This window comes from Allobosea sp. RIT-PG3_2 (assembly GCF_057321085.1).
The window spans coordinates 109,635-164,253 of record NZ_JBXWCA010000010.1; the positions used below are offsets into that span (position 1 = coordinate 109,635).

General features: G+C 66.8%; 56 protein-coding genes (1 of these 56 running past the window's edge). 34 read left to right on the forward strand and 22 right to left on the reverse strand.

The features are described 5' to 3' along the window. Positions 1–93 precede the first annotated feature (93 nt). From AC2FAN_RS23275 to AC2FAN_RS23285, 3 genes are read left to right on the forward strand one after another with little or no spacing between them, the layout of a single operon-like run. Positions 94–720 (forward strand): LysE family translocator, encoded by a 627-nt coding sequence (locus AC2FAN_RS23275; protein ID WP_485176516.1) that lies wholly within the window; start codon positions 94–96, stop codon positions 718–720. Between the two features lie 19 nt (positions 721–739). Then, the gene (locus AC2FAN_RS23280; RefSeq protein WP_485176517.1) at positions 740–1,348 is read left to right on the forward strand and encodes a class I SAM-dependent methyltransferase; all 609 of its coding nucleotides are present in this window, start codon (positions 740–742) and stop codon (positions 1,346–1,348) included. Between the two features lie 33 nt (positions 1,349–1,381). Continuing rightward, positions 1,382–2,440: an MBL fold metallo-hydrolase gene (locus AC2FAN_RS23285; protein ID WP_265054875.1), complete on the forward strand. Its 1,059-nt coding sequence runs from the start codon at positions 1,382–1,384 to the stop codon at positions 2,438–2,440. A gap of 173 nt (positions 2,441–2,613) precedes the next feature. Here the strand turns inward: AC2FAN_RS23285 and AC2FAN_RS23290 are convergent, their stop codons facing one another. Further along, positions 2,614–3,219 (reverse strand): GyrI-like domain-containing protein, encoded by a 606-nt coding sequence (locus tag AC2FAN_RS23290; RefSeq protein WP_485176518.1) that lies wholly within the window; start codon positions 3,217–3,219, stop codon positions 2,614–2,616. Between the two features lie 446 nt (positions 3,220–3,665). Here AC2FAN_RS23290 and dapF point away from each other — a divergent pair, with 446 nt between their 5' ends. Next, positions 3,666–4,550, forward strand: coding sequence for a diaminopimelate epimerase (gene dapF / locus AC2FAN_RS23295; RefSeq protein ID WP_485176519.1), 885 nt, complete (start codon positions 3,666–3,668; stop codon positions 4,548–4,550). Next, entirely contained in the window at positions 4,550–5,821 is a 1,272-nt protein-coding gene (mtaB, locus tag AC2FAN_RS23300) for a tRNA (N(6)-L-threonylcarbamoyladenosine(37)-C(2))-methylthiotransferase MtaB (protein ID WP_485176521.1), read from the forward strand. Before dapF ends, mtaB begins: the two co-directional genes overlap by 1 nt. Before the next feature lie 276 nt (positions 5,822–6,097). On the opposite strand, the gene AC2FAN_RS23305 is transcribed toward mtaB, so the two are convergent. From AC2FAN_RS23305 to AC2FAN_RS23330, 6 genes are all read right to left on the reverse strand, one after another. Next, on the reverse strand, positions 6,098–7,207 hold the full coding sequence (locus AC2FAN_RS23305) for a sulfite oxidase (RefSeq protein WP_485176522.1): 1,110 nt from the start codon (positions 7,205–7,207) through the stop codon (positions 6,098–6,100). Between the two features lie 110 nt (positions 7,208–7,317). Beyond that, positions 7,318–9,033, reverse strand: a complete 1,716-nt coding sequence (locus tag AC2FAN_RS23310) for an AMP-binding protein (protein WP_485176523.1) — start codon at positions 9,031–9,033, stop codon at positions 7,318–7,320. 204 nt (positions 9,034–9,237) lie between these two features. Then, positions 9,238–11,322: an elongation factor G gene (locus tag AC2FAN_RS23315; protein ID WP_485176524.1), complete on the reverse strand. Its 2,085-nt coding sequence runs from the start codon at positions 11,320–11,322 to the stop codon at positions 9,238–9,240. Positions 11,323–11,568: 246 nt separating this feature from the next. Next, positions 11,569–12,978, reverse strand: a complete 1,410-nt coding sequence (locus AC2FAN_RS23320; protein ID WP_485176525.1) for a DUF1254 domain-containing protein — start codon at positions 12,976–12,978, stop codon at positions 11,569–11,571. 223 nt (positions 12,979–13,201) lie between these two features. Then, the gene (locus tag AC2FAN_RS23325) at positions 13,202–13,414 is read right to left on the reverse strand and encodes a DUF4287 domain-containing protein (protein WP_265054296.1); all 213 of its coding nucleotides are present in this window, start codon (positions 13,412–13,414) and stop codon (positions 13,202–13,204) included. 82 nt (positions 13,415–13,496) lie between these two features. Beyond that, the gene (locus AC2FAN_RS23330; RefSeq protein ID WP_485176526.1) at positions 13,497–14,285 is read right to left on the reverse strand and encodes an SDR family NAD(P)-dependent oxidoreductase; all 789 of its coding nucleotides are present in this window, start codon (positions 14,283–14,285) and stop codon (positions 13,497–13,499) included. 203 nt (positions 14,286–14,488) lie between these two features. Here AC2FAN_RS23330 and rplS point away from each other — a divergent pair, with 203 nt between their 5' ends. From rplS to AC2FAN_RS23350, 4 genes are all read left to right on the forward strand, one after another. After that, on the forward strand, positions 14,489–14,884 hold the full coding sequence (gene rplS / locus AC2FAN_RS23335) for a 50S ribosomal protein L19 (RefSeq protein WP_265054298.1): 396 nt from the start codon (positions 14,489–14,491) through the stop codon (positions 14,882–14,884). Positions 14,885–15,213: 329 nt separating this feature from the next. Then, on the forward strand, positions 15,214–15,663 hold the full coding sequence (locus tag AC2FAN_RS23340; RefSeq protein ID WP_485176527.1) for a MarR family winged helix-turn-helix transcriptional regulator: 450 nt from the start codon (positions 15,214–15,216) through the stop codon (positions 15,661–15,663). Continuing rightward, complete coding sequence (locus tag AC2FAN_RS23345) at positions 15,660–17,288, forward strand: efflux MFS transporter permease (RefSeq protein ID WP_485176528.1); 1,629 nt, start codon at positions 15,660–15,662, stop codon at positions 17,286–17,288. The genes AC2FAN_RS23340 and AC2FAN_RS23345 overlap by 4 nt, the downstream gene beginning before the upstream one ends. Before the next feature lie 15 nt (positions 17,289–17,303). Further along, positions 17,304–18,344: an HlyD family secretion protein gene (locus tag AC2FAN_RS23350; RefSeq protein ID WP_485176529.1), complete on the forward strand. Its 1,041-nt coding sequence runs from the start codon at positions 17,304–17,306 to the stop codon at positions 18,342–18,344. A 10-nt stretch (positions 18,345–18,354) separates the two neighbouring features. Here AC2FAN_RS23350 and AC2FAN_RS23355 read toward each other — a convergent pair whose 3' ends face one another. Next, complete coding sequence (locus AC2FAN_RS23355; protein ID WP_485176530.1) at positions 18,355–19,569, reverse strand: aminotransferase class V-fold PLP-dependent enzyme; 1,215 nt, start codon at positions 19,567–19,569, stop codon at positions 18,355–18,357. Positions 19,570–19,670: 101 nt separating this feature from the next. On the opposite strand from AC2FAN_RS23355, the gene kynA reads away from it, so the two are divergent. From kynA to leuD, 7 genes are all read left to right on the forward strand, one after another. Then, positions 19,671–20,519 (forward strand): tryptophan 2,3-dioxygenase, encoded by an 849-nt coding sequence (gene kynA / locus AC2FAN_RS23360; protein WP_265054302.1) that lies wholly within the window; start codon positions 19,671–19,673, stop codon positions 20,517–20,519. A gap of 64 nt (positions 20,520–20,583) precedes the next feature. Beyond that, complete coding sequence (locus AC2FAN_RS23365; RefSeq protein WP_265054303.1) at positions 20,584–20,802, forward strand: hypothetical protein; 219 nt, start codon at positions 20,584–20,586, stop codon at positions 20,800–20,802. 110 nt (positions 20,803–20,912) lie between these two features. Beyond that, positions 20,913–22,331: a 3-isopropylmalate dehydratase large subunit gene (gene leuC / locus AC2FAN_RS23370; RefSeq protein WP_485176531.1), complete on the forward strand. Its 1,419-nt coding sequence runs from the start codon at positions 20,913–20,915 to the stop codon at positions 22,329–22,331. A 23-nt stretch (positions 22,332–22,354) separates the two neighbouring features. Beyond that, positions 22,355–22,600 carry a hypothetical protein gene (locus tag AC2FAN_RS23375; RefSeq protein WP_265054305.1) on the forward strand — a complete coding sequence of 82 codons (246 nt, stop codon included), beginning with the start codon at positions 22,355–22,357 and terminating at the stop codon, positions 22,598–22,600. A gap of 17 nt (positions 22,601–22,617) precedes the next feature. Next, positions 22,618–23,055, forward strand: a complete 438-nt coding sequence (locus AC2FAN_RS23380; RefSeq protein ID WP_485176532.1) for a metallopeptidase family protein — start codon at positions 22,618–22,620, stop codon at positions 23,053–23,055. Then, on the forward strand, positions 23,045–23,677 hold the full coding sequence (locus AC2FAN_RS23385; protein ID WP_485176533.1) for a LysE family translocator: 633 nt from the start codon (positions 23,045–23,047) through the stop codon (positions 23,675–23,677). Before AC2FAN_RS23380 ends, AC2FAN_RS23385 begins: the two co-directional genes overlap by 11 nt. A gap of 57 nt (positions 23,678–23,734) precedes the next feature. Beyond that, complete coding sequence (leuD, locus tag AC2FAN_RS23390; RefSeq protein ID WP_485176534.1) at positions 23,735–24,337, forward strand: 3-isopropylmalate dehydratase small subunit; 603 nt, start codon at positions 23,735–23,737, stop codon at positions 24,335–24,337. 85 nt (positions 24,338–24,422) lie between these two features. Here leuD and AC2FAN_RS23395 read toward each other — a convergent pair whose 3' ends face one another. Then, entirely contained in the window at positions 24,423–25,214 is a 792-nt protein-coding gene (locus AC2FAN_RS23395) for a DUF4394 domain-containing protein (protein WP_485176535.1), read from the reverse strand. A gap of 197 nt (positions 25,215–25,411) precedes the next feature. Here AC2FAN_RS23395 and AC2FAN_RS23400 point away from each other — a divergent pair, with 197 nt between their 5' ends. Both AC2FAN_RS23400 and AC2FAN_RS23405 read left to right on the forward strand, forming a co-directional pair. Then, positions 25,412–25,975 (forward strand): sigma-70 family RNA polymerase sigma factor, encoded by a 564-nt coding sequence (locus tag AC2FAN_RS23400; RefSeq protein ID WP_485176536.1) that lies wholly within the window; start codon positions 25,412–25,414, stop codon positions 25,973–25,975. Then, on the forward strand, positions 25,972–26,709 hold the full coding sequence (locus tag AC2FAN_RS23405) for an anti-sigma factor (RefSeq protein WP_485176537.1): 738 nt from the start codon (positions 25,972–25,974) through the stop codon (positions 26,707–26,709). Before AC2FAN_RS23400 ends, AC2FAN_RS23405 begins: the two co-directional genes overlap by 4 nt. Positions 26,710–27,488: 779 nt before the next feature. Here the strand turns inward: AC2FAN_RS23405 and AC2FAN_RS23410 are convergent. Next, positions 27,489–28,580, reverse strand: coding sequence for an ATP-dependent DNA helicase (locus AC2FAN_RS23410; protein WP_265054311.1), 1,092 nt, complete (start codon positions 28,578–28,580; stop codon positions 27,489–27,491). Positions 28,581–28,662: 82 nt separating this feature from the next. Then, the gene (locus AC2FAN_RS23415; protein ID WP_485176538.1) at positions 28,663–30,309 is read right to left on the reverse strand and encodes a methyl-accepting chemotaxis protein; all 1,647 of its coding nucleotides are present in this window, start codon (positions 30,307–30,309) and stop codon (positions 28,663–28,665) included. A 212-nt stretch (positions 30,310–30,521) separates the two neighbouring features. Between AC2FAN_RS23415 and AC2FAN_RS23420 the strand changes: the two genes are divergently transcribed. Further along, entirely contained in the window at positions 30,522–31,511 is a 990-nt protein-coding gene (locus tag AC2FAN_RS23420; RefSeq protein WP_485176539.1) for an alpha/beta hydrolase, read from the forward strand. 94 nt (positions 31,512–31,605) lie between these two features. Next, positions 31,606–32,385, forward strand: coding sequence for an alpha/beta fold hydrolase (locus AC2FAN_RS23425; protein WP_485176595.1), 780 nt, complete (start codon positions 31,606–31,608; stop codon positions 32,383–32,385). Between the two features lie 17 nt (positions 32,386–32,402). On the opposite strand, the gene AC2FAN_RS23430 is transcribed toward AC2FAN_RS23425, so the two are convergent. Continuing rightward, positions 32,403–32,987, reverse strand: a complete 585-nt coding sequence (locus tag AC2FAN_RS23430; protein WP_485176540.1) for a GNAT family N-acetyltransferase — start codon at positions 32,985–32,987, stop codon at positions 32,403–32,405. Between the two features lie 89 nt (positions 32,988–33,076). Here AC2FAN_RS23430 and AC2FAN_RS23435 point away from each other — a divergent pair, with 89 nt between their 5' ends. Continuing rightward, a complete protein-coding gene (locus AC2FAN_RS23435) occupies positions 33,077–33,694 on the forward strand; it encodes a LysE family translocator (protein ID WP_485176541.1) in 618 nt (205 codons plus the stop codon). Between the two features lie 18 nt (positions 33,695–33,712). Here AC2FAN_RS23435 and AC2FAN_RS23440 read toward each other — a convergent pair whose 3' ends face one another. Then, positions 33,713–34,408 (reverse strand): SDR family oxidoreductase, encoded by a 696-nt coding sequence (locus tag AC2FAN_RS23440; protein ID WP_485176542.1) that lies wholly within the window; start codon positions 34,406–34,408, stop codon positions 33,713–33,715. Between the two features lie 34 nt (positions 34,409–34,442). After that, a complete protein-coding gene (locus AC2FAN_RS23445; protein WP_485176543.1) occupies positions 34,443–38,042 on the reverse strand; it encodes a hydantoinase B/oxoprolinase family protein in 3,600 nt (1,199 codons plus the stop codon). A 223-nt stretch (positions 38,043–38,265) separates the two neighbouring features. Between AC2FAN_RS23445 and AC2FAN_RS23450 the strand changes: the two genes are divergently transcribed. The 4 genes from AC2FAN_RS23450 to AC2FAN_RS23465 all read left to right on the forward strand — a co-directional run bounded on the left by AC2FAN_RS23450 (position 38,266) and on the right by AC2FAN_RS23465 (position 41,852). Next, on the forward strand, positions 38,266–38,814 hold the full coding sequence (locus AC2FAN_RS23450; protein WP_265054319.1) for a TRAP transporter small permease: 549 nt from the start codon (positions 38,266–38,268) through the stop codon (positions 38,812–38,814). 4 nt (positions 38,815–38,818) lie between these two features. Next, on the forward strand, positions 38,819–40,129 hold the full coding sequence (locus tag AC2FAN_RS23455; protein WP_265054320.1) for a TRAP transporter large permease: 1,311 nt from the start codon (positions 38,819–38,821) through the stop codon (positions 40,127–40,129). A gap of 35 nt (positions 40,130–40,164) precedes the next feature. Then, positions 40,165–41,160, forward strand: coding sequence for a TRAP transporter substrate-binding protein (locus tag AC2FAN_RS23460; RefSeq protein ID WP_265054321.1), 996 nt, complete (start codon positions 40,165–40,167; stop codon positions 41,158–41,160). A 167-nt stretch (positions 41,161–41,327) separates the two neighbouring features. Then, positions 41,328–41,852 carry a winged helix DNA-binding protein gene (locus AC2FAN_RS23465; protein WP_265054322.1) on the forward strand — a complete coding sequence of 175 codons (525 nt, stop codon included), beginning with the start codon at positions 41,328–41,330 and terminating at the stop codon, positions 41,850–41,852. A 3-nt stretch (positions 41,853–41,855) separates the two neighbouring features. Here the strand turns inward: AC2FAN_RS23465 and AC2FAN_RS23470 are convergent, their stop codons facing one another. Continuing rightward, positions 41,856–42,413, reverse strand: a complete 558-nt coding sequence (locus tag AC2FAN_RS23470; RefSeq protein ID WP_265054323.1) for an SRPBCC family protein — start codon at positions 42,411–42,413, stop codon at positions 41,856–41,858. Next, complete coding sequence (locus AC2FAN_RS23475; RefSeq protein ID WP_485176544.1) at positions 42,410–42,733, reverse strand: ArsR/SmtB family transcription factor; 324 nt, start codon at positions 42,731–42,733, stop codon at positions 42,410–42,412. Before AC2FAN_RS23475 ends, AC2FAN_RS23470 begins: the two co-directional genes overlap by 4 nt. 136 nt (positions 42,734–42,869) lie before the next feature. On the opposite strand from AC2FAN_RS23475, the gene AC2FAN_RS23480 reads away from it, so the two are divergent. The 3 genes from AC2FAN_RS23480 to AC2FAN_RS23490 all read left to right on the forward strand — a co-directional run bounded on the left by AC2FAN_RS23480 (position 42,870) and on the right by AC2FAN_RS23490 (position 45,591). After that, complete coding sequence (locus AC2FAN_RS23480) at positions 42,870–43,778, forward strand: DMT family transporter (RefSeq protein WP_485176546.1); 909 nt, start codon at positions 42,870–42,872, stop codon at positions 43,776–43,778. 49 nt (positions 43,779–43,827) lie between these two features. Then, entirely contained in the window at positions 43,828–44,370 is a 543-nt protein-coding gene (locus tag AC2FAN_RS23485; protein ID WP_485176547.1) for a hypothetical protein, read from the forward strand. A 90-nt stretch (positions 44,371–44,460) separates the two neighbouring features. Further along, entirely contained in the window at positions 44,461–45,591 is a 1,131-nt protein-coding gene (locus tag AC2FAN_RS23490; RefSeq protein WP_485176548.1) for an iron-containing alcohol dehydrogenase, read from the forward strand. A gap of 13 nt (positions 45,592–45,604) precedes the next feature. Here AC2FAN_RS23490 and AC2FAN_RS23495 read toward each other — a convergent pair whose 3' ends face one another. Beyond that, a complete protein-coding gene (locus tag AC2FAN_RS23495; protein ID WP_485176549.1) occupies positions 45,605–46,240 on the reverse strand; it encodes a pyridoxamine 5'-phosphate oxidase family protein in 636 nt (211 codons plus the stop codon). Positions 46,241–46,461: 221 nt separating this feature from the next. Here AC2FAN_RS23495 and AC2FAN_RS23500 point away from each other — a divergent pair, with 221 nt between their 5' ends. From AC2FAN_RS23500 to AC2FAN_RS23515, 4 genes are all read left to right on the forward strand, one after another. Next, on the forward strand, positions 46,462–46,920 hold the full coding sequence (locus tag AC2FAN_RS23500) for a hypothetical protein (RefSeq protein WP_265054330.1): 459 nt from the start codon (positions 46,462–46,464) through the stop codon (positions 46,918–46,920). A 20-nt stretch (positions 46,921–46,940) separates the two neighbouring features. After that, complete coding sequence (locus tag AC2FAN_RS23505; protein WP_485176596.1) at positions 46,941–47,603, forward strand: ribonuclease T2 family protein; 663 nt, start codon at positions 46,941–46,943, stop codon at positions 47,601–47,603. Between the two features lie 63 nt (positions 47,604–47,666). Next, entirely contained in the window at positions 47,667–48,518 is an 852-nt protein-coding gene (locus AC2FAN_RS23510; protein WP_485176551.1) for a 23S rRNA (adenine(2030)-N(6))-methyltransferase RlmJ, read from the forward strand. A gap of 35 nt (positions 48,519–48,553) precedes the next feature. Then, positions 48,554–49,156: a glutathione S-transferase gene (locus AC2FAN_RS23515; RefSeq protein ID WP_265054332.1), complete on the forward strand. Its 603-nt coding sequence runs from the start codon at positions 48,554–48,556 to the stop codon at positions 49,154–49,156. A gap of 175 nt (positions 49,157–49,331) precedes the next feature. Here AC2FAN_RS23515 and AC2FAN_RS23520 read toward each other — a convergent pair whose 3' ends face one another. Then, positions 49,332–49,985, reverse strand: coding sequence for an outer membrane protein (locus AC2FAN_RS23520; protein ID WP_265054333.1), 654 nt, complete (start codon positions 49,983–49,985; stop codon positions 49,332–49,334). Between the two features lie 384 nt (positions 49,986–50,369). Between AC2FAN_RS23520 and AC2FAN_RS23525 the strand changes: the two genes are divergently transcribed. After that, positions 50,370–51,185: a glycosyltransferase family 2 protein gene (locus AC2FAN_RS23525; RefSeq protein ID WP_485176552.1), complete on the forward strand. Its 816-nt coding sequence runs from the start codon at positions 50,370–50,372 to the stop codon at positions 51,183–51,185. After that, complete coding sequence (locus AC2FAN_RS23530; RefSeq protein WP_485176553.1) at positions 51,178–51,924, forward strand: SDR family oxidoreductase; 747 nt, start codon at positions 51,178–51,180, stop codon at positions 51,922–51,924. Before AC2FAN_RS23525 ends, AC2FAN_RS23530 begins: the two co-directional genes overlap by 8 nt. 3 nt (positions 51,925–51,927) lie before the next feature. Here the strand turns inward: AC2FAN_RS23530 and AC2FAN_RS23535 are convergent, their stop codons facing one another. The 4 genes from AC2FAN_RS23535 to AC2FAN_RS23550 form a co-directional block, all read right to left on the reverse strand. Further along, complete coding sequence (locus AC2FAN_RS23535; protein WP_485176554.1) at positions 51,928–52,557, reverse strand: DsbA family protein; 630 nt, start codon at positions 52,555–52,557, stop codon at positions 51,928–51,930. 127 nt (positions 52,558–52,684) lie between these two features. Further along, positions 52,685–52,969, reverse strand: coding sequence for a hypothetical protein (locus tag AC2FAN_RS23540; protein WP_265054337.1), 285 nt, complete (start codon positions 52,967–52,969; stop codon positions 52,685–52,687). 141 nt (positions 52,970–53,110) lie between these two features. Continuing rightward, on the reverse strand, positions 53,111–53,875 hold the full coding sequence (gene pgeF / locus AC2FAN_RS23545) for a peptidoglycan editing factor PgeF (protein WP_265054338.1): 765 nt from the start codon (positions 53,873–53,875) through the stop codon (positions 53,111–53,113). 44 nt (positions 53,876–53,919) lie between these two features. Further along, positions 53,920–54,619, reverse strand: the 3' portion of a protein-coding gene (locus AC2FAN_RS23550; protein ID WP_485176556.1) for a class I SAM-dependent methyltransferase. It continues 392 nt past the right edge of the window; the window shows 700 of its 1,092 coding nt (coding positions 393–1,092); its start codon lies beyond the right edge, outside the window — the gene reads right to left on this strand; it ends in the stop codon at positions 53,920–53,922.

Consider the following 54,619-nt stretch of genomic DNA (forward strand, 5'->3'; position numbering starts at 1 on the left):
AAAACGCCGGGCACCGATTTCCAATCCTGGAGCCCGGCTCTTTACAAGAGACCGCATTTGGTGATGGCTCTGGTTTTTACGGAGCCTCCCATCATGACCTTCGAAGCCTGGGCCGCCTTCGCCGCCGCCACCGCCGTCCTCCTGGTCATTCCCGGACCGACGATCCTCCTCGTTATCTCCTATGCGCTCGGACAGGGCTGGCGCACCGCCTTCCCGATCGCCGTCGGCGTCGCGCTCGGTGATTTCACGGCGATGACGCTCTCCATGCTCGGCGTCGGCGCCTTGCTCGCCACCTCCGCCATGGTCTTCACCGCGCTGAAATGGATCGGCGCTGCCTATCTCATCTGGCTGGGCATCAAGCTGTTCCGGGCCGGCGGCACGCTCGACGCCAAGCCGCGCGAGGATGCCGCCCCCGCCTGGAAGATGCTCGGCCATGCCTGGCTGGTGACGGCGCTCAACCCCAAGAGCATCACCTTCTTCGTGGCCTTCCTGCCGCAGTTCCTCGACACGAAGGGCGATTTCTGGACGCAGATGCTGATCTTCGAGGCGACCTTCATCGGCCTCGCCTTCGCCAATGCCATGGGCTACGCGCTGGTCGCCTCCCGCGCCCGCGCCGTCGTCAGCAATCCCCGCGCGATCGGGCTCTTCAACAAGGCCGGCGGCACGCTGCTGATCGGCGCCGGCGTCGCGACGGTGGCGATCCGCTCCGGCAGCAACTGAACGAACGGCCTCCGCGACCATGACGGCGAAAGACCTGTCGACGCTCGGCTTCTACGCCGCCGAGGCGGAAGCCTACGCCGCGCGCAAGCGCGAGCCGGAGCACCGACGGATCGATCTTTTCGCCAGGACGCTACGCCCCGGCGCCCGCATCCTCGAGCTCGGCTGCGGCGGCGGCCAGGACAGCGAGGCGATGCTGGCGCGCGGCTTCGACCTGTTTCCGACCGATGGTTCGCCGGAGCTGGCACAACAGGCCGAGCAGCGGCTCGGCCGCCCGGTCGGTGTGCTGCTTTTCGAGCAGTTGGACGAGGTCGAGGCCTATGACGGCATCTGGGCGCATGCCTGCCTTCTGCATGCGCCGCGCCCGGCCCTGCCCGGCATCATAGACCGCATCCATGACGCCTTGCGGCCGGGCGGAATCCTCTATGCCAGCTTCAAGGCGGGAGAGGCAGAGGGGCGGGACGGTCTCGGGCGCTATTTCAACTATCTCTCGACCGACGAGTTGCAGCTGGCCTTCGGCGAGAAGCCTCGCTGGCAATCTCTGCGGATCGAGGAAGACATGGGTTCGGGCTATGACGGCATGGCCGCGCGCTGGCTTCACGCCTTGGCGATCAAATCGCAGGAGGCTTGACGCTGCGTCGCGGCGTCCTACTTCTCCTTGGCCATGAACCGTCGCAAGCTTCTCTCATTCCTCGGCCTGGGTGCCCTGCTGGCCTCGACCGGCGCGGCCTGGGCGGCGATCTCCCGCTCCCGCAATCCTTATTATCAAGGCCCCGTCAGCGACCATTTCGACGGTGTCCTCTTCAGCGACGGGCGCACCGTCAGCAAGGGTCTGCTCGACGTGCTGCGCTGGCAGACCGGCAAGCGCGAGCGCGAGGCCTTCCCGCTAGCCTATGGCACCCCACCGCAGGACAAGCCGCCGGCCCGCGTCGACGGCGCCCGCATCGTCCATCTCGGCCACGCCTCGTTCCTCTATCAGGTCGGTGGCCTCAACCTGCTGATCGACCCGGTCTATTCCGAGCGCGCCAGCCCCTTCTCCTTCATCGGGCCGAAGCGGGTGAATGCGCCCGGCGTCGCCTTCGACGACCTGCCGGCGATCGACGCCGTCCTCATCACCCACAACCACTACGACCATCTCGATATCGAGACGCTGGCACGCCTCCACCAGCGCGATCGGCCGCGCCTGATCATGCCGCTCGGTAACGACTCGATCGTCAGGGCCCGCATCCCGGATGCACGCACCGAGGCGCATGACTGGAACGAGCGGCTGCAGCTCTCCGATACCGTCGCGGTCACGCTGGTGCCGAGCTACCACTGGTCGGCGCGCGGCGCCTTCGACCGGCGTATGGCGTTGTGGTGCTCCTACATTATCGAAGCTGCGGGCACGAAGATCTTCCACATCGGCGATACCGGCTATCACGACGGTTCGCTCTATGAGCGGCTTGGCCGCGAGCACGGGCCGTTCCGCCTCGCCGTGCTGCCGATCGGGGCCTACGAGCCCCGCTGGTTCATGTCCGACAACCACATGAACCCGGACGAGGCCGTGAAGGTGATGCTGGCGCTACGCGCCGAGCAGGCGATCGGCCATCACTGGGGCACGTTCCAGCTCACCGACGAGGGCGTGGAGCGCCCGCCCGCGGCGCTGAAGGCCGCGCTGGCTGAGGCCGGGCTGCCGGAAGAACGCTTCAGGCCGATGCGGCCGGGGCTGAGCTGGATAGGGTAGGCGCCGCGCCGTCATTCCGGGGCATCGCGCAGCGATGAGCCCGGAACCCGGAAACGATGCGCTTTCCGCAACAGTCCTCGGTCGCAAGGGCCCTTCCGATGGACGGCTTCGGTTCTGGGTTCCGGGCTCACGCCTTCGGCGCGCCCCGGAATGACCGCGCCGGAAACTCAGCCCTATTTCGGCTGCACGTAGACGTTGATTTCGAGGTTCGGATCGCCGGGATCGTTGAGCTCGCTGACATATTCCTCGAGGAAGGAATCCTTCACGACAATGCTCTTCGCTTCGAGATAGGCGGTGATCGTCTCGTAGGTCGAGTCGATGTCGTCATAGGGCGCCTGATGCAGGAAGCGGAACGCGCGCCCTGCCGGTGACGTCCCCATTCTGAAATCGGGGCTGAGCGAGGGCGCCTGTCCACCGGCGGGAATCGCGACCGGCAGCATCGCATCGAAGCGGAAGCCGTCATCGGTCGTCTCGACGAAGAGCGTGAGCGGGCGCCCGGCGACCGCCAGCCCGCTTCTCTGGGCCTCGGCGCGCAGGGCCCTGAAGCTGTCCGCCAGCTTCTGGAACCCCTGGTCCCAGGTCGCCTGGCCCGACATCGTCAGGACAGGCTTGGGCGCAAGAGTAACCTCGGCGACATCGCTGCTGTCGGAGCCCTTGCCGGCCAACGTCGCATTGGGATCGGGCACACCGGTCTGCTGCTGCGACGGAGCCGGCGGAAGCGGCTGGCCCGGCGCAGGCAGGGTCGGCGGCGGCTGCACCGGCTGCGGCTCTAGCGGCATCGATGGGGCCGGCTGGACAGGTTGGGGCGTCACCGGACCGGGAAGCGAAGGAGCAGGTTGTACCGGCTGCGGACCGGGCTGCGCCTCGGGGACAGCAGTCGGCGGCGTCTGAGCCGGAGCCGAAGGCACTTGTGCAGGCGAAGGAGCCTGCGCGGGGGCAGCGCCGGGTGGCGGCGCGAGCGGCGCCGACTCGACGGGGCTCGGCGGGGCCACGCGCCCCTGCGCCAAAGCCATATTGCTGGATACGCTCGCCATGCCGGCGAACGCCAGAACACAAATCCGGGAATACCGCCGAGAATCACGCATTGTCACGGCCCTGAGTTTCACGCGATTCGCGCCCTTGCAGCGCAGCATAGAATGTCCACCTTCTCGCAGGAACGGGGATGAGGGTGGCTTTTTCACGTCGCCTCGGCCATAGACCCCGTATTCATGGGACGTGTGACCAAATGAACGCTCTGGCTCATCGCCGGTTCCTGAAAATGAACGGGCTCGGCAACCAGATCACGGTGCTCGACCTGCGCGGCACCAGGCATCGCGTCAGCGAGGCCGAGGCCCGCGCCATCGCCTCCGAGCCCCGCGCCCGCTTCGACCAGCTGATGGTGCTGCACGATGCCGTGACGCCCGGCACCGACGCCTTCGTGCGCATCTACAACACCGACGGTTCCGAGGCCGGCGCCTGTGGCAATGGCACCCGCTGCGTCGCCTGGGCGATGATCACCGATCCCGAGATGGGCGATCCCGCGAAGAGCCGCCTTGCCCTACAGACAAAGGCCGGCCTGCTGCCCACGATCCGCGACGGCGAGACCCTCTTCACCGTCGACATGGGCGCGCCACGCCTGGCCTGGGACGAAATCCCGCTGGCCGAGCCGTTCGAGGACACCAGCCGCTTCGAATTGCAGATCGGCCCGATCGACCATCCCATCCTGCACACCCCCTGCGCCGTCAACATGGGCAACCCCCACGCCGTCTTCTTCGTCGAGGACCCCTACGCCTACAATCTCGAACAGATCGGCCCGCTGCTCGAGAACCACCCGATCTTCCCCGACCGCGCCAATATCGAACTCGCGGCGGTGAAGGCGCCCGATCACATCGTGCTGCGCGTCTGGGAGCGCGGCGCCGGCATCACGCAGGCCTGCGGCTCGGGCGCCTGCGCGGCGCTGGTGGCGGCCGTCAGGCGCGAGCTTTCCGCCCGCAAGGCCACGGTCAGCCTGCCCGGCGGCGACCTCACCATCGAATGGCGCGAGAGCGACGGCCATGTGCTGATGACCGGCCCGGTCGAGTTCGAATGGGAAGGCACGCTCGACCCGGCGCTGTTCGCGAGCGCGGCCTGATGCCGCTGGAGGTCGTCACCTTCGGCTGCCGCCTCAACATCGTCGAGAGCGAGGCGCTTAAGCTCCAGGCGGAAGCCGCCGGGCTGAAGCACGCCGCCATCGTCAACTCCTGCGCCGTGACCGCCGAGGCGACGCGGCAGGCGCGGCAGGCCGTTCGCCGTCTCAAGCGCGAGCAACCCGACCGCCCGGTCATCGTCACCGGCTGCGCCGCCCAGATCGAGCCCACACGCTTCGCGGCGATGCCGGAAGCGGATCGGGTTCTCGGCAATGACGAGAAGCTGCGCCCGGAAAGCTGGGCCGCGCTTGCCCGCTCGAACAGCCTCGGAAGCGCCGATGCCCGGGCCGAGGACAAGCTCGACGTCGGCGACATCATGGCGCGCACGACGCTGCGGGCGCCGGTGACGGGCCGCTTCGCCGGCCACACGCGCGGCTTCGTCCAGGTCCAGAACGGCTGCGACCACCGCTGCACCTTCTGCGTCATCCCCTTCGGCCGTGGGAATTCGCGCTCGCTGCCAGGGAGCGACGTGATCGCCCAGTGCCGTCGGCTGGTCGAGGCAGGGGCGCAAGAGATCGTGCTGACCGGCGTCGACCTCACCAGCTATGGCCGCGACCTGCCGGATATGCCGACGCTGGGCCTGCTGGCACAGGCTATTCTGCGTGCATTGCCCGAACTGCCGCGCCTGCGCCTCTCCTCGATCGATGCGGTCGAGGTCGACGACACATTGCGCGATCTGCTCGCGACCGAAGCGCGGCTGATGCCGCATCTGCATCTATCGCTGCAGGCCGGCGACGATCTCATCCTCAAGCGCATGAAGCGCCGCCACAGCCGCGAAGATGCCGTCCGCTTCTGCGCCGATATCCGCGCCCTGCGCCCCGATATCGTCTTCGGTGCTGACCTCATCGCCGGCTTCCCGACCGAGGACGAGGCGATGTTCGCCCGCTCCGTCGCGCTGGTCGAGGAATGCGGGCTGAGCTTCGTCCATGTCTTCCCTTATTCCGCCCGCCCCGGAACGCCGGCGGCACGCATGCCGCAATTGCCCGGCTCGGTGGTTGCCGAGCGGGCGGCACGACTGCGAATGGCGGCGGGCGCCGCGCACGAGCGACACCTCGCCGAGCGCGTCGGACGGCCGCTCAGCGTCCTGACCGAGCGCGGCAACACTGGTCGGGCTGAGGATTTCACCCTGGTCCGTTTCGATCGCGACATCGCGGCTGGCGAGATCGTGGCGGTGACCGGCCACGCGGCCGATGGGAAGGCCCTTCTCGCGGCATAGCGTCTTGATTGAAACGCATGTCATCCCGGACGCAGCGAAGCGGAGATCCGGGATCCATGCCTGAACCTTCAACGGAAGCGCTCCGGCATGGATCCCGGGTCAAGCCCGGGATGACGGCGTGGTTCCGTACAAGATCAGCGCGCTATGATTTTGGCGAAAGGGAGTAGCCGCCCCGGTCGCCGATGGGAGGGAGGAGGAGAGACCGGGGCGGCGGAGCCTTGCCGAAGCGGCGGGCCCGGACATTAGACGCGGCAGCGCCGAAAAAGGTTCAAATCTTCAAGCGACCGCGGAGCCGCGCACGCGCTGCACCTGATTATTGCAGTAACCGCGCGGATTCCAGGCGATGTCCAGCGGCTGGCTGTTGCCGGCAACGTCGTGCGCCCGCGCCATGATCACGAACGGGCCGGCCCGCTCGGCGGAAATCTCCGTCTCGAAGCGCCGCCAGGCAAAGCTCCCCTCGCCCGGTTGCAATGGAACCTCCTGCCAGCTCTCGCCGCCGTCGCTGGAGAGCTCGACCGAAGCGAGCGGAATGGCGCCGCTCCAGGCAAAGCCGCCGACCGCCAAGCGCTCGCCGGATTTGACACTGAAGCCATCGGCTGGCGTCGTGATCAGCGATTTCACCGGCATATCGGTGATCACCGAGAAATTCGCCGGTTCGAGCGCATCGCCCGGGCGCATCGGCTGGATCGGAAGCCGGTAATCCGTCCCGCGCATCTTCTCGCCGTCATGCTCGATGGGGCGCAGGCTGACCCGGTCGAGCCATTTCTGCCAGGCCGAGCCGGGATAGCCCGGCGCCACGATCCGCAGCGGGCCGCCATGCAGGCGGGGCAGCGGCTCGCCATTCATCGCGAAGGCGATCAGCGTCTCCGGGGCCAGCGCCTTGGCCATCGGCAGACCGCGCGAGAGCGCAGCTTTCTCCGGCTTCCCGATCTGCCGGTCGGGCGCATGATGCGCGGTATAGACGGCGCTCGGCTTCGGCCCCGCATGTTCGAGCACATCCGCCAGCCGCACGCCGGTCCAGCGCGCGCAGCCGACGGCGCCGAGCCGCCATTGCAGCCCGTCCGTTGCCGGCGAGAACTGCGAACGGCCATTGCCGGCGCATTCGAGGACGGCGGTGACAGTGACCTCCTCGAAGCGCTGGCGCAGCCCCGCGACGGTCCAGACGGTCGGTCTCTCGACCTCACCGTCGATCGTCAGCGTCCAGCCGCGCTCGTCGCCGATCTCCGGCAATTCGCCGTTGTTGCGGATGAAGAAGGAATCGATCGGCGTGATCGACACGTCGAGCAGCGCGAGCCCCGGCTCGGCGTTCAGGGCCTCTTCCTCGTAGACATGGAGCCCGGGCTTCAGCCGGCGCAGCAGCGGTAGTTCGACGAGACGACGAGGCAAACGGCGATCTTCTCCGTGACGGACCCGCGGCGGCGATTCAGCCCCGCGGCAGCCGGCACAGAAGACACATTGTTCCCCCGGCTGTCGACCGCCTCGCGCGTGACAGCCTCTCAGCGCTTGGCGACGACCTCTTCGCGGAGCGCCCGCCGCAGCACCTTGCCGACATTGGTCTTCGGCAGGGTCTCCCGGAAGAAGATCTGCTTGGGCACCTTGTAGCCGGTCAGATTCTCCTTGCAGTAGGCGCGCAGCTCATCCGCCGTCAGGGTCTGGTCCTTGCGCACGACGAAAGCCGTCACCGCCTCGCCCGAATGCTCGTCGGGCAGGCCGATCACCGCCGATTCCAGCACGCCCGGATGCGCGGCGAGCACGTCCTCGACCTCGTTCGGATAGACGTTGAAGCCGGAGACCAGGACCATGTCCTTCATCCGGTCGACGACCTTGACCTGACCGTCCGGCAGCATCACGCCGATGTCGCCGCTGCGGAAATAGCCGTCAGCCGTCATCGCCTTGGCGGTCTCGTCCGGACGGTTCCAGTAACCCGCCATCACCTGCGGCCCGCGGATGCAGATCTCGCCGGCCTCGCCCAGCGGCATGTCGCTGCCCTCGGCATCGCGGATGGCGATCTCCGTCGAGGGGATCGGATAGCCGATGGTGCCGCTGAACTCCTGGATGTCGGGTCGGTTGATCGTCGCGACCGGCGAGGTCTCCGAGAGCCCGTAGCCCTCGATGATCGGCCGCCCCGTCACGGCCTTCCAGTGCTTGGCGACCGCCGCCTGCGTCGCCATGCCGCCGGCGACGGCGAAGCGCATCTCGGTGAAATCGACGTCCTTGATCTCCGGATGGTTGGCGAGCGCGTTGTAGAGCGTGTTGACCCCGGAGAAGAGCGTGAAGCGGCTCGCCTTCAGCGTCTTGATGAAGCCGGGAATGTCGCGGGGATTGGCGATCAGCAGGCTCTTGGCGCCGATCCGCAGCAGGAACATGCAGCAACAGGTCAGCGCGAAGATGTGGTAGAGCGGCAGCGCCGTCACCATGACGTGCTGATAGTCGCTGCGGCCGAGCGGCGGCTCCAGCATCCACTCCAGCCACAGGCCGGCCTGCTGGACATTGGCCGCGACATTGCGATGCGTCAGCGTCGCGCCTTTGGCGACGCCGGTCGTGCCGCCCGTATACTGCAGGAACGCGACATCCTCCGGCGCGACGGCCACGGGCGTCATCGCCGCACCGCCGTGGAGGATCCGCTGGAGAGGAATCGCTTCGGGCAGGTTGAACGGCTTGACCACCTTCTTGATCCGCCGCGCGACGAAATTGACGATCTTGCCCTTGAAGCCCATCAGATCGCCCGCCGTGGCGATGACGACGGAGTCGATCTTCAGGTTCGGCTTCGCCTCCTCGACGACATGGGCGAAGTTCTCGATCACCACGAGCACCCGCGCGCCGGCGTCGTTGACCTGATGGGTCAGCTCGCGCGCCGTGTAGAGCGGGTTGACGTTGACCACGGTGAAGCCGCCGAGCAGCGTGCCGAAGATCGCCGCCGGATAGGCCAGGATGTTCGGCATCATCAACGCGACGCGGTCGCCCTTCTTCAGCCCCTGCGCCTGCAGCCATCCCGCGAACGCCTCGGCCGCGGCCTGCGTCTCGGCGAAGGTGATGGTCTTGCCGAAGCTCTCGAAGGCCGGCCGGCTGCCATAGCGCGTGCAGGCGGAGCGGATCAGGTCGGCCAGCGTCCCGATCTTGGCTTCGTCCAGCTCCGGCGGCACCGCCGGCGGATAATGCGCAAGCCACGGGCGTGAATCAGTCTTGGCCTGCGTGGCGCCGATCGCGTTCATCGTCCCTCCCTCTCACCCGGTTACCGGCCTGTGGCCGGCTCCGAGCCTTGTCATCGTCATAGAGTGCGGAACGGCGGGCGAAGGCGCAAGCGCCGGCTATCCGCCCCGCAATGTTCATATATAAACTGTTCGAAAGAGGCGAAAGCAAGCAAAACCGGAAGCCGCACGGCTTCCGGTTCGGCTTTCTCGCAACGGATGCGCGCCTCAGCGCCCCTGGGCCACGGCCAGAGCGTGGGCCGAGACGACCGCCTCCGCGGGTTTGCCCGCAAGCTCGGCCAGATGATCGAAGCGAGCGCTGAAGGAGCCGACACCGGAGGTGGCCGAGCGCAATTCGACGATCAGCCCCATCATCTCGGCCTCCGGAACCAGCGCCCTGATCTGGTCCCAGCCGCGCCAGCCGGGCCGCGTGTCATAGCCCAGGATCTGCCCGCGCCGGGCGGAGATCAGCGCGGAGGCGCGCGACATCGCCTCCGAGGGGATGACCACGTCGACGGACAGGATCGGCTCGAGCAGAACGGGCCTCGCCTGCGGCATCGCCTCGTTCATCGCCAGCCGCGCCGCCTGCCGGAAGGCCATGTCGGAGGAATCGACGGTGTGGTAGGAGCCGTCGGTCAGCGTGACCGCGAGATCGACGACCGGGAAGCCGAGCGGCCCCTTGTCGCAGAAATCCCGCATGCCGGCCTCGACCGAACCGATATACTGGCGCGGCACCACGCCACCCGCGATCTTGTCGACGAAGCGAATGCCCTCCCCGCGCGGCAACGGCGCGACCTCGATCACGACATCGCCATACTGGCCGTGGCCGCCGCTCTGCTTGCGGTGCCGGCCCCGTGCGCCGGCCTGGCCGCGGATGGTTTCGCGATAGCCGACCTGCGGCGGCCGGCTCGCCACCGCCACGCCATAGCGGCCCGCGAGCTTCTCCAGCGCGACACGCAGATGCATCTCGCCCTGGCCGGACAGGCGGGTCTCGCCGAGCTCCGGCACTTGGGTGACCGAAAGCGCCGCATCCTCCTCGGTCAATCGCTGCAGGGCGGCCGCAAGCCGGACATCGTCCTTGCGCTCCTTCACCGCGATCGCGACGGCATGGACCGCCTCGGGCGGCGCGATCGCGCTGACGACGCTTGCACGCTGCTTGCCGAGCATGAAGGAATCGCCGGTCTCGATCCCCTCCAGCTTGGCGAAGGCCGCGACCTCGCCCTCCTCGGCTGCGGGCTTGCGGCTCTGCTCCGCGCCCTTCAGCGCCAGGACGCCGGCGATGCGGGCCTCGACCCCGGCAGACGAGGTCACGACGTCGCCCTCCGCCAGGCGCCCGCGCATGACCCGCGCCAGCGAGAGCTTGCCGCCCTGGCTCGAATGCCAGGTCTTCATCACCTGGGCGAGCGGCGGTCCCTCGGGCAGGATACCGGTCCGCCCACGCGTCTCGGCCAGGCCCGGCGCCTCGTGGCGGAGCGCCTTGAGCAGCCGCGTCACGCCATTGCCGCGTTCCGCCGCGCCGATCAGCACCGGCACGACATGGCGATGCTGCAGCTCGCGGGCGAGATCGTCGAAGATGCGGTCGCGCGGCGGCTCCATGTCGCCGAGCAGTTCCTCCATCAGTTCGTCGTCGTAATCGGCGAGCCGCTCGAGCATGGAGAAACGGGCTTCCTTCTCGCGGTCGCTCTCGTCGATAGCCAGCGGCACGACCTCGCTGGGCGCATGCTCGCGATAGATGAAGGCCCGCTCCAGAGCGAGATCGATGAAGCCGACGGCGATGCCCTTCTGCCAGATCGGAATCTGGCGCAGCAGGAGCGGGGTGCGCGACGCCCGCTGCAGGATGCCGAGCGTCTCGCGCACCCGGCGTGAGGCCGTGTCGATCTTGTTGAGGAAGAGAAAGCGCGGAATGTCGGCCTCCTCGAGCTCGCGCAGCACGAGTTCCAGCGCCGGCGCCTTGCGGTCATCCGCCTCGCAGACCACGACGGCGGCATCGACCACCGGCAGGACATGCCGCATCTCGTGCAGGAACTCGACCGAGCCGGGACAATCGATGAAATGGAAGATGTCGCCGAGGAAATCGGCCGTCGCGACGCTGGGCTCCGTGCTCATCTGGTGGGCGCGGGCCTCGGGCGCGGCATCGCCGACCGTATTGCCGCCCTTGACGGAGCCCGTGCGCGAGAGCGCGCCGCACCGCATCAGGATGCTTTCGAGCAAGGTGGTCTTGCCGCTCTGAAAGGGGCCGACGATCGCGATGCATCGCGGCCCCGCGCGTCGGGTGCCGCGGGCTTCGTCTCCCTTGCCGTTCTGTGCTGCCATGACGTCCTCCTGCGGGTTGGGCCGCGTGGAGGGACTGGAGCCCGTTCCGGCGCGGCTGGAGGCCGGCGCGGCGGGAAAGCGAGGCCGAGACGCCGGTCGGGCGGCGGTCGCACCGGCCCGAGCAGGTCGGGCGGCCGTCGAGAGGCTATCGTGCAGGAAGGTTCGCGCCGTTCCGCGGTCGGTGCAAGGGAATTGTCTGCTGCGCTGCGACGATGCGGAGGAGACGACGGGGAGCCATGCGCGGCCTCACGGCCGCGACAGGCGCTCGGCATCTGGTAGTTTCCAACTCTTGTCGAAGAGCGGCTTCTCCGGTCCGTAAAGCCGGAACAGCAATTCGAACTTGCGGTTCGGGTCGGTCGGCACCCAATTCGCTTCCTTGCCGGCCGGCGCCTGCGGACCGAAGAACACGTCGACCGAACCATCCGGATTCTTCTGCACCCCGGGGCTGATCGAGGCGAGGCTGGCCCGGTTCATGTTCTTGACGAGGGCGTGGGTTTCCCGGTCGTAGACCGTCGCCGACCAGTATTGCTTCACCGGCGCGTTGGGCGGCACGGTCAGCCTGTAGCTGGCGCCGCCGTCGAACGGGTTGCCGTCCTTGTCCTTGTTTGCCATCAGGTAGAACTGCGCGGTACCGATCCGCTTGATGCCGGTGAAGCCGAGCGTATAGGTCACGCCGCGCGCATCGACGGGATAGAGGTCGATATCGGCGTAGCCGTTCTGGACCGCCTTGATGACCTCTGGCATCGCGGCTGGAAACCAGCGGATACCCTGGTTGATGACGGGGAACCCGGCCTCGTAGCGCTGCGAGAGCAGCGCGCGGGCTTCCCTGGCGCCCGCCTCGAGAGCGTCCTGCGTCTTCGCATCTGGGGTGAAGGGCTTGCCCTTCTCGATGCCGAGCGTCTTGAGCTGGTCGATCATCGCCCGGTCGCGCTGCAGCCAGGGTTCGTTCTGCACGACGCGGTCGAGGTTACGATAGAAGCTGGCGTCGTACTTGATCGTCGAGTCGAACATCACGTCATAGGCGTCGACGAAATTCGTCGCCGGCGGGCTCGCGGCGCGCGACAGCGGGTAGATTCTGACCTGCTTGCCATAGGCGACCGATTTCGCGATGTCCGCCGCGCTGTGGCTCGGCAAATTGGCGCGCAGCAGTGCAAAGCCGCTATAGCTGTCGGACGGCAGATGGAAATAGCCTGCCGGAACCCTGCCCTTGTAGCCCGGCGGCGTGATCAGGTACTTGCCGCCTTTGCCCCTGTCCGCTCCTTCCGGCCCGGCATCCTCGAGCGGCATCTGCCAGATGGTGACGATGTTGCCGGCGATCGATCCACCCTTTGCCGGAGGAATCTGGATGACGACCGGGCCGTCCTTCACGTTCCAGAACGACATGAAGTAGATCGAATCCGGGTTCGGCGTCAGCGTCTGGTTCTTCCAGTTCACCGGCTGCGACCAGAAGACGATATCGTTGGGCTTCGCCTTGGTCTTGCTGAGAGCCTCCTGAAGCATCAGATCGGTATTGACCGCAGGCATGGCCCAGATCATGGCCTCTGTCGCACGCCGTTCGACGCTGCGGCGCGCCAGCTCGTCCGCAGGGACTGTCTGAGCTTGAACCGCAAGCCCGTGCAGGGCCAGCATCGCGCCACCAAACCAGCTTAACCGCATCGTCCTCTCCCGCGCAAAGGCTTGGATCGGCAACTTCGCACGCCTCCCCGACCTGTCGATGCTGTAACGGTTACAAGCGCATCGCCCGCGCGCCGCTTTGGGGATGATGCGGGGCAATGGCCTGCCGCGCCGCGACAGCGGCTCCTGCGCACGCCGCCGAACGGCAAACTGTTCAGGACCGAATAGGCGGGAAACTGGACCGATCCACCGAGGCCACAGTCCGTCAGTCCGGATTGCCGGCGCGATAATGGGCCACCAGCGCATTGGCATGGCCGTGCCCCATCGTGTGCTCCGCCTTGAGCACCGCGACCATCTCGGAATGCTTCTTCTCCTTCATCCCATCGATGATCGAAAGCCAATGATCGATCGACTGGCCGTAGGTCTTCTCGATGGAGGGGAAATACGAGGCAGGGCCTTTGACCTTTTCGGCAGACATCTTGGCCTCATTTCCTTTTTTTGGTCAGCCCCGCCTGTGCGGCAACACGAAGACCGCCGGATGAAGACACAACCGACCTCGCCTACAGGTTCCGTCGCTCGCCGCGCAGCGTGGCGAGACCGATGCCGACCGCGTCGAAGCCGCCATCGACGGCCAGCACCTGCCCGGTGATGTAGCTCGCCTTGTCCGAGCACAGGAAGAAGATCGACTCGGCCAATTCCTCCTCCCGCCCGTAGCGGGCGAGCGGAATGGCGTCGCGATAGTCGGCGCGGATCTCGGCGCTGTGCACTGCCTTGGCCATCGCTGTCTCGACGGGCCCCGGCGCGACTGCGTTGACCCGGATGCCGAGCCCCGCGAGCTCCGCCGCCTGCTGCTTGGTCAGATGCGCCAGCCCCGCCTTCGAGGTGCCGTAGGCGACGCGCAGGGTCGAGGCGCGCAGGCCGGAGATCGAGGTGATGTTGACGATGGCGCCGCCGCCATGGTCGGCCATCAGCGGCGCGGCCAGTTGCGTCGCCAGGAACGGGCCGGTCAGGTTGACCGCGAGCACCCGCTGCCACTCCTCATAGGTCGTTTCCAGCAGCGGCTTGAACACCGCGGTTCCCGCATTGTTGACGAGCGCGTCGAGCCGCCCGAAACGCTTGGTCAGCCCGGCGAAGGCCGCTTCGAGCTGCGCGGGCACGGCCACGTCGCAAGGCAGCACCAGCGTCCGCTCCGGCTGGGCGATCTCCGCCGCCGCTCGCTCCAGACCGGCCCCGTCGATGTCGAGCAGCCCGACCTGCCAGCCTTCGGTCAGGAAGCGCTTGGCGGTGGCAAGCCCGATGCCGCGCGCGGCGCCGGTGACGAGGGCGGTCTTCGTGGTCGTCTCGGTCATGGCCTGTCGTCCCGCTGGTATCTCGGTTCCGGCAAGGCTATGCATATCGCCATTGTCGCCAACAAGCGGTTCCTCGCCGGCGCGCTTTGCCGGCATTGCCGCTCGACAAACGCGCGGGCGTCCTGTATGGCCCCGCACTCAACTGAAAACAGCGCGCCGTAACGCCCGCGTGTCCACACGCGAACACGGCCATGGAGAGACCCATGAACATCATCGAACAGCTCGACCAGGAGCAGATTGCCAAGCTGAGCGAGGGCCGCGAGATCCCGCAGTTCCAGCCCGGCGACACCGTGCAGGTCAACGTCAAGGTCAAGGAAGGCGAGCGCAGCCGCGTCCAGGCCTATGAAGGCGTCGTGATCGCCCGCAACGGCGGCGGCCTCAACCAGAGCTTCACCGTCCGCAAGATTTCCTATGGCGAGGGCGTCGAGCGCGTCTTCCCCCTGTTCTCGCCGAACCTCGATTCGATCAAGGTCATCCGCAAGGGCAAGGTGCGCCGCGCCAAGCTCTATTACCTGCGCGATCGCCGCGGCAAGTCGGCCCGTATCGCCGAGCGCGTCGATGCCAAGCCCGCCAAGGGCCAGAAGGCCGCCGGCAAGTAAGCCGCAGCCTCAGCGCGAAAAGATTGGAACGCGGTCCTTCGGGGCCGCGTTTTTTTGTTGCCTGGAATGGTCCCCGGAATCTGCCGGCGTCGCACGGAGACGCGCCGTCATCCCGGGCTTGACCAGGAATCCACGCCGGAGCGCTTCCGGTCGAGGTTCAGGCCTGGATCCCGGATCTCCGCTTCGCTCCGTCCGGGATGACACGCTCGCCGACGCATCAAGCCCAAGACATTCCAATAAAGCATATCAAAGATCAGATTTGTCGGTTGATATGCGTCTTAGTCAGATATAAGTATGCCAATCATTAGCATGCTACTTATGTTCGCCCTATGGATCACGCACAGCTTCAGGCCGCCTTCACTGCCGAGCTCGCTTCCGTCAACCGGAAGCTGAGGGCGCTCGTCGACGAGCGTGCCCGCGGCATGGGGCTGACTCTCGCCCGCGCCCGCCTGCTGATGGAGCTCGCCCGCGAGGACGGCCCGATTCAGTCCGATCTCGCCGACTTGCTCGACATCGAACAGCCGACGCTGGTCCGTCTCCTCGACGGTCTCGAGCGCAACGGCATGATCGAGCGCCGAGCCGTCGAGGGCGACCGGCGCGCGCGCCGCGTCTTTCTGACCGAGACCGCTCGTGCCCAGGCGCAGGACATTCTGAATTTCCTCGCCGAACTGCGCGCCGGCATCCTGCAAGGCATCACGCCGGCAGAGCTGGAGACCGCGCTCGACGTCCTGCGCCGTACCTCGCGCAACATCGTCGCCGGGCGGAGCGCCGCCCCATGAGCGCGACCGAAACCACGACCGCTCCCACCGCCGCGCCTCCGGCCGGGCTCACCATGCCGCCCGCCCGCGCCCTCGCCTACATGCTCGCTTCGGTGACGCTGGCGATGACGCAGCAGATCGGCCAGAACATCGTCAACACGAACGTCTACCAGATCCAGGGCGAGCTCGGCGCCACCATCGCCGAGACCAACTGGCTGATCGCCGCCTATATGGCGCCGAACGTCTCGCTCTCGATCGCGCTGATCAAGATCCGCATGCAGTACGGCCTGCGCAATTTCGCGGAGATCAGCCTCGCCGGCTTCGTCCTCGCCGCGCTGCTCAACTTCTTCTTCGTCCACGATCTGCAATCGGCGGTGATGGTTCGCTTCATGAGCGGCATGGCGGCGGCGCCGATGTCCTCGCTCGCCTTCTTCTACATGATCGAGCCCCTGCCCCCGCAGAAGAAGCTCACCGTCGGAATCTCGCTGGCGCTGACCAACACCACGCTCGGCATCCCGGTGACGCGGCTGATCTCGCCCTGGCTCCTCGATATCGGCGGCTTCCATGGCCTGACACTGTTCGAGGCAGGGCTCGCCATGGTCGCCTTCGGCTTCGTCTACGCGCTGCCGCTGACCTCGCCGCCGCGGGTGAAGTGGATCGGCCCGCTCGATCTCGTCAGCTATCTGTTCATCGCGATCGGCTTCGGCTCGATCGCCGTCGCGCTCAGCCTCGGCCGGATCTACTGGTGGTTCGAGGCGCCCTGGCTTGGCTGGCTCCTCGCCTGTGCGGTCGTCTGCCTGATGCTGGCCGCGATCATCGAACTGCACCGCGAAAGCCCGCTCATCGACATCCGCTGGCTCACCAGCCCGGCGACGCTGCATTTCGCCGGTGCCTTGCTTCTGCTGCGCGTCGTCCTGGCGGAGCAGACGGTCGGCGCCTCCAACTTCTTCCAGGCGCTCGGCATCCAGAACGAGCAGACCCTGTCGCTCTACGGCGTGATCCTCTGCACGATCCTGGCGGGAGGGCTGACTTGCGCGCTGCTGCTGCGCCCCGGCCGCGAGAACTGGTTTTATGGCACGGCGCTGGCCTGTGTCGCGCTCGGCGCCTGGCTTGATAGCGGCGCCACCAGCCAGACCCGGCCGCACGACATCTATCTCAGCCAGGCGCTGGTCGCCTATGGCTCCGCGCTGTTCCTGCCGGCGGCGATGGCACAGGGGCTCGGCGGGGCGATCGCGCGCGGGCCGATCTACATCCTCAGCTTCATCACCGTCTTCCTGTTCACGCAGAGCATCGGCGGCCTGCTCGGCTCGGCGATCTTCGGCAGCTTCATCACCCTGCGCACCAGCTTCCACTACCATGTGCTGGCCGAGCGTTTCGCGATGTCTGACCCGCTTGTCGCCCAGCGCATCAGCCAGCTCGGCGGCTCCTACGGCCATGTCCTGACCGACACGACGCTGACACGGGCCGAAGGCGTGACGCTGCTCGCACAGCAGGCGACGCGGGAGGCGACCGTGCTCGCCTATAACGATGCCTTCCTGCTGATCTCGCTGATCGCCGGCCTGGCCTTGGCCGGCCTCCTCCTCCACCTTGCCGTCCTGCGCTTCAGGGCGCGCTTCACCACCGCCCCTGCCCCGGCAGCCGGCTGACCCAACGTATCGACCATGACCCGCGTCTTCCGCTCCGTCTCGACCTATATCGCCCTGGCCATCGGCCTCGCCGGCCTCGCCGTGATCCTCTACGCATGGCGGCTGCCGCCTTTCGCCAGCGCCATCGAGACCACCGAGAACGCCTATGTGCGCGGTCAGGTCACGATCATCGCGCCGCAGCTCGCCGGCTATGTCGCAGAGGTGCCGGTGCAGGATTTCGCGACAGTGAAGCAGGGCGACCTGCTGCTGCGCATCGACGACCGCATCTTTGCGCAGAAGCTGGAGCAGGCCCGCGCCAGCCTCGCCGCCCAGCGCGCCGCACTCGCCAATTCCGAGCAGTCCCGCGCCGCCGCCGAGGCACGGCTGCGCGCCAGCGAGGCGAATGTCGCGAGCGCCGAGGCCGCGCTGCGCACCGCCGAGGCCAACTGGGGCCGCATCGAGCCGCTGCGCGAGCGCGGCGTCGTCAGCCAGACCAGCACCGACCAGAGCCAGCAGGCCCTCGACCAGGCCCGCGCCGCGATCGCCGCCACAAACGCCGCCGTCGACGTCGCCCGGCAGGACATCCAGACCGCGATCGTCAACCGCCAATCATTGGAGGCGGCGGTCCAGGGCGCCGAAGCAGCCGTCCATCTCGCCGAGATCGACCTGCAGAACACCCGTGTCACCGCCCCGCAGGACGGGCGCCTCGGCGAGGTCTCCGCCCGGCTCGGCCAATATGTTTCGGCCGGCACGCAGCTCATGTCGCTCGTGCCCGCGCAGATCTGGGTCATCGCCAATTTCAAGGAGACGCAGCTTCCGGGCATGCGCGTCGGCCAGCCGGTGAGCTTCACCGTCGATGCGCTGCGTCATGCCAGGCTGACCGGCAGGATCGAGCGCTTCTCGCCGGCGGCAGGCTCCGAGTTCAGCATCATCCGGGCCGACAACGCCACCGGCAACTTCATCAAGATCGCTCAGCGCGTGCCGGTCCGCATCGCCGTCGATCCGGGCCAGCCCCTGGCGGAGCAGCTCACGCCCGGCATGTCCGTCGTCGTCAGCGTCGATACCTCGCGGCGCTGAGCGCGCAGCCTCAGGCCAGCGTCGCAAGCCGCTCCAGCAGAAGCCGCGCATCATCAGCGTTCTGATAGAGCCCGAAGCCGAGGCGCAGCCGGTCGCCGCGCAGGTCGACGGTGATGCCGGCCCGCGCCAGCCGCTCGTGCCAGAGCGGCGCATCGCCATGGCGGAAGGTCAGGAAATTGCCGCGCGCCGGCTCGGAAAGCGGCAGGACGAGGTTCTCGGGCGCGAGCACGCCGCAGGGCCGGCGCTCCAGTCCCTCGACCACGATCGCCTGCAGGGCGTGCGCATGGGCATGGATCGCCGCAGCGTCGAGCCCTTCCGCGTCGAGCCAGTCGAACACCGCACCCATGCGATAGAGCCCCGAGGGATCGAAGGTGGCGCCCATGAAGCGCCAGCCGTTCTCGGCATAGCCGACGCCGCCCTGCGGCCCGGAGAGAGCGCCGAACGAGGCATACCAGCCCGTGTCGCGCGGCCGCGTCGCGAAGCCGGGCGGACAATGCATGAAGCAGGCTCCCTCGCCCGCCATGGCGTATTTGTAGCCGCCGGCGATGTAGAAGGCCTTGTCGGCGATGGCCGAGAGATCGGTCGGCCGCGCCAGGAAGCCGTGATAGCCGTCGATGACGACGAGACGGTCCGGCGCGCCGACCCCGGCGACCAGCCCTTCCAGATCGGTCAGCGCATAGCCGGAGTTGAACTGCACCTGGCTGACGAAGACCATGTCGGGATTGCCAGCCCTCGCCGCTGCGACGAGCCGCTCCGTCAGGCCGGCGAAGGGCTCGGCCGGCACGACGGTGAGCTCGATCAGCCCCTCCTCCGCCAGCCGCTCGATCTGCCGGCGGAATGAATGGAACTCGGCGTCGCTCGTCAGGATGCGCGGCCTGCGCTCGCGCGGCAGGCAGGAGAGCAGCCGGTTGACGAATTCATGGGTGTTGTTGGCGGGAACGAGCCCTTCGATGCCTGGCAGGTGGAGGCGTTTCGCCACGCCCTGCGCCACCTTCCGCCAGACCGGGCCAAGAACCTCCTCCCACTTGCCGTCGACGAGGCGGGCGGCATCGTCCCAGCAGCGCAAATGCGCCTCGCGGGTGACGTCGGGCCAGAAATGGTGGCTGTGAGCGGCGAAATGCAGCTCGTCCGGCCAGTTTCGGCGGAAATGCGAGAAGGCGGCAGTGAGGTCGAGGGGCGGCCGGCCGAGCGCCGCGGGAATATTCGTCGCCTGCTCGGTCGCCATCGTCGTGTCCCGCCAGCCTTGTTCGCGCGCCAAAATACTTTAAGCTTAAAATATATGGCGCCTTCCCTTCGTCAAGGCGCATGGCAAGCGAGGGCAGAGCGATGGGCACCGGCACAGGGGATCATCAGAGCCGCGTCGAACCGGGCATGCAGACCGACTTCAAGGAGCGCATGGACTACGCCTCCTATCTCGGCCTCGATCTCCTGCTCGCGGCGCAGAAGCCGCTGAGCGACGCGCCGGACGAACTGCTCTTCATCACCATCCATCAGGTACAGGAACTCTGGCTTAAGCTGGCCGCGCATGAGCTCGACGGCGCCACCGCAGCGATCCGGGCCGACCAGCTGCAGCCGGCCTTCAAATCGCTGGCGCGGGTCTCACGCATCCAGTCCCAGCTCGTCAGCGCCTGGGACGTGCTCTCGACCATGACGCCGGCCGACTACCTCGCCTTCCGCGACGCGCTCGGCCAATCGTCGGGCTTCCAGTCCTACCAGTACCGCGCGCTGGAGTTCCGCCTCGGCGCCAAGGACCCTCGCATGATGGCGATGCACCGGCACGATGCCGGGCACCATGCGCATCTGCAGGCGCTGCTGGAGGCGCCGAGCCTCTATGACGAAGCCCTGCGCCTGCTCGCCCGGCGCGGCCTGCCGATCCCGGCCGACTGCATCGAGCGCGACTGGAGCGTGCCGCATGTCGCGAGCGATGCCGTGAAGGCGGCATGGCTTACGATCTACCGGGACACGCCGCGCTACTTCGATCTCTACGAGCTCGCCGAGGAACTGGTCGACGTCGAGGACCAGTTCCAGCAATGGCGCTTCCGCCACATGAAGACGGTCGAGCGCATCATCGGCTTCAAGCCGGGCACCGGCGGCTCCAGCGGCGTGAAATTCCTGAGGACCGCCCTGGAGCGCTCCTTCTTCCCGGAACTCTGGCAGCTGCGCAGCGAGCTCTGACTCTGCCACTTCCGGCGGTCCTGCCGCCCCGGCACCTCTGCGTCACATTGATGACATGGCTGCGATGGCGTCGATTGTCCGGCTTCATTGGAACTGCTACATAGTGCCCATGTCGCCGTGTGAGCATCAGTTCCAGCGCTTCTGCGCCGTGCAGGGAGAGGGCCATCTGCCGCCCCTGCCGACGACGCAGGATTTTGTCGCGCTGGATGATCATGCCCGCCTGCCGTGGCGCTTCTTCGGCCGCTTCACAGCCTCCATCGCCGCGGGCCTTACCAGCGCCTGAGACCGGCCGCTCTCGCGGCCGGCGACAGGCGCTTGACCCAACGCGTCGGAATGACCGGCGCGGCGATGCACCGATTTCCAAGTCACAGTTTTAAAGACCGAGACCAAGCCATGACTGCGTCAACAGGCCCCCGCACGCTCTACGACAAGATTTTCGACGACCACGTCATCGACCGGCAGGATGACGGCACCTGCCTGCTCTACATCGACCGCCACCTCGTCCACGAGGTCACGAGTCCGCAGGCCTTCGAAGGCCTGCGCATGACCGGCCGCAAAGTCCGCAGTCCTGAAAAGACGCTCGCCGTCGTCGACCACAACATCCAGACGACCGACCGCTCCAAGGGCATCCAGGAAGAGGAAAGCCGCATCCAGGTCGAGGCGCTCGCGAAGAACGCCAGGGACTTCGGCGTCGAGTATTTCAACGAGCTCGACAAGCGCCAGGGCATCGTCCACATCGTCGGCCCCGAGCAGGGCTTCACCCTGCCCGGCACGACCATCGTCTGCGGCGACAGCCACACGTCGACGCATGGCGCCTTCGGCGCGCTCGCCCACGGCATCGGCACCTCCGAGGTCGAGCATGTGCTGGCCACGCAGACGCTGATCCAGAAGAAGGCGATGAACATGCTTGTCCAGGTGGACGGCACGCCTGCCCCCGGCGTCGGCGCCAAGGACATCACGCTCGCCATCATCGGTGAGATCGGCACGGCCGGCGGCACCGGCTCGGTGATCGAATATGCCGGCGAGGCCATCCGCGGCCTGTCGATGGAAGGCCGGATGACGGTCTGCAACATGTCGATCGAGGGCGGCGCGCGCGCCGGCATGGTCGCGCCGGACGAGAAGTCCTTCGCCTATCTCAAGGACCGCCCGAAGGCGCCGAAGGGCTCCGCCTGGGAGGCCGCCGTGCGCTATTGGGAAACGCTGTACACCGAGGACGGCGCGCATTTCGACCGTGTGGTCAGGCTCGACGCCGCCAATCTGCCGCCCATCGTCTCCTGGGGCACCAGCCCGGAGGACGTCATTTCGGTCACCGGCGCCGTGCCCGATCCGGAGCTGATCGCCGACGAGGTCAAGCGTGCCTCGAAGAAGCGCGCGCTCGAATATATGGGCCTCTCCGCCGGCACGAAGATGACCGAGATCCCGCTCGACGTGATCTGGATCGGCTCCTGCACCAATGGCCGCATCGAGGATCTGCGCACGGTCGCCAAGATCGTCGAGGGCAAGAAGATCCATGAAAGCCTGGACTACGCCATGATCGTGCCGGGTTCGGGCCTGGTGAAGATCCAGGCGGAGCTGGAAGGCCTCGACAAGATCTTCCTCGCTGCCGGCTTCGAATGGCGCGAGCCGGGCTGCTCGATGTGCCTGGGCATGAACCCCGACCAGCTCAAGCCCGGCCAGCGCGCCGCCTCGACCTCGAACCGCAATTTCGAGGGCCGTCAGGGCTATCGCGGCCGCACGCATCTGGTCTCGCCGGCGATGGCGGCGGCCGCGGCGCTGACCGGCCATTTCATCGACGTCCGCACCCTGGGCTGAGCGGCAAACGCGGGGAGCCGATCATGACGAACGATCCCCGCGGAGCCTCTCGGGAGGCCGAGGCCAAGGCGGCGCTGGAGCGGGTCAAGCGCGACAGCGAAACCGTGCTCGGCTCCTCGATGAACCGGGCGGCACAGCATTTCTCGGGCGCCGACGCGCCCGATGGCGACAGGATCGAGCTCTGGGGCCGGCGCATCGGCCGCACGCTCTCGCTGCTGGGCGTCGTCGTGCTGGCCTGGTGGCTCGGCCATCAGCTGAAGGTTTGGTGAGACAGGTTATGGACGCCGTGGCGACGAGAAGCACGGAGATCGACTGGGACGGAGCCAAGGCGCCGTCGCAGGATACGTTCGAGGTGCTGGCGCAAGCCGCCTTCGACCGCCTGCCGGAGGAGTTCCGCGCCTTGTGCTCGGACGTGATCTTCAACGTCACGGAGTTCCCGGAGGACGACGTGCTGAAGGAGCTGGAGGCGGAGAGCCCGTTCGACCTACTCGGCCTGTTCAGCGGCGTCGGCCTGCCCCAGCAGGGCTTCGGCCCGCAGACGGGCCAGATGCCCAACACCATCCATCTCTATCGCAGGCCGATCCTCGATTACTGGGCCGAGCATGACGAGAGCCTCGGATCCATCGTCACCCATGTCATGGTCCATGAGATAGGCCACCATTTCGGCTTCTCCGACGAGGACATGGAAGCCATCGAAGCCGGAGCGCTGGACGATGCTGGATGATTTGATCCGCCATCTGCCCAACCTGACGTTGGTCTATTCGGCCTTCTTCCTGGCGGTCGCCAGCCCCGGCCCGAGCAACCTCGCCGTGATGGCGACATCGATGGAGCGCGGCCGCAGCGCCGGCGCCACCCTGGCGCTCGGCGTCACCGCCGGCTCGCTGACCTGGGGCGTTCTCGCCGCCATCGGCGTCACCGGTCTGGTCGTGGCGCATCCCGGCGCGCTCTACGCCATCAAGATCGTCGGCGGCATCTACCTGCTGTTTCTTGCCTGGCGTTCGGCGCGATCCGCGTTGCGCGTCGACATGCCGCCGGCAAGGGCCGCCGTTCCCGGGCATCGCGCCTTCCTGCGCGGCTATCTCATGCATCTCACCAACCCCAAGGCGATCCTGAGCTGGACGGCGATCATCGCGCTCGGCCTGCGGTCCGATACGCCGCCGGTCGTGCTCTACGCCATCATCATCGGCTGCATGCTGATCTCGCTGGCGATCAACCAGTTCTACGCCGTCCTGTTCTCCACCGCCTCCATGGTCGCGGGCTATCGCCGGGTCCGCCGCCGGGCCGAGGCCTGCCTCGCCGCCTTCTTTACCTTCGCCAGCTTCAAGCTGCTGACCTCGCAGCTCTGAAACCCTCATCGTCATACCGGCAAGAACATCGCAAAAAGGCCCATCGGAGTTTCCGCCATGCAGCCCTTCACCACCCTGACCTCGACCCCAGCGCCCATGAAGGTGGTCAATGTCGACACCGACATGATCATCCCGAAGCAGTATCTGAAGACGATCAAGCGCACCGGCCTCGGCACCGCGCTGTTCTCGGAGATGCGCTACAAGGACGACGGCTCGGAAAACCCCGATTTCGTGCTGAACCAGCCGGCCTATCGCAAGTCGCAGATCCTGGTCGCCGGCGACAATTTCGGCTGCGGCTCCTCGCGCGAGCACGCGCCCTGGGCCCTGCTCGACTTCGGCATCCGCTGCGTGATCTCCACGAGCTTCGCCGACATCTTCTACAACAACTGCTTCAAGAACGGCATTCTGCCGATCAAGGTTACGCCCGAGCAGCTCGACGCCCTGTTCGACGATGCCGAGCGCGGCTCCAACGCCACGCTGACCATCGACCTCGAGAAGCAGACGATCCAGGGCCCGGACGGCGGCACGATCACCTTCGAGCTCGACCCCTTCCGCAAGCACTGCCTGCTCAACGGCCTCGACGATATCGGCCTGACCATGGAAAAGAACGCGAAGATCGACGCGTTCGAGGACAAGCTGAAGCAGCGCGAATGGGCCTGACCGGGCTCCGCTGAGCCCAAGCGAAAGGCCGCCGCTTCCTGCGAAGCGACGGCCCCCTGCGAATGGTCGTCGCGATCGCCCGCCTCTACATCGCCGGTAGAGCGGCGACGTCTCGTACCGGCGCGCTGAGACCGGCGACCTTCCCGACCATCGTAGCCTTGCCCGTGGCGAGATCCACCTTGTGCAGGGCGCCATCCGCCAGCAGCCAGCCCGTATTCGCGCCGTCCGCCCCGGTCTCGATGTCGAAGGCGATGGCCTTCGCCGTCACGCCGAGCTTGCCGACCGCGCCGAGCATGCCGTCATTCGGCGGCGCCTGCTTGATCAGCCCGCCGATCTTGCCGTCGATGTCATAGAGCGCCGTCTCCTTGGCGCCCTTCATCGAGTTGGTATAGGCGCCGGCCACGATCATCGGTGCCTCGCCCTTGTGCATGTCGGTCTCGGCGAATTTCAGCTTGCCGTCGACGGTCGTCTTGCCGTCCTCGACATTGACGCGGAGATTGGTGCCGTCAGAGCCGATGACGCGCAGCCGGTCGGCGGCCGGGTTGAAATCGACGGTCGCCATGGCATCGGCGGCGAGCACCGTGTCCATCTTCGACTTCATCGTCGCCTTGCCGGCGGTATCGACCGTGTAGATCGTGCCGTCCGTCGCCAGCGCATAGAGCATGCCGTCGGCCGGGCGCACGTCGATGCCGGCGATCTTGCCGTCGATGCCGGTGACCTTCATCGACTTGCCGGCCTTCATCGTCGCCGTGTCGATCATGGTGAGGGTGTTGTCGCCGCTCAGCGCCGCAAGCGTTCCCGCCTGGGCCAGCCCGGCCAGCGAGCCGGCGCTCAGGATGGTCGTGGCCGTCAGCGCAATGCGCATTGTCCTGGTCATGTCGTCGTCCTCCGCTTGTGTTTCGCGGCGCCGCCCGGCCTGTCGAAGGCTCGCGGCGCTCGGAGGGGTTAGACGCCAGGGGAGTGTCCGGATGCGCCGGGAAAAATAAAGAAAATCGCTGCATCCATGATCGTTTCCAGCGTGTAACCTTTTGCCGGAACCGTGCCGAGGCGCGCTGGCCGATCAGGGAGACGAGGATGGCGGGCGACGCCGCGCGACCGGAAATGACGATCGCGATCGAACAAGCGCTCCTCGCCTGTGCCGGCGGCGATAAATCGGCATTGAAGCGCATCTACGAGGCCGAGTCGCCGCGTATGGTCGGTGTGGCCCTGCGCATCCTGAAGCGCCGGGCGCTGGCGGAGGAAGCGGTGCAGGACAGTTTCATCCTGATCTGGCGACATGCGGCGCGGTTCGATCCGCAGCGCGGCAGCGGCCTGACCTGGATCTACGCCATCCTGCGGAACCGCTCGCTCTCGATCCTGCGCGATGAGAGGCGCACCGAAACGAGCGACAGCCCGCTGGCCGAGGACACCGCGAGCGAGGAGGACGATCCGGAAACCGTCATGGCCAAGCTCTCCGACGCAAAAGCCCTGCAGGGTTGCCTGGAGGCGCTGCCGGCCCAGCGACGCGGCATGGTGCTGTTTGCCTTCGTCCAGGGTCTCACGCATGGCGAGATCGCCGGGCGCCTGGGCGTGCCGCTCGGTACGGTGAAGTCCTGGATCAGGCGCTCGCTGATCACGCTGAAGGAGTGCCTCGGATGAGCCCGCTCTCCGGCACGATCCCGACGCCTGAGGACCGCGACGCGCTCGCAGGCGAGTATGTGCTCGGCCTGATCGAGGGCGTCGACCGCGAGCGCTTCGAGCAACGCCTCGATGACGACCGCGACCTGTCCCTCGCCGTCGTACGCTGGCAGAGCCGCCTCGCGCCGATCGACGGCACGGCCCCGGCCATCCCGCCCTCGCCTGCCTTGTGGCCGGGCATCGAGGCGGCGATCGCCATGGCGGCGCAACCCGGCCGCCGGGCGGCCGCCCAAACGCGCAGCCGCTTCGCAGGTTGGTGGGAAAGCTTGCCGGTCTGGCGCGGCGCAACGCTGGCCGGCGCGTTCGCTACGCTCCTGCTCGCGGCGGGCCTGATCGGTGCGCTCGACCGGGCAAGGCGTCAGCCGGTCATGGTCGCGGTGCTGCTCACGGATACGAGCGTGGCTGCCGCCGTGGTCAACACCTTCGCCGACGGTCGCGTCGAGATGGTGCCGCTGCAGAACATCGCGGTTCCCGAAGGCAAGGCGCTCGAGATCTGGACGCTGTGGGATCGCGCGGTCGGCCCCCGCTCGGTCGGGCTCATCGACCGCGCCCGCAGCACGCCGCTGCGGCTGGATCAATTGCCCCTGGGTCGCGACCAGCTCTTCGAAATCACGCTGGAACCGTCGACAGGCTCGCCGACAGGCCGCCCGACAGGCCCCGTCATCGCGAAGGGTACGACGGCGCAGGCTTTGTGACGGATGAGTCGACGTTTGGAAGCGGCCATCCGGATGAACGCTGCTGGCCCGAGTCGCGCCTCGAATATGTTTGCTTCCGGATGTCGCCGTCGTGCCTGCCGTGATGTGACAGCGAAACCCGGTGTGTCGATATGCCTTCGTAGATTGTCCCCAGGGACAGCTTTCAGCTTGAAGGTCGTACGAATAGTAGGCGAAAAGCCGAGCTGTCCGAAGAGGACGTCCGGCGCTGGTTCCGGAATGCAACAATGGAGTTCGCTGTGCTGAAACGCTGTGTCACCGTGGTGTTCATCCTGCTCGGGCCAGTCGGTTGTGTCACACAAGATACCGTTCCCAGCAAAAGAGCGGATGGGCCTGCCTACACGCAGCCAGGCGTTGGCGCGCCTGCCCGTCAGACGGACATGTTTGGAAATGCCTTTCGCTAGTCGAAGAGCGGCGCATAAGGCGACTGCGCAACTCTGATCCGTGAAGTGCGGCGGGCCGGCTTTCCAGGCGGTGCCATCACCCAGCGAACCGAACGAGGCGATTTGCGCTTATGCCGCGTACCCTTAGCCGCAAGCGGCGGCGTTCGCTTGGAGCCTGCCGCGTTTTCGTGGAAACGTTGGTCATCCCGGACGGAGCGAAGCGCAGATCCGGGATCCATGCCCGACGATCCGTCCGACAGGCTCTGGCATGGATCCCGGGTCAAGCCCGGGATGAAGGCGTGGTTCCGTACAAAATCAGCAAGCTTTAGAGCCAGTCCGCCAGCGCTTCCCACTCAAATAAGACGTCGCCCGAACGCGCTAAACCACCACCGTGATCGTCTCCGCCGCGCGCGTCAGCCCGGTGTAGAGCCAGCGCGCCCGGTGCTCGCGGAAGGCGAAGCTCTCGTCGAAGAGCACGACGTCGTCCCATTGCGAGCCCTGCGATTTATGCACCGTCAGCGCGTAGCCGAAGGTGAATTCGTCGGTGTGCTTGCGCAGCTCCCAGGGGATCTCCTCCTCGGTGCCGTCGAAGAAATTCGGCATCACCGACACCTTCACCGCCTTGGCGCCGGTGTCGTCCTCCGGCGTCACCCGCATGGTGACGAGCCCCTTCTTCGAGGTCTTGATCTCCTGCACGATCCAGGAGCCCCCATTGAGCAGCCCCTTGCTCTTGTCGTTGCGCAGGCAGACCAGCTTCTCGCCCGCGACCGGGCTGTTATCGGTGCGGCCCATCAATTGGCGGATGCGGGCATTGTAGTTGCGCCGCGTCTTGTTCATGCCGACCAGCACCTGGTCGGCACCCATGACGATCTCGGGATTGATCTCGTCGCGCCGGATCACCCGGCTCGGGCCGTACTCGCCGAGTTCGAGCCGCCCGCCCTCGCGCACGATCATCGACATCCGCACGATCGGGTTGTCCGCCGCCTGGCGATGGACCTCCGTCAGCATCACGTCCGGCTCCTGCTCGGTGAAGAAGCCGCCGCCCTTGACCGGCGGCAATTGGGCGGGGTCGCCGAGCACCAGTACCGGCGTGCCGAAGGAGAGCAGGTCGCGCCCCAGATCCTCGTCGACCATGGAGCATTCGTCGATGATGATAAGCTTGGCCTTGGCGGCCGCGCTCTCGCGGTTGAGCACGAAGGTCGGGCTCTCCTCCTCGACGCCGCGCGAGCGGTAGATCAGCGAATGGATGGTCTGCGCGCCATCGCAGCCCTTGTTGCGCAAGACGAGCGCAGCCTTTCCGGTATAGGCGGCGAAGACGACCTCGCCGTCGACCGCCTCGGCGATATGGCGCGCCAGCGTGGTCTTGCCGGTGCCGGCATAGCCAAACATGCGGAAGAGCTGAGGCTCGCCGGCCTGCAGCCAGCGCGCAACGGCGGTCAATGCCGCATCCTGCTGAGGCGACCAGCTCATCGTGATGGGACCGTCGAAGAAGGCATGGCGCAGATGGGGCCGAGTCGCGCGCCGAAGGCAAGCGCGACGATGCGGAAACCGCTCAGGCCGCGCGCAGGCGCCGCACGAAGGCACCGGCCTCCACCTGCAGCGCATGAATCCGCCGGTCGAGCTTGCCGGCACTCGCGGCGCCCATATCGGCCTGCCCAACAGTCTGCAGATTGGCGGCCGCGATCTCGCTCATCGCGATCGCCGCCGTGGCGGTGACGTCGGAGATGCGCCCCACAGTCTCGCCGAGCGAACCCAGCAGTTCGACATGCGAATTCACCATCGTCGCGATCTCGGTTCCAGTCTGCTCGACGGCGGCAACGCTCGTTCCGATGGACGAGACGGCTCCCGCCGCATGGGAAAGGGCTTCCTCGGCCTGCGCGATACGACCCACGATCCGTGCAGCCGCCTCAGAGGCCTGGTTCGCCAGCGTCTTCACCTCGGCGGCGACCACGGCGAAGCCGCGGCCATGGGTGCCGGCCCGCGCCGCCTCGATCGTGGCGTTGAGCGCCAGCATGTTCGTCTGCCGCGCGACCGCCTCGATGATGCCGACGACATCGCGGATCTGGGCGGCATTCTCGCTCAGCCGCGTCACCAGCGCGTGGGTCCCGGCCGCTTCATGCGTCGCGGCGGTCGCCATCTCGGAAACCCGCCTGACTTCGGTGTTGATCTGGCCGATGACATATTCCATGCGCAGCGCGGCCTCGCTGGAGCGACGCGCTTCGATGCCGGCTCCGTCGACGGAGCCCGCTGCGGTCTCCGTGCTCTTCGAGACCTGATGGACCCGCACCGCCGCGTCCTGCAGCGCCATGCGCAGCACTTCGCTCTCCCGGCCGATCTCTCCGAGCAGGAGGCCGAGCCGCGCTTCGAACTCGTCGGCGATGCGGGCAAGCTCCGCGCTGCGCATCTGCTCATGGCGGCGCGCGTCGCCTGCTTCCGCCTCGCGCGTCACCAGCGTCGCCCGCACCTCGCTGAACTGGCGCACGATGCGGGCGAGCTGGCCGATTTCATCGGCCCGCCCGCGATAGGGCACCTCGATCACGTGATCCGATGCCGCGGCCTGCCCGATCGCCGTCATGAGGCTGCGCAACGGCCGCGTCAGATGGCTCCGCAGAAGCAGCAGCGCCGCCAATCCACCGGCGAGTGGCAGCAGGCAGGCGAACAGGATGGTCCAGAGCCGGACATGGCCGGCGCGCTCCCCGGCACGGGCTGCCGTCTCGGCCGCACGGCGCGCAAGCTGGTCCCGCAGGGCCGATGTCGTGATGATGATCTGGTCGACATTGGTCCGTGCCTCATCGGCTCCCGCTTCGAGGAGGGCGGCCTTCGCCGAAACGCGGCGGCCGATATCGACGATGCCGCGCTGAAAGGCGATGAAGGTCCGGATCCGGGCGTCGAGCGTCGGGTTGGCCTCGCGTAAGGCGACAGGCAAGGAGGAGATCAGATGCGCGCGGGCCGCGTCGACCAGCTCGACGGCGCCGTCGAGCCGCTCCAGCATCGTCTCGACCTCCCGCTTGGGCATGTCGGCGTCGACACTGCTGAGCAGGGCTGCGGCTGCGACGCGGCTGGAAAGCAGCGAGGCGCTGCTGGCCAGTCCGATATCGGCGAAGGCGGCGGCATCGATGCGCCGGGCCTCGTCGAAACCCTGCAGCGCGCTGACGAGGCCAAGCGCCCCGGCGAGGCTCAGCAGCGCGAAGAATGCCATGATCTTCGCCGTCAAACCCAGTCGTCGCATGGTCGTCACCGTCTCGTAGCCACGGCCCGTTTCGCAGACGCGAACGAACGGGAGGTTAACGGCAGCTTCATATTACAACAAAATCAACAACTTAGCCGATTACATAAACGTGCACCTCCTGGCGCGGCGCCTGCTTTGTCAGCGGCGTTGCCCACGGACGAGAGGCAGCCTAGCTTCGCACGATGAGACCACGCGCGACCCGGATTCTCCTGCTCTGCCTCGGCTTGGCGCTCGCGGCCTATGCAGCCTTCGTCCTGTCGCCCTGGCCTTCGGCCCTGCTGACCCGAATGGCCTTCGCCTACGGTGCTTCGGGAACCAATGCGGCCCTGGCCAAGCACGTTCCGGCCTCGCTTCGCGAGCGACTCGATATTCCCTACGGCAAGGCCGAGGAGGCGCGGCTGGATGTCTACCTGCCGCAGGGCGGTGCCCAGCCCGGCCGGCCCACCATCGTCTGGGTACATGGCGGCGGCTTCGTCGGTGGCGACCGGAAGGATGTCGGACCTTACCTGAAGATCCTGGCCGGGCGCGGCTATCCGGCCGTTGCCGTGGGCTACACCCGCGCGCCGACCGCCCGCTACCCCGAGCCCGTGCTGCAGGTGAACGAAGCGCTCGGCTTCCTGCAGCGCGAAAGCCAGCGCCTTGGCCTCGACCCCTCGCGGATCGTGCTCGCCGGCGATTCGGCCGGCGCGCATATCGCCGCCCAGCTCGCCGCCGGCCTGACCGGAAAGGACTATGCCGAGCTGCTCGGCCTCAAGCCGGCGTTCGAGCCCGCCACACTGCGAGGCGTCGCGCTGTTCTGCGGGGCCTTCGACCCGACGGCGCTTGATCTTTCCGGGCCCTTCGGCAGCTTCATCCGCTCCGTGCTCTTCGCCTATTTCGGCGTGTCGAACCCGCTGGAGAGCGACCGCATCACCGAAGCCGCGGTTCCGCGCTATGTGACGGAAACCTTCCCCCCGAGCTTCATCACGGTCGGCAATGGCGACCCGCTGGCGCCGCAATCGGTGGTGATGGCTCAGGCTCTGCAAGACCGCGGCGTCAAGGTCGACACGCTGTTCTTCCCGCCCGAAACCGAGCCGAAGCTGCCGCACGAATACCAGTTCGACCTCGACAGGCCGGAAGGACGACAGGCGCTGGAGCGGCTGACGGGTTTTCTGAGCGGGCTGAGGAATTGAGCTCCCGGATACGACAATCATGCACGTCACCGTGAACGGGGTTCGCCTCTACGTCGATATCGAGGGAGCTGGGCTGGTCCCCGACGGGCCGAGGATGCGCGAGAAGCCGACGCTCGTCCTGCTTCATGGCGGGCCAGGTTTCGACCACAGCATGTACAAGCCTGCCTTCTCGGCGTTGAGCGACATCGCCCAGATCGTCTATTACGACCATCGTGGTTGCGGGCGCAGCGAGAACGGTCCGACAGACCGCTGGACGCTCGACCAGTGGGGCGACGATGTCAGGGCTCTTTGCGACACGCTCGGCATCGAGAAACCGGTCGTGCTGGGAACCTCCTTCGGCGGCTTCGTCGCGCAAGCTTATGCAACCCGCCATGCCGGCCATGCTGCAAAACTTATCCTGGTCAGCACGGCCGCAAAGTTTGATTTTCAGCAGGTCTATGCGGCTTTCGAACGCCTCGGAGGCGCCGAAGCGGAAAAGGCGGCCCGAAACTATTGGTCAGCTCCCTCCGATACCACGCGGGCGGTTTACGGGAAGATCTGCGTCCCGCTTTACGCACCTCGCAACCAGACGGATGACGGATCGTGGATTGCCCGCGCCATCATGCGCAACGAAACTGGTGTCCACTTCAACGGTCCCCGCAACGAGCACGGCCGCTTCGACTTCAGGGATGCGCTCGCGCGCGTGTCCTGCCCGGTTCTCGTCATGGCCGGAGACAAGGACCCGATCACACCGATCGCCTTCAGCGAGCAGATCGCGGCAAGCCTCCCACCTGAACAAGTCCGCTTTCAGCGCTTCACCGATTGCGGCCACGGTATTCTCGCCGACGATCGGGATGGCGCCTTACAGGCGATCCGCGACTTCATCCTCGCATAGAGCGAAACCCGTTCTGCCTACAGTATCAGCCTGAGCAGCGGCCGCCCCGGCTTCTGCCGGGCCACCTCGACGAAGCCCGCGCGCCGGAACACGCTTTCCGGCCCGACATAGAGCCCCTCCGCGCTGCGCTTGTCCTGGTTGTCCATGGCAGCCGCCTCGATCAGCCGCGCGCCGCTATCCGTCGCAAACGCAACGGCTCCATCAACCAGCGCGCCGGTGACGCCCTTGCCGCGAAATCCCCTCCTCACGAAGAAGCAGGAAGCCGCCCAATTGCTGATGTCCTCGGCCGCCGCGTCCGGCAATGGCGTCGAGGCGCGGCGCGGATTGTTCCATTCAGGGATATGTGCCCGCGGGCCGATCTGCAGCCAGCCCACGGCCTTGTCCTCCGCATAGGCCAGCACGCCCGGCGGCGGCCCGTCCCGCACCCGCTCCTCGAACAGCCGGCGCGCTCCCTCGCCGAGCAGAGGCTTGCGCAGGCGCTGCGGCATGCGGAAATGGTTGCACCAGCAGCCATAGCAGGGGCCCTGCGGTCCGAAGAGGTCTTCCAGATCGCTCCAGCGCTCCGGCGTCAATGGCCGCACGGCAAAGCTGGCCTGAGCCATCGCAAACCTCCCGTTCCGGCGGCGCAAAGGGGCTGGACACCCGTTCGGCATCGGCAGATCACTAGGCGACACAGCCGGAGGCCCGCGCCATGTCGCTCGAAGTCTATGCCGCCTATCTGCTCGCCTGCATCGTCATCATCATCGTTCCCGGTCCGACGGTCACGCTGATCATCGCCAACAGCCTGAAGCACGGTACCCGCGCCGGCCTCCTCAACGTGGCAGGAACCCAGGCCGGCCTCGCGATCATGGTCGTGGTCGCCGGCATCGGCCTCAGTTCCGTCATCGCAGCGCTCGGTCACTGGTTCGAGTGGCTGCGGCTGGCGGGCGCCGCCTATCTGATCTGGCTGGGCTGGAAGATGTTCCGTTCGGCCGGCGCAGACCTCGACGGCAGCGCCCCGGCCAGGGCGCCGCGCGGCGGCTTCTTCCTGCAGGGCGCGCTGGTGGCGCTCAGCAACCCCAAGACGCTGCTGTTCTTCGGTGCCTTCTTCCCGCAGTTCCTCGACCCGGCGCGCGACCACGTCACCCAGATCGCGATTATGGGCGCGACCGCGCTGGCCTTCGCCGCGCTCAGCGACGGCGCCTATGCCATGCTGTCCGGCCGCGCCGGCCATCTGCTCTCGCAGCGGCGCGTCCGGCTTCTGTCGAAGTTCAGCGGCGGCCTGTTGGTCGGCGGCGGCCTCTGGCTCGCCTCGACGCGGGCGAGCTGAGCGGCCGACCGCCCACTATCACCAGGCGATCTTTTCGCCCGTGTAGTCGCGGAAGCTGTTGGTCTCGGCGATGCCCGAGGCGTCGATGGTGCGGATCAGCCCGCTCGCGCTCTCGGCAGGGGTGATGTCGGCCCCGCCGCCGCCCATATCGGTCTGGACCCAGCCCGGATGGAACAGCAGCACGCTGACATTGCGCTCGCGCACGGCATTGCCGAACACGACCATCGCCATGTTCACCGCAGCTTTCGACGAGCGATAGATCAGGGCGTTGCCGGGATTGCCGGCGATCGAGCCCATGCGGCTGGAGATCGTCGCGATCTTGCGCGCCTGCCCGGCCTCTATATTGGGTAGGAAGGCCTGCGCCACCCGCACCGGCGCATAGACATTGACCTCGAAGACCTCGCGCCATTCGTCGAAATCGACATCGAGCCCGCTCTGGCGGTCGCGCGGGCCGTAGAGGCCGGCATTGTTGAGGAGAACATCCACCGGGCGCCCCGCCAGCGCCTCCTTTGCCGCCGCCACGCTCTCGTCGGAGGTGACGTCGAGTTCGAGCGGCGTCAGCGCCCCGGCATATTCGGCTGCGAGATCGCCCAGCGCCCCGCCCCGGGGGTTGCGCGCCGCGGCAACGACATGGTCGCCTCGCCGCAGCAATGCGATGGTGAGCGCGAGCCCGATGCCGCGATTGGCGCCGGTGATCATCCAGGTCTGAGGCATGTCCGTCTCCATGGTCGAGAGACGGAGCTAAGCCTCAACCCTCGGCTTTTCCATAGCCCCCAGCCGTCGGCGTGATCACGGTCACTGCCTCGCCGGCTTCGAGCAGCGTCTGGTCGGACGGTTTCAGCTCCTCGATCGCGCCGGAAAGCCTGCGCACCAGCGTCTTGCCGAGCTGGCCGGGCTCGCCACCCTTCACGCCGAAGGGCCTCACCTTCCGGTGCGAGGCGAGGATCGCGCAATCCATCGTCTTCAGGAAACGGATGGTGCGGCTGGTGCCGTCGCCCGCCGTCCATTCGCCCTTGCCGCCGGAACCGGCGCGGATGTGGAAATCCTCCAGTACGACCGGGAAGCGCGTCTCCAGGATCTCCGGATCGGTGAGCCGCGAATTGGTCATGTGGACATGCACGCCCGAGGTGCCGTTGAAGCCCGGCCCCGCCGGCGAGCCCGAGCAGATCGTCTCGTAATACTGGTACTGGTCGTTGCCGAAGGTGAGGTTGTTCATCGTGCCCTGCGAGCAGGACATCGCCTGAAGCGCCCCGAACAGCGTGTTCGTCACCGCCTGCGACACCTCGACATTGCCCGCGACGACGGCCGCCGGATAGCGCGGTGCCAGCATCGAGCCCTCCGGCACGACGATTTTGATCGGCCTGAGGCAGCCGGCATTCATCGGAATCGCATCGTCGACCATGACGCGGAAGACGTAGAGCACGGCGGCGCGGGTGACCGGCGCCGGCGCGTTGAAATTGTCCGGCCGCTGCTCGGAGGTGCCGGTGAAATCGACCGTTGCCTCGCGCTTTTCGCGGTCGATGGTGATCTTCACCTTGATCGCGCAGCCCTGGTCCATCGGGTAGGTGAATTCGGAATCGTGCAGCTTGGTCAGAAGCCGCGCCACGCTCTCGGCCGCATTGTCCTGCACATGGCCCATATAGGCCTGCACGACATCGAGGCCGAAGGAGCCGATCATCTTCTTCAGCTCCGCCACGCCCTTCTCGTTGGCGGCGATCTGCGCCTTCAGGTCGTTGACGTTCTGCACGACGTTGCGCACCGGATAGCGCGCCCCGGTCAGGAGCTTGACGAGGTCTTCCTCGCAGAAGCGGCCCTGATCGACGATCTTGAAGTTGTCGATATAGACGCCCTCTTCCTCGATGTTCGTCGCCAGCGGCGACATCGAGCCCGGCGCCGTGCCGCCGACATCGGCATGGTGGCCGCGGCTCGCCACCCAGAACAGGATGTCCCTGTCCTCGGCATCGAAGACCGGCGTGCAGACCGTGATATCCGGCAGATGCGTGCCGCCATTATAGGGAGCGTTGAGGCAATAGACGTCGCCCGGCTTGATGACCGGATTGTTGGCGATCACCGTCTCGACCGAACGATCCATCGAGCCGAGATGCACCGGCATGTGCGGCGCATTGGCGACGAGCGCGCTGGTCTGGTCGAACACCGCGCAGGAGAAGTCGAGCCGCTCCTTGATGTTCACCGAATAGGCGGTGTTCTGCAGCGTCACGCCCATCTGCTCGGCGATCGACATGAACAGGTTGTTGAAGATCTCGAGCATCACCGGATCGGCCTTGGTGCCGATCGCCGCCAGCTGCACCAACGCCTTGCTACGCACGAGGACGAGATGGTCCTTGGCCGTGAGTTTGGCGCTCCAGCCATCCTCGACGACGACGGTCTGGTTGGGTTCGATGATGATTGCCGGCCCCGCGACGCTCTGGCCGGGCCTGATCGCTTCGCGCCGGACGATGGCGGCATCGTGCCATTCGCCCTTGGAGAACAGCCGCGTGCGCTCGGCGATCGCCGGCTCGCCAGCCTCTTCCGCGACTGAGGCCTCCTCGAACTTGGCGCCGCCACCGACCGCCTCGACCTCGACCGCTTCGACGACCAGCGCCTTGGTCTCGTCCATGAAGCCGAAGCGCGCCTTGTGCGCAGTCTGGAAGGCCTCCTGCATCGCAGCCCGTGTCCCAGCCGGGACCGCGATCGCGGTGTCGGTGCCGGCGTAACGGATATGGGCTCTGGTATGGATGGCGATGTCGCCCGCGGCCACACCCTGCCCCGCGACCTCCGAACGGGTCTCGGCAGCGAGCTTCCCGGCCACGGCCTCGATCGCTGCTTTCGCCTCGCCATCGAGCGGGACATCCAGCGCCGCCGTCCGCGTCGAGCGGATTTCGGCGAGGCCCATGCCGTAGGCCGAGAGCAGCCCGGAGAAGGGATGCAGCAGCACCGTCTTGATGCCGAGCGCATCGGCGACGAGGCAGGCATGCTGCCCGCCGGCACCGCCGAAGGAATTCAGCGCATAGCGGGTGATGTCGTAGCCGCGCTGGACCGAGATCTTCTTGATCGCCTCGGTCATGTTGGCGACCGCGATCTGGATGAAGCCGTCCGCGACCTCCTCGGCCGAGCGGCCGTCACCGACCTCCGCCGCAAGCGTCGCAAACTTGGCCCGCACCGTCTCGACGTCGAGCGGCGCATCCTGCTTCGGCCCGAAGATCGCCGGGAAATAGGACGGGATCAGCTTGCCGACCATGACGTTGGCGTCGGTCACCGCGAGCGGCCCGCCGCGGCGATAGGCGGCCGGACCAGGATTGGCGCCGGCCGAATCCGGGCCGACGCGGAAGCGCGCGCCGTCATAGTGGAGAATGGAGCCGCCGCCGGCCGCGACCGTATGGATCAGCATCATCGGCGCGCGCATGCGCACGCCGGCGACCTCGGTCTCGAAGGCGCGCTCATACTCGCCGTCGAAATGCGCGACGTCGGTCGAGGTCCCTCCCATATCGAAGCCGATCACCTCGGCGAAGCCGGCCGAGCGGCCGGTCTCGGCAAGGCCGACGACGCCCCCGGCCGGGCCCGACAGGATCGCATCCTTGCCCTGGAACAGCTCGGCGGCGGTGAGACCGCCCGAGGACATCATGAACATCAGTCGCGCGCCGGTGCGGGCGACATCGAGTTCCTCCGAAACCTGCTGCACATAGCGGCCGAGGATCGGCGAGAGATAGGCATCGACCACGGCGGTGTCGCCACGCCCGACCAGCTTGATCAGCGGCGAGACCTCATGGCTGACGGACACCTGCGGAAAGCCGATCTCGCGGGCGATGCGCGCCGCCGCCTGCTCATGCGCCGCGTAGCGATAGCCGTGCATGAAGACGATGGCGACGGCGCGGAAACCGGCATCGTACTGCGCCTGCAGCGCCCCGCGGACCACCGCCTCGTCAAGTTCGCGCTCGATCGTGCCGTCGGCGAGCACACGCTCCTCGACTTCCAGCACGTCTTCATAGAGCTGCTCGGGTTTGACGATCTCCTTGGCGAAGATGTCGGGCCGCGCCTGGTAGCCGATGCGCAGCGCGTCGCGGAAACCCTTGGTGGTGACGAGCAGCGTGCGGTCGCCCTTGCGCTCCAGCAGCGCATTGGTCGCGACGGTCGTGCCCATCCTGACCTCGCCGACCGCACCGGCCGGGATCGCCTCGCCCGCCTTCAGGCCGAGCAGGTCGCGGATGCCCTGGACGGCCGCGTCGCGATAAGCGCCGGGATTTTCGGAGAGCAGCTTCCTGGCATGGAGATTGCCAGCCGGATCACGTCCGATCACGTCGGTGAAGGTGCCGCCGCGATCGATCCAGAAGTCCCAACACGCCGCCGACATCAGACGTTCTCCCCACCGTCATGCCAGCGACGGATTACGCTGACGTTTTATCGATAAATCGTCGATGAGTTATTGACAAGACAATTTCGGCGGCTACCATCCCGATTGTGGCTGGAACATGGCTGAGGGGCCGGGCCGGCACGAAAGCGGAGGATGCGACGATGCGAGCAGTCCTGGCAATCGGGCGCTCATGCGCCACTCACCGGCGGGAGCGGCGCGCGCCATGATTCGCCGCACGCTCGACGCGCTCTACCTCTGGGCCGGCTACGCGGCCGGGGTCTTCCTCATCCTGATCTTCGTGCTGATGATGCTGATGTCGATCGGCCGCGAGATCGGCCTCAACATCCCGGCCGGCGACGATTTCACCTCCTGGTGCATGGCGGCGATGGCGTTCCTCGGGCTCGCGCACACCTTCAAATCCGGCGACATGATCCGCGTCGGATTGCTGATCGACCATTTCAAGGGCCGGAAGCGCTGGTTCTTCGAGGTGTTCTCGCTGGTGCTCGGCCTCGGCTTCTCCGGCTTCTTCGCCTGGCATGCCGCGGTGATGACGTGGCAGTCCTGGGAGTTCAACGACATCGCCGGCGGCGTCGTGCCGATGCCGCTCTGGATTCCGCAGCTCGGCTATTCCGGCGGCCTCGTCATCCTCTTCATCGCGATGGCGGACGAGTTCGTCCATGTCGTGATCCGCGGCCAGGAGCCGCGCTACGAGAAGCCGCCCGCGCAATCCGACGAGGAGATCGTCGAGCGCGCCATGGCGAGCGGAGTGTGACGCCATGGCGATGATCGAGATTTCCGGGCTTCTGCTCCTGCTGCTCGTCGTCTTCCTGGCCGGCGGCGTCTGGATCGCCATCTCGCTGATGGCCTGCGGCTGGGTGGCGATGCAGTTCGTCGGCGGCGGCATCCCGGCCGGCTCCGTGCTGGCCACGACGATCTGGGGCAACAGCGCCTCCTGGACGCTGGCCGCGCTGCCGCTCTTCATCTGGATGGGCGAGATCCTCTACCGCACGAAGCTCTCCGAGGAGATGTTTCGCGGCCTCGCGCCCTGGCTCAACTGGCTGCCGGGCCGGCTGATGCACGTCAACGTGCTCGCCTGCGGCATCTTCGGCTCGGTCTCTGGCTCCTCGGCCGCGACCTGCGCCACCGTCGCAAAGATCGCCCTGCCGGAGCTGAAGAAGCGCGGCTACAACGAGAAGGTCGCGCTGGGCTCGCTGGCCGGCGCCGGCACGCTCGGCATCCTGATCCCGCCCTCGATTACCATGGTGGTCTATGCGGTGGCGGCCAACGTCTCGATCATCCAGATCTTCCTCGCCGGCTTCCTGCCCGGCCTGCTCGTGATGGTGCTCTATTCCGGCTACATCGCCATCTGGCACATGCTGAATCCCAGCCAGTCACCGCCGCCAGAGCCAAAGATGAGCCTGCGCGAGAAGCTGCGGGAATCGGCGCAGCTCGTCCCCTGCATGCTGCTCATCCTCCTCGTCTTCCTGTCGCTGCTGCTCGGCTGGGCGACCGCGACGGAATGCGCCGCCTGGGGCGTGCTCGGCTCCTTCGGCATCGCCTGGTGGTCGGGCACGCTGACCAGGGAGGCCTTCTGGCAGAGCGTGATGGGCACGACCCGGATCACCTGCATGATCATGCTGATCCTGGCTGGCGCCTCCTTCATGTCGACCTCGATGGCCTATACCGGTATTCCGGCGGCGCTGGCCGCCTGGGTCGACAGCCTGCACCTGTCGCCCTACGCGCTGATCGCGGCGTTGACGGTGATGTACATCGTGCTCGGCACGGCGCTCGACGGCATCTCGATGATCGTGCTGACCACCGCGATCGTCATCCCGATGATCAAGACCGCCGGCTTCGATCTGGTCTGGTTCGGCATCTTCCTCGTGCTGATCGTCGAGATGGCCGAGGTCTCGCCGCCGGTCGGCTTCAACCTCTTCGTCCTGCAGACCATGTCCGGCAAGGATTCGAATACGGTCGCGCTGGCGGCGCTGCCCTTCTTCTTCCTGCTGGTCGCCGCCGTCGCGATCATCACCATCTTCCCGCAGATCGTGATGGTCTTGCCCCAGATGGCCTTTCCGCCTCAATGATACCGCATCAAAACCAAGGGAACGGAGACAAGACCATGCATCGCAAGGACTTCATCAAGGGCCTTCTCGTCGCGGGCGTCGCCGCCGGGGCGCTCGCCTTCGGTTCGCTCGGCGCGGCGGCCCAGACCAAATGGAACCTGCCCAACGCCTATCCGGCGGATAACCCGCACACGGAAAACCTCGTCCTCTTCGCCAAGGATGTCGAGGCGGCCACCGGCGGCAAGCTGTCGATCACGGTCCACGCCAATGCCGCGCTGTTCAAGGCGCCGGAGATCAAGCGCGCCGTCCAGACCGGCCAGGCTCAGATGGGCGAGATCCTGATGTCGATCCATGAGAACGAGGATCCGGTCTACGGCATCGACGTCGTGCCCTTCCTGGCCACGAGCTTCGCCGACTCGCGCAAGCTCTACACAGCCTCCAAGGCTGCGATCGAGAAGAAGCTCGATTCACAGGGTATCAAGCTGCTCTTCATGGTCCCCTGGGCACCGCAGGGCGTCTACGCCAAGAAGGACATCAACACGATCGAGGACATGAAGGGGCTGAAGTGGCGCTCCTACAATGTCGGCACCGCCCGCCTCGGCGAATTGCTCGGCATGCAGTCCGTGACGATCCAGGCGGCCGAGCTGCCGCAGGCGCTGGCGACCGGCGTCGTCAACTCGTTCATGTCGTCCGGCGGCACCGGCTACGATTCCAAGGTCTGGGAGTCGCTGACGCATTTCTACGACACGCAGGCCTGGATCCCGAAGGATGCCACCTTCGTCAACAAGGCGGCCTTCAACGCCCTCGACCAGGCGACGCAGGACGCAATCCTGAAATCTGCCGCCGCTGCCGAGGAGCGCGGCTGGAAGATGTGGCAGGAGAAGGCCGGCTGGTATCTCGACCAGCTCAAGGCCAAGGGCATGAAGGTACAGGCGCCCTCGCCCGAACTGGCCGCGGGCTTCAAGAAGGCCGGTGACACCCTGACCGCCGACTGGCTGAAGAAGGCCGGCGCCGACGGCCAGGCGATCGTTGACGCCTACAAGAAGATGTGAGGCGGGCCACCTCGCCACAGGTCAAATCGAGATCGCGGTCATCCCGGGCGACCGGAGGGAGACCCGGGATCCATGCCGGAACAGTCCAGGCATGGATCCCGGATCGGCGCCGCTATCGCGGCTTGTCTGGGATGACCACGCGTTTTTATTCAGGATGATGGAGCGCGATGACCTCTCCCGCCCCCGACCACCTCGGCCCGATCGTCTCCTCCGGCCACCTTGCCGCGGGTGCCCTGCCGGCGCTGTCGGAGTTCGAGTTCGCGCTGAGCATGACGGTGCACGCTTTCCAGCGCTGGATGATCCGCTGCATGGCGGCCGCCGGCGTGCCGGACCTGTCGCCGCTCGACGTCCTCGTCCTGCACAACGTCAATCATCGCAGCAAGCCGAAGCGGCTCGCCGATATCTGCCTTGTCCTCAACATCGAGGACACGCATCTGGTGAACTATTCGCTGAAGAAGCTGGAGCGGCTGAAGCTGCTCAAGGGCGGGCGCAAGGGCAAGGAGAAGACCGTGGAGGTCACTCCGGCCGGCGAGGAGGCCTGCCGGCGCTATGCCCAGATCCGCGAGCAGCTTCTGGTCAAATCCGTCCGGGCCAGCGGCGCAGATTCCGAGCGGCTGTCGGAGATCGCCGCCGCGATGCGCTCCCTCTCCGGCCAGTACGACCAGGCGGCACGGGCGGCGGCGAGCCTGTAGGTCTCAGGCCGAACCGCCCTGTTCCGGCAGATCGGCATAGCGCGCCGCATAGTCCGCCTCCAACTTCTGGTGGCGCGACCAGAATCCGCGCCTCGGGCTGCCCGTGAGCAGGTCCTCCAGCAGGCCGAGATGCATGTGCCAGCCGCCGGAAACGCTGGTCATCTCCGCCTTGCTGCCGAGCTTGCGATGGGTCAGCACCAGCAGGACCTTGTCGCCCTGCGGCGAGAGAGCGAATTCCACCTCGGATTCCGGCTCGTCCCCGCCGCCCCAGGTGAAGGCGATGAGACGCGGCGGTTCGTAGCGGGTGATCGTCCCGGTCGAGGGCCAGCCGTTCTCGTGCATCTCGCGATAGGCCTCGGGCGGCGCCTCGTCCGTGATCTGCGAATGCTTGAACAGCATCTGGGTGCGCCCGCCGACACGCAGATCGAAGGGCCCGGAAGCGAGCCAGCGCCCGCGCTTCTCCGACTCGGTGATATAGGCCCAGACACGTTCGACCGGCCCGGGCAGCAGGCGCTCGAAACGCACCGCCCCGCTTTCCAGCACAACGCCATATTCGCTCATCGCGTTTCTCCCTCGCCCGTCCCGGGCTTCGCGAGTTCCTGTTCCAGCAGATCGAGGTGATGCCCCCAGAAGCGCCGGACCCGACGCAGCCAGGCATCGAAGGCATCGAGCCCAGCCGGATCGAGCCGGTAGATCCGCTGCTGGCCCCTGACTTCGACCGTCACCAGCCCCGTCTCCCGCAACACCTTGAGATGCTGCGAGATCGCCGGCGCGCTCGCACTGAAGCGCGCGCCGATCTCGCCGGCGGAAAGCGCGCTTTCGCCGAGCATCTCGACGATGCTGCGGCGCGTGGGGTCGGCAAGGGCGGCGAAGGCGTCCATGCTCTATAACTTTCAAATTCACTTAATTAAGTCAACACTTAAATCAAAAACGCGACCCTGCCATGCTGCCAGGCGGGCTTGCTTCGCAACCATGAGTTGGCCAGTGGTGGCGCGCCATGAAAACCGACAGCTCGCCATGACCGCCCGCAACGTCTCGCTCGCCGGCATCGCCATGATGCTCATCGGCATGCTGCTGTTTTCGCTCAACGACGTCATGGGCAAATGGCTGGTCGCCACCTACACGGTGGGGCAGGTGCTCGTATTGCGTAGCATTGCGGCTCTCCTCGTCATCATGCCCTTCGTGTTCAAGCAGGGTGTGCGGCGGACATTGCGCCCGGAGCGCCCCCGATTGCAGGCGCTGCGCGTTCTCTTCGGCTCGGCCGAGGTCGCGCTGTTCTATCTCGCCGTGACCTACCTGCCGCTTGCCGACGCCATGACGATTTGGCTCGCCGCCCCGGTCTGGGTCGTGATCCTCGCGGCGCTCCTGCTTGGCGAACGCGTCGACGGGCGGCGCTGGCTTGCCGTTGCCCTCGGCTTTACCGGTGTTGCCGTTGCCCTCGCCCCAAGCGGCGCGAGCCTGTCGATGCCAGCGTTGATCGCCGTGCTCGGCAGCTTCTTCTTCGCCGCGATGATGATCGCCGGCCGGCAGCTGCGCGGCACGCCCGACGTGACGCTGGTGGCGTGGCAGACTCTCGGCGCGCTGCTCATGGGGCTGGCGCTGCTGCCCTTCGGGTGGGTGACGCCGAGCCTGAAGGACGCCGCCCTGCTCGGCCTGCTCGGCATCATCGCGATGACCGCGCATATCTGTGTCACGCGCTCGCTCAAGCTCGCCGAAGCCTCGGTCGTCGTGCCCTATCAATACACGCTGATCGTCTGGGCGCTGGTCTTCGGCTGGTTCATCTTCGGCGACTGGCCGACACCTGCGATGCTGTGCGGGGCCGCCCTGATCGTCGCGGCAGGTCTCGCACTGCTCGTCCTGGAAAGGCGCACGTCCGGCGCCGCCTACAAGGCCCGGCAGGAAGCTGTTACCATCGAACAGGGTTGACGCGAAACGGAGCAGGGCCACGGAACGGAAGCCATCCGACCTCTGGCTCATGATGCTGGGCGTGGTGGCCGCTGCCGTCGGCCTCTATATTGCGGCCACGGCCTGGGCGCGGTTTCCGTTGCCGCGCGAGCAGCTCTCGGTCGCGGGCCATGTCGGTCCGATCTCGATCGACACGCCGCTCGTCCAGGAAGGCACCGGCCGCAACCAGGGCAGCTACCGCACCCAGCGCATCGCGCTCGTCGCCACCGGCCACCCGCTCAAGAGCTATTCGCCGGCGCGCACCCTGTGGGTCGAGAATACCGATCGCATCCGCTGGGGCCAGCCATTGCACTTCCTCGTCGATCCCGACAGGGGCTTGATCTACGAGGCCACGACCGAAGGCAGGACGATGCTGTCCTATGACGACACCGTCGGCAATCTGTCGGCCTCGGCCCGCAATCGCTTGCTGGTCGGCCTCGCCTTGTTCGCCTTTGCTATCTGGCAGTTCGGGACGGTGTTCCAGCGGCATCGGGCCAGCCGGTCGCCGAACCCTGCAGCCGAGCTGCTGAGCGATACCGCGCTCGAGATCGTCACTCTTTTCGAGCCGGGGTGACCTGCGCCGGGCTCACGCCTGCGGGCTGGCATCCTCCGCCCGGCCGGGCGACAAAGCTGCCCTGCGGAAAAGGCCGGCGGGAGGCACGACATGGCGCTGATCACCTATCTCACGACGATCAAGTTCGGCTTCGGCGAGGTCGCCGGCATCGAGGCCGATCTCTCCGGGCTCGGCATCGCCAGGCCGATGATCGTTGCGGACAAGGGTATCCTCGCGGCCGGGCTTGTCGCGGCCGTGCAGAAACATGCCGCCGCCTTGCGATCCGCCCCGGTCTTCGTCGATACGCCCACGAATCCCACCGAGGAGGCTGTCGAGGCGGCGCTCGTGCTCTACCGCCAGCATGGCTGCGATGGTGTCGTCGCGATCGGCGGCGGCTCTCCGATCGATCTCGCCAAGGGCGTGGCGCTGCTCGCCACCCATGACGGCCCGCTCGAAACCTACGCCGCGATCCTCGGCGGCATCCCGAGGGTCACCGCCAAGGTCGCCCCCGTCATCGCGATCCCGACGACCTCGGGCACCGGCAGCGAGGTCGGCCGCGCCGCGCTGATCACCCTGAAGGACGGGCGCAAGCTCGGCTTCATCGCACCGTACCTGATCCCGCGCCTGGCCATCTGCGACCCCGAGCTGACGATGGGGCTGCCCGCGTGGCTCACCGCCGCCACCGGCATGGACGCCGTCACCCATTGCATCGAGACCTATCTCAGCCCGCGCGAGAACCCGCCGGCCGAAGCCATCGCCCTCGACGGGCTGAAGCGCGCCGTCGACCATATCGAGCGCGCCGTTAAGGACGGCTCGGACCGCGAGGCCCGCAAGGAGATGATGATGGCCGCTCTGCAGGGCGGCATGACCTTCCAGAAGGGGCTCGGCGCTGTCCATGCCCTCTCTCACCCGCTCGGCGGGCTGAAGGAGGTCTCGCTGCATCACGGCACGCTGAACGCCGTGCTGCTGCCCGCCGTGCTGCGCTTCAACGCGCCGGCGGCCGAGGCGAAATATGCCGAAATCCGGCGCGTCCTCGGCCTTGCCCCCGACGCCGAGCTCGCAGAATGGATTGCCGGGCTTGTCGCCCGGCTCGGCATGCCCGGTAGCCTCTCTGCCATGGGCCTGCCGCGCCATGTCGTGCCGGCCATCGCCGAGGCGGCGACGCTCGACCATTCGAGCGCGACCAACCCGCGCGCGGCCACGGCGGCCGATTATGCCGCCATGCTCGAAGCGTCGTTCTGACGGCACGCGCCTCTCAGTAGAGGCGCGTGCGATAACCTTCCTCGAGATTGCGATCGGCCTCGTCGCCATCGACCGCCTTGGTCTGGTCGGCGATGATCCGGCCAAGCGTGGGGAAGCTGTTGCGCGGCACCTGCGAGGCCTGATCCCACAGCTTCGAGCGGATCAACGCCTTGCCGCAATGGAAGAAGGCTTCATCGACCTCGACGATGAGCCCGGTGACGGGCGGGCGTTCCAGCATCGCGGACGGCGCCAGCAAATCGGAATCGCGCGTCGCCCGGCCCTTGCCGTTCACGCGCAGAGTCTCGGGAATGCCCGGCACCATGAACACCAGCCCGACGCCCGGCGCCGACACGATGTTGCCGAGCGAGTCGACGCGGTTGTTGCCGCGCCGGTCCGGAATCAGCAGCGTCCGCTCGTCGAGCACGCGCACGAAGCCGGGGCCGTCACCACGCGGGCTCGCATCCGCATTTCCATCCGCATCGCAGCTCGCCAGCACGAGGAACGGCGAAAGCGCGATGAAGTCTCGGCAGAACTGATCGAGCTTTTTCAGGACCTTGCCGGTCGCCAGCGGATGGACCGGGCCGATATGGCCGCGCAGCAAGCCTGCATCATCGATGCGCGCCGCCGGATCGTCGAAGCAGTTCGTCATGGCGTCTCCCCATATCTGCCGACAATCTGTCGGAAGCCGGATGAACGCGCCAGCATGGCTTCCGACGAGATGCTCTGACCGGCTCGCATGACAACGCGACTGTGGCCGCAAAGCCCGCCGAACGCTCCGCAACAGCGAAGAGAAGCATCTTTTCTTGACCCCTGACCGCGGCATCGCCATCGTGCCATCTATATTCGCCCTCCTGTACGAGGCCTGATTCCATGCGCCGCGCTCTGCTGCGAACCGCCCTTGTCTCCCTCGCCTGCCTGACCGCCTTCGCGGCCGGCGCGAGCAGCCGCCGCTACGTGCATCCCGCCGACCGGGCCGAAGCGCGCATCATCCCGATGTACGGCAACCTGCCGGCCTGCGAGGACCCGGCCGTCCTCGGCGAGCTGACGAGCTGGTTCAATTCCCGCGAAGCCAAGTTCTGGGGACCGCTCCAGGCCGTCTCCTATGATCGCATCGGGGAAATCGGTTTCCGCTCCTGGGGCGACGACTTCATCCCGCGGCGCTTCTGCAGCGGCCGCATCCTGCTCAATGATGGCACCTTCCATCGCGTCGATTATTCCGTGCGCGAGAATCTCGGCCTCTTCGGGCTGACCTGGAACGTCAACTGGTGCGTCAGCGGCCTAGATCGCAACCGGGCCTATGCGCCCGACTGCAAGATGGCGCGGCCGTAAAACCTGCCCATCGCGCGATGATGAAGCGCCTTGCGCTTGCAGCCCTGTCGCTCTTCTGCCTCGTCGGAGCGGCTTGCGCGCAAGGCTTCGGCCAGCGCGGCGGCACGCCGGGCGATTTCGACTTCTATGTTCTGGCGCTGTCCTGGTCGCCCGGCTTCTGCGAACTCGACGGCGATCGCTCGCGCAACCGCGAGCAATGCGGCGAAGGCAGCAATCTGCGCTTCGTCGTACATGGGCTCTGGCCGCAGAACGAGCGCGGCTATCCGAGTGAATGCGGGCCCGCCGGCCGCTCGCCCTCGCGAATCGCGCTGGAACAGGCCGAGGGCCTGTTCCCTACGGAAAGCCTTGCCCGCTACGAGTGGCGCAAGCACGGCACCTGCAGCGGTTCCAGCCCGAGCGATTACTTTCGCGATGTCCGGCGCGCCCGCGACAAGGTGACGATCCCCCCGGTGCTCGCCAGGGCCGAACGCGATCAGAGCTGGACCGCGATCGATCTCGAGCGGGCCTTCGTCGCGGCCAATCCCGGCCTGCGCACCGACATGATGTCCGTCGCCTGCAAGCGCGGCGTCCTGCAGGAGGTCCGGATCTGCTTCAGCAAGGACCTGCGCGACTTCCGCAGCTGCCAGGAAGTGGATCGCTCCGGCTGCCGCGCCCGCGAGTTCACCGTCGTCGCGCCACGCTGAAAGCTGCGGCCTTCAGGGGCTTTGCCGCTTTCGGGCACGAGCGCCTTGCTCTACGAACGCTCCATGAATTACCGCCACGGCTTCCATGCCGGAAACTTCGCCGATGTGCTGAAGCATGTCGTGCTGACCCGCATCCTGCTGCATCTCGCCGCCAAACCGACGCCCTATCGCATCATCGACACCCATGCCGGCAGCGGGCGCTATGATCTGAGCTCCGAGGAGGCGCTCAGGACGCATGAATGGAAGGATGGCGTGGCGCGAATCGAGCAGTCGCCGCTCGCTCCCGCTGCCGAGGAATTGCTCGCCCCCTACCGCGCCGCGCTGGCCGGCATTCGCGCGCTCCACGGCCCCGGCGCCTATCCCGGCTCGCCCTGGTTCTGTCGCCACGTCATGCGGCGCGACGACCGGCTGATCGCGGCCGAACTCCATCCGCCGACCTATCAGAAGCTCGTCGAGGCGGTCGGCATGGACAAGCGCTGCAAGGCCCTGGCCATCGACGGCTGGACGGCGCTCAGGGCCAATGTCCCGCCGAAGGAACGCCGCGGCCTCGTCCTGATCGACCCGCCCTTCGAGCAGAAGGACGAATTCGCGACGCTCGCCGCGCAGTTCATCGCCGCCCATCGCAAATGGCCGACTGGCATCTATGCGCTCTGGTATCCGATCAAGGACCGCGGGGGCGTCGAAACCCTCATGAACGATGTCCGCGATGCCGGCATCGCCCGTTTGCTGCGGCTGGAGATCGAGGTCGATCGCCCGGAGGCGGCCGGCGGTCTCGGCGCAACCGGTCTGCTGATCGCCAATCCGCCATGGCGGCTTGCCGAAGAGGCGAAGATCCTTCTCCCGACCCTGACCGAACGTCTCGCGCAAGGGCCGCGGCCGCGCTATCTCTGCGAACCGATCCGCTCCGACGGCTGATCGTCTTCCGTCTCGTCCCAGCAAGGGTTTTGTCGATGCTCGTCCTGCGCTCCTCCCCCGCTTCGCCCTTCGGCCGCAAGGTCAAGATGGCGGCTATCGAACTCGAGCTGACGGACCGCATCGAGATCGTCGCGGCCGATACGAACGATCCGTCCGAGCCGCTGCGCCAGCAGAATCCGCTCGGCAAGATCCCGACGCTGATCCTGGAGGACGGCACGACGCTGTTCGATTCCCGCGTCATCGTCGACTATCTCGACCATATCGCCGGCGGAAAGATCATCCCGGCCGGCGACGCGCGCTTTGAGCAGCTACGTCTGCAGGCCTTGGCCGACGGCATCTGCGATGCCGCCCTGCTTCAGGTCTACGAAGGGCGCTATCGCGCCGAGGAAGGCCGCAATGCCAACTGGCTGGCGCATCAGGACGGCAAGGTTGGCCGCGGTCTCGCCGCGCTGGAAGCCGCGCCGCCCGCTTTCCCGAATCGCCCTCGAATCGGCGAAATCGCGCTGGCCTGCGCGCTCGGCTATCTTGATCTGCGCTTCGAGGGGAAATGGCGCGCCGCCCATCCGAAGCTGGTCGCCTGGCTCGATGATTTCGCCGCCCGCGTCCCCGCCTTCGAGACGACGCGCTTCAAAGGCTGAACAGCGCGAACGCAGCACGGCGTCGGGCATACCGACGTCGTCACGAATCTGGTCCGCCGGCAGTCAAAAGCTGCCGGCTTTTTCTATCGCCGAGGCTCAGCGGCCTCCGTCATCAAGACAACAAAAAACCCGGTGGCCGAGGCCACCGGGTTCGTTCCGTCTCCGGGAGGAGAGATCAGAACTTGTAGCTGAGGCGAGCGCGGACGACCGAGAAGTCGGCGCCGACCTTGCTGGTGCCAATGTTGTTGATGATGTTCTTCTCGCCGAGGTCGACGTAGAGGTACTCGACGCCGGCAACCAGGTTGTTGGTGAAGGCGTACTCGAGGCCCGCGCCGATGGCATAGCCGCCGGTGTGGGTGCGGTCGGACGAGAAGCCGATGCTCGGGATCGAGGTCTTCACGTTGCCGTAAGCCCAACCACCGGTGACGTAGGGCATCCAGCGATCGATGGCCCAGCCGAGACGGGCGCGGACGGTACCGAAGTACTCGGTCTTGACGCTCGTGCCGAAAATGTTGCCGCCGGAGCTCAGGTCAGCGCCCTGGAAGTCGGCTTCGGCGCCGAGCACGAACTGGCCGATCTGGTAGTTGTAGCCGACCTGGCCGCCACCGATGAAGCCGTCGAGATCGCCGACCTGACCCAGGTTGTTGGTGCTCGTGTTGCCCCAGCCGTAGCCGGCGTTGGCACCGACGTAGAAGCCGGTCCAGGTGAAGACGGGGACGTAGATCGGGGCAGCGATCGGGCCCTTGCGCGACGGCAGGTCAGCGGCAGAGGCGGCGCCAGCGGCGAGGATGCCGAGCGCTGCCACGCTCGCAAGCAGGTACTTCTTCATGATAAACTCCTTAGTCGTCGCAGCGCCGAACGGGCCGGCAGGTGATTTCGATGGACCCTGTATAAGACGGGGCAGCGGTTTTGTCTGTTGCACTGGAAGCACATCTGCATTGCAGACCGCGGCAGAAATGCGGCACGAATGCGATGACTGCATGCAAATAGGTAAAGCCAGGTTAACCACGCTCCTCCCGACATCAATGGTAAATCGAATACTAATAATGCGCTAAACCCAGCTCGTTGACCGCGGCTGATCGGGGCTAAAAACGCGGGAGATCACGCAAGGTTCCGGCAATTTTTAGCGCGTGCAGGCCCACTCTCCGTTCCAACCTTGCCGCACCGCACTGGGCATGCTTAAGCCTTGAAATCACAAGGATTGATCGGAACCGTGCCGCCCCTCTCGATTTTCATCATCGCGCAGAACGAAGCGGACCGGATCGGGCGCACCATCGAGGCTGCCCGCGCGCTCAGCGACGATATCGTGGTGGTCGATTCCGGTTCGACCGATGGAACGCAGGCCCTCGCAGAATCGCTCGGCGCCCGGGTGATCTTCAATTCATGGCCGGGCTACGGCCGGCAGAAGCGCTTCGCCGAAGAACAATGTCGCCATGATTGGCTCCTGAACCTCGATGCCGACGAGGTGATGCCTCCCGATCTTGTCGCCGAGATCGCCGCGCTCTTCACCCGCGGGCCAGCAGCCGATGCCTACAAGATCAGAATCGCGGAGATCTTCCCCGGCGAGAAGGCGCCGCACCGCTTCGCCTATGCACTCGCCCCCGTACGGCTCTATCGGAAGAGCTGGGGCCGATACTCGCTCTCCCCGGTGCATGACCGTGTCGACCTGCAGCCCGGCACGAAGGTCGGGCGCATGAAGGGAACGGTCCACCACTTCTCGGTCCGCTCCCTCGGCGAGCAGATGGAGAAGCTCAATGCCTATAGCGATGCGCAGGCCGACGATCTCGATGCCCGCGGCGAGACGCTCTCCGCCTTTCGGCTGGTCGCCGAATTCCCTGCCAACTTCTTCAAGGCCTATATCGGGCGCCGCCACGCGCTGCGCGGCGTCTACGGCTTCATGACCGCGATGAACTACGCCTTCTATCGCTATCTGCGCGTCGCCAAGCACTGGGAACGCCGGCTTCAGCGGCGCTCCGCCGCCGAAACCCCGGCGACGCGTGCCGACCCGGCCCCCTCCTCCAATGACTGAGGTCGCGCTGGTCACCGGCGGCGCCCGGCGAATCGGCCGCGCGATCGCCACGCGATTGGCGAAGGCCGGCTATGCCGTCGCGATCCACCACGGCGACAGCCGCGACGAGGCTGAAGCCCTCGCTGCGGAACTCCGGCTCACCGGGGCCGCCTGCTGCACGCTTTCGGCGGATCTCGCCGATTCGCAGGCTGCGGCGGCCCTGATTCCGGCGACTGCGAAGGAGCTGGGGCCGGTGACGCTGCTCGTCAACAGCGCCGCCAGCTTCATCGATGACGACGTCCGCTCGCTCGATGTGGCGGCATGGGACCGCCAGTTCGCGATCAACCTTCGTGCGCCCTCGCTGCTGATCGGCGCCCTGGCCGAGCATCTGCCGGAGGGCATGAACGGCGCGGTCGTCAATATCGTCGACCAGCGCGTCTGGAAGCTGACGCCGCAATATTATTCCTACACCTTGACCAAGGCCGGGCTGCTCACCGCGACCCGGACGCTGGCGCAGGCGCTCGCTCCACGGATTCGCGTCAACGCGGTCGGCCCCGGCCCGACCTTTCCCAATGCCTATGACGGTCCGGCGCTGATGGAGCAGGAGGCAGCCGCCACACTGCTCGGCCATCGGGTCTCTCCCGACGAGATCGCCGACGCGGTGCTCTATCTGGCGCAGGCGCGCTCGGTCACCGGCCAGATGATCGCCGTCGACGCCGGGCAGCACCTGGGCTGGCGCACGCCCGACATCGTCGGCTGATTGTCAGGCCGCGCCGTCCGGGCGATAGGCTTCGCGTCCGCTCGTCAGCGCCGAATCGAGCAATTCCAGGCGGTCCTGCCCCCAGAACACCTCGCCATCGAGCACATAGCTGGGCGCACCGAAGACGCCGGCCTCGACGGCTTGCCCCAATGTCGCCTCGTAGCGTTGCCTGATCGGCGGGCTGTCGGCCGCGGCGAGCAGCGCCAGCCCGTCAAGCCCGGCTCGCGCGGCGCAGGCGAGAAGCGCCTCGGGCTGCGTCATTTCCTCGTCCCGGGCCCAGAGGCCGGCCATCACGTCGCTGATGAACGCGAAGGGATCGCCGCCGGCAGCCAGGATCGCGATCGTCATGCGGTCGGCCTGGGACGGATCGAAGGGAAAATGCCGGGGCTGCAGGACGAGCGGCACGCCGCGTCGCTCGCGCCAGCGCTGCAGATCGAGCAGCCTGTAGCGTTGCCGAACCGGATGCCGCTTCGGCAGAGGAAGACCGCCGGTCTCGTCGAATACCGAACGCAGCGGCATCGGCCGGTAGTCGATGGTGCAGCCATGCCGGCGAGCGATATCGTGGAAGACAGCATTGCCGAGATAGGTCCAGGGCGAATGCAGCGAGAAATAATAAGCGATCGAACGGGACAAGGCGGCCTCTCAAGCGTCTTCGGCCACGCAGCATCGCCGCTGCGGGAACCGCCGCGCAAGGTCCAGGCCGTGCGTAGCGCGCAGCCCGGCCCCGCAAAGAGCCGGGCTGCCGTATCGCGTTGCTTGCTCAGGCGGTCTTGTTCTTGAGCGCGCCGATGATCGCGGTCAGGATCGCGCCGCCCGCACCACCGGCGATCAGGTTGGTCAGGACACTGCCGACGCTGAGATTGCCGCCCTGCGCCGCCGCGCTGATCGCCGGCAGCAGGAGCGGTATCAGCTGGCCGAGCACGCCGCCGCCGACGAGTCCAGAAATCGTATTGCCCAATGTCCCGAGATCGAAGCTTGGACTGGCCTTGCCGGCCGCATTGCCGCCGATCGCACCGGCGATCAGGTTCATCAGGATCTGTTCCATCTCGGCCCCCGCATCTGGAATGCATCGCCCGAAGAACGTCTCTATGCTGCGGAAGCGATGCATTCCGACCAGCCGGGACGACGATGACTCCGCTGTAGGGCCGCGACAAGCGCAGCAGCCGAACCGTCAACCGCTTTCAGGTCAATCGAGGGCGATCGCCGAGATCAGCCGCCCGTAATCCGGCTCGCCGCGATGCGTGGTGCGCCGATAGCTGAAGAATCGCTGCTCATCGCCATAGGTGCACAGCGCCATGTCGACGAATCGGCCTATCCCGGCTTCCTGCGCCTTGAGCGCGATGAAGGCCGGAAGATCGAACATCGCATGTGCCGCCCGCTCGGACGCCGTGAAGAAGCGGGAATAGGTCCGGTTCTCCGCCTTGAAGCGTTCGATGAACTCAGGCCCGACCTCGTAGGCCTTGGCGCTGATCGTGGGCCCGAGCACGGCAACGATGCGCTCCCGCCGCGCGCCGAGCTTCTCCATCGCGGTGACCGTCGCACCGACGATGCCGGTAAACGCGCCCTTCCAGCCGGAATGCGCCGCACCGATGACCCGCGCCTCGCTGTCGGCGAACAGGATCGGTCCGCAATCGGCCGTGGACACGCCGAGCGCCACATGCGGCGCAGTCGTCACCATTGCGTCCGCCTTCGGGCGCTCACCCGGCCAGGGGCCGGTGACGACAGCCACATCGGCGGAATGCACCTGATAGAGGCTGACCAGATTCGCCGGCTCGACTTCGAGATGCCGCGCCATCCGCGCGCGGTTCTCGGTGATCGCCGCAGGATCGTCGTTCGAGCCCAGCCCGCCATTCAGCGAAGTGTAGATGCCGGTCGAGGCGCCGCCCTCACGCGTGAAGAAGGCGTGGCGGATGCCGGCTTCGCCGGCGAGTTCACGGGCGGTGATGAACATGGCGTGGTCCGGTTGGCGCGAATCCGCAGATGGTTCCGCTGAAATCAGCCCTGCTCTGGCAGCCGATGAAGGTCAAATCCGGGCAAGGGCGGCAGGCCGGGGTGGGATAGCGCGAAAACCTTGAACAAATCGCCCATCCCGGTCTCCCCTTCTTCGGTCAGCCGATCGAAAGCGGCAGAGATTGCAGCCTGCTGGTCAGGAGCTGCCTTGAGCGAAAGCGCCTGCGCCCGCTGCGCGAGACCCAACGCCAGCAGGAAATCGCGCTGGCTCGCCGGACCATGCAGCGCCGCGCCGACCTTGAACGCTGCCTGCCCCATACGCTCGAAATCGACATGCACGGTGAGATCCGCCTCCCCCGGCTCGGCCAGGGGATCGACGAAGCCATGCCGCTTCATCGCCTGCAGCGTGTCGCCGAAGCCGGATCGCGCCGAGCCGTAATCGATGAACAGAGCTGCTCCGCCTTCCGCCGCGACATGGCTGGCGATCCGCCCGACGATGTCGAGCGCCAGGCTCGGCTGCTCGAAGGTGGCCCCGGCCGGCGCCGCGATGCGCAACGTCTCCTCGCGCGCGGCAGCCAAACCGAAGGCAAGGCCGCCATCCGCATCGAGCCCGACGAGCCGCTCGCGCCAGCCCTCCGGCGTCATCACGAACTGGTCGAGCGGCAGCGCATCGAGGAATTCATTGGCGACGACGATCACCGGGCCGGACAGGGCATCGCCGGCATTGTCGTGCCAGACCGGATCG

Excerpts from the sequence above, each read along its gene's own strand:
- AC2FAN_RS23320 (WP_485176525.1), bottom strand. The coding sequence starts at position 12,978 with ATGCGGTTAAGCTGGTTTGGTGGCGCGATGCTGGCCCTGCACGGGCTT.
- leuC (WP_485176531.1), top strand. The coding sequence starts at position 20,913 with ATGACTGCGTCAACAGGCCCCCGCACGCTCTACGACAAGATTTTCGAC.
- AC2FAN_RS23475 (WP_485176544.1), bottom strand. The coding sequence starts at position 42,733 with ATGGACGCCTTCGCCGCCCTTGCCGACCCCACGCGCCGCAGCATCGTC.
- AC2FAN_RS23375 (WP_265054305.1), top strand. The coding sequence starts at position 22,355 with ATGACGAACGATCCCCGCGGAGCCTCTCGGGAGGCCGAGGCCAAGGCG.
- AC2FAN_RS23420 (WP_485176539.1), top strand. The coding sequence starts at position 30,522 with ATGAGACCACGCGCGACCCGGATTCTCCTGCTCTGCCTCGGCTTGGCG.
- pgeF (WP_265054338.1), bottom strand. The coding sequence starts at position 53,875 with ATGTTCATCACCGCCCGTGAACTCGCCGGCGAAGCCGGCATCCGCCAC.
- AC2FAN_RS23465 (WP_265054322.1), top strand. The coding sequence starts at position 41,328 with ATGACCTCTCCCGCCCCCGACCACCTCGGCCCGATCGTCTCCTCCGGC.
- kynA (WP_265054302.1), top strand. The coding sequence starts at position 19,671 with ATGGGCACCGGCACAGGGGATCATCAGAGCCGCGTCGAACCGGGCATG.
- AC2FAN_RS23365 (WP_265054303.1), top strand. The coding sequence starts at position 20,584 with ATGGCGTCGATTGTCCGGCTTCATTGGAACTGCTACATAGTGCCCATG.
- AC2FAN_RS23405 (WP_485176537.1), top strand. The coding sequence starts at position 25,972 with ATGAGCCCGCTCTCCGGCACGATCCCGACGCCTGAGGACCGCGACGCG.
- AC2FAN_RS23435 (WP_485176541.1), top strand. The coding sequence starts at position 33,077 with ATGTCGCTCGAAGTCTATGCCGCCTATCTGCTCGCCTGCATCGTCATC.
- AC2FAN_RS23410 (WP_265054311.1), bottom strand. The coding sequence starts at position 28,580 with ATGAGCTGGTCGCCTCAGCAGGATGCGGCATTGACCGCCGTTGCGCGC.
- mtaB (WP_485176521.1), top strand. The coding sequence starts at position 4,550 with ATGCCGCTGGAGGTCGTCACCTTCGGCTGCCGCCTCAACATCGTCGAG.
- leuD (WP_485176534.1), top strand. The coding sequence starts at position 23,735 with ATGCAGCCCTTCACCACCCTGACCTCGACCCCAGCGCCCATGAAGGTG.
- AC2FAN_RS23505 (WP_485176596.1), top strand. The coding sequence starts at position 46,941 with ATGAAGCGCCTTGCGCTTGCAGCCCTGTCGCTCTTCTGCCTCGTCGGA.
- rplS (WP_265054298.1), top strand. The coding sequence starts at position 14,489 with ATGAACATCATCGAACAGCTCGACCAGGAGCAGATTGCCAAGCTGAGC.
- AC2FAN_RS23495 (WP_485176549.1), bottom strand. The coding sequence starts at position 46,240 with ATGACGAACTGCTTCGACGATCCGGCGGCGCGCATCGATGATGCAGGC.
- AC2FAN_RS23355 (WP_485176530.1), bottom strand. The coding sequence starts at position 19,569 with ATGGCGACCGAGCAGGCGACGAATATTCCCGCGGCGCTCGGCCGGCCG.
- AC2FAN_RS23520 (WP_265054333.1), bottom strand. The coding sequence starts at position 49,985 with ATGAAGAAGTACCTGCTTGCGAGCGTGGCAGCGCTCGGCATCCTCGCC.
- AC2FAN_RS23530 (WP_485176553.1), top strand. The coding sequence starts at position 51,178 with ATGACTGAGGTCGCGCTGGTCACCGGCGGCGCCCGGCGAATCGGCCGC.
- AC2FAN_RS23325 (WP_265054296.1), bottom strand. The coding sequence starts at position 13,414 with ATGTCTGCCGAAAAGGTCAAAGGCCCTGCCTCGTATTTCCCCTCCATC.
- AC2FAN_RS23310 (WP_485176523.1), bottom strand. The coding sequence starts at position 9,033 with ATGAACGCGATCGGCGCCACGCAGGCCAAGACTGATTCACGCCCGTGG.
- AC2FAN_RS23280 (WP_485176517.1), top strand. The coding sequence starts at position 740 with ATGACGGCGAAAGACCTGTCGACGCTCGGCTTCTACGCCGCCGAGGCG.
- AC2FAN_RS23450 (WP_265054319.1), top strand. The coding sequence starts at position 38,266 with ATGATTCGCCGCACGCTCGACGCGCTCTACCTCTGGGCCGGCTACGCG.
- AC2FAN_RS23540 (WP_265054337.1), bottom strand. The coding sequence starts at position 52,969 with ATGGAACAGATCCTGATGAACCTGATCGCCGGTGCGATCGGCGGCAAT.
- AC2FAN_RS23315 (WP_485176524.1), bottom strand. The coding sequence starts at position 11,322 with ATGGCAGCACAGAACGGCAAGGGAGACGAAGCCCGCGGCACCCGACGC.
- AC2FAN_RS23440 (WP_485176542.1), bottom strand. The coding sequence starts at position 34,408 with ATGCCTCAGACCTGGATGATCACCGGCGCCAATCGCGGCATCGGGCTC.
- AC2FAN_RS23460 (WP_265054321.1), top strand. The coding sequence starts at position 40,165 with ATGCATCGCAAGGACTTCATCAAGGGCCTTCTCGTCGCGGGCGTCGCC.
- AC2FAN_RS23330 (WP_485176526.1), bottom strand. The coding sequence starts at position 14,285 with ATGACCGAGACGACCACGAAGACCGCCCTCGTCACCGGCGCCGCGCGC.
- AC2FAN_RS23385 (WP_485176533.1), top strand. The coding sequence starts at position 23,045 with ATGCTGGATGATTTGATCCGCCATCTGCCCAACCTGACGTTGGTCTAT.
- AC2FAN_RS23400 (WP_485176536.1), top strand. The coding sequence starts at position 25,412 with ATGGCGGGCGACGCCGCGCGACCGGAAATGACGATCGCGATCGAACAA.
- AC2FAN_RS23430 (WP_485176540.1), bottom strand. The coding sequence starts at position 32,987 with ATGGCTCAGGCCAGCTTTGCCGTGCGGCCATTGACGCCGGAGCGCTGG.
- AC2FAN_RS23485 (WP_485176547.1), top strand. The coding sequence starts at position 43,828 with ATGATGCTGGGCGTGGTGGCCGCTGCCGTCGGCCTCTATATTGCGGCC.
- AC2FAN_RS23415 (WP_485176538.1), bottom strand. The coding sequence starts at position 30,309 with ATGGCATTCTTCGCGCTGCTGAGCCTCGCCGGGGCGCTTGGCCTCGTC.
- AC2FAN_RS23480 (WP_485176546.1), top strand. The coding sequence starts at position 42,870 with ATGACCGCCCGCAACGTCTCGCTCGCCGGCATCGCCATGATGCTCATC.
- AC2FAN_RS23470 (WP_265054323.1), bottom strand. The coding sequence starts at position 42,413 with ATGAGCGAATATGGCGTTGTGCTGGAAAGCGGGGCGGTGCGTTTCGAG.
- AC2FAN_RS23425 (WP_485176595.1), top strand. The coding sequence starts at position 31,606 with ATGCGCGAGAAGCCGACGCTCGTCCTGCTTCATGGCGGGCCAGGTTTC.
- AC2FAN_RS23510 (WP_485176551.1), top strand. The coding sequence starts at position 47,667 with ATGAATTACCGCCACGGCTTCCATGCCGGAAACTTCGCCGATGTGCTG.
- AC2FAN_RS23345 (WP_485176528.1), top strand. The coding sequence starts at position 15,660 with ATGAGCGCGACCGAAACCACGACCGCTCCCACCGCCGCGCCTCCGGCC.
- AC2FAN_RS23490 (WP_485176548.1), top strand. The coding sequence starts at position 44,461 with ATGGCGCTGATCACCTATCTCACGACGATCAAGTTCGGCTTCGGCGAG.
- AC2FAN_RS23395 (WP_485176535.1), bottom strand. The coding sequence starts at position 25,214 with ATGACCAGGACAATGCGCATTGCGCTGACGGCCACGACCATCCTGAGC.
- AC2FAN_RS23455 (WP_265054320.1), top strand. The coding sequence starts at position 38,819 with ATGGCGATGATCGAGATTTCCGGGCTTCTGCTCCTGCTGCTCGTCGTC.
- AC2FAN_RS23340 (WP_485176527.1), top strand. The coding sequence starts at position 15,214 with ATGGATCACGCACAGCTTCAGGCCGCCTTCACTGCCGAGCTCGCTTCC.
- dapF (WP_485176519.1), top strand. The coding sequence starts at position 3,666 with ATGAACGCTCTGGCTCATCGCCGGTTCCTGAAAATGAACGGGCTCGGC.
- AC2FAN_RS23350 (WP_485176529.1), top strand. The coding sequence starts at position 17,304 with ATGACCCGCGTCTTCCGCTCCGTCTCGACCTATATCGCCCTGGCCATC.
- AC2FAN_RS23290 (WP_485176518.1), bottom strand. The coding sequence starts at position 3,219 with ATGCCGCTAGAGCCGCAGCCGGTGCAGCCGCCGCCGACCCTGCCTGCG.
- AC2FAN_RS23515 (WP_265054332.1), top strand. The coding sequence starts at position 48,554 with ATGCTCGTCCTGCGCTCCTCCCCCGCTTCGCCCTTCGGCCGCAAGGTC.
- AC2FAN_RS23285 (WP_265054875.1), top strand. The coding sequence starts at position 1,382 with ATGAACCGTCGCAAGCTTCTCTCATTCCTCGGCCTGGGTGCCCTGCTG.
- AC2FAN_RS23500 (WP_265054330.1), top strand. The coding sequence starts at position 46,462 with ATGCGCCGCGCTCTGCTGCGAACCGCCCTTGTCTCCCTCGCCTGCCTG.
- AC2FAN_RS23275 (WP_485176516.1), top strand. The coding sequence starts at position 94 with ATGACCTTCGAAGCCTGGGCCGCCTTCGCCGCCGCCACCGCCGTCCTC.
- AC2FAN_RS23445 (WP_485176543.1), bottom strand. The coding sequence starts at position 38,042 with ATGTCGGCGGCGTGTTGGGACTTCTGGATCGATCGCGGCGGCACCTTC.